Here is a 57671-nt window from a genome sequence, read left to right as displayed (position 1 = left end):
TAATAGAAGCATTTGAAACTGCGAAAGCAACTATTGGAGATACACCGGGCTACGTGGAAAATGAAAACGGACCCGGAGACCGAATTAGACAGGTACAGGTAGGGGATGTTATTTTCTTTAGAAGCGAATCTGGATATATTTCTGTACTTCTGGTCACTTCCATGCTTCCTGATACAGGAGGATTGGTGGAGTTCGAAATGAAAACGGCTGCCGATCCAAATGCTGAACCCCAGGACCCGGATGATGGGGATGGTGGAGATGATGATGACGACAATGAAGATGGGGATATCGCTTATTTTGATGCGGTCGAAATTGGAGGACAGGAGCATACGGAAGTTGGTAGTTATTTCAATATTTCCAGCCAGTCTGCTTACAGTCTTGAAGATGCCACGGCAAACCAATCAAAGATTGACCTTATCATGTTGGTAGGGGCAAGTACCGGAGTTAACTTTCTAGCACCTTCCAGTAGCGGATTGCAATATTTTGGATCAGAGATCGAAGATGCCGTATATACCGGTTGGACGACCAAAAATTCGGGACAGTTCGTAAATATTGGAAATTCTGGAACAGCTGCTGTTTTTGAAGATATATCTTCAGGAGCAGAAATGCAGGCAGCCTTTGATACAGCCCTTGCAGAAGTTGAGGATATGGATGGGTATGTTGCGAATGAAAATGGTCCCGGTGATCGCATTAGGCAGGTAAAGGTAGATGATGTTATCTTCTTTCAGGCACAGGACGGAACTTTAATAGTGATGAAAATAAATCAATTGGCCACTGATAATGCTGGATCTGTAATATTTGAAATGAAGACAGTAAATTAGCCAGAAGTAATGAAGCCTGCCTGTGAAACCACAACGCAGGCTTCTTCTTTTCTATGTAAAATCTAAGAAAATTGAACTATGAAATATTTTAAAAGTAATTTTTTACTTATTCTCCTAATCATTTTAGGAGTTTCTTGTAAAGAATCCCAGAGTGATAACAGAAACACGGCACAAAATGCCGAGCAGGAGGAGGAGCCAATTGTAGCCAGTATCTTAAATGATAAGGAATCCTTCTACTACATAAATTTTGAAGATTACCCTGAAAGGGAAAAAAGCCTTCCTATAGGGGTTTTTGATTCTGGTACTGGTGGTTTAACTGTTTTGGACGCCCTCGTAAATTTTGATAAATACAATAATGACAACAAAGTGGAAGGAAGTGACGACCTTCCAGATTTTACTTCGGAAAAGTTCATCTATCTCGCAGATCAGGCCAATATGCCCTATGGGAATTATTCCAGTGAAGAAAAAACAGCACTTTTAGTGGAACACATCATTAAAGATACCCAGTTCTTACTTTCCAACAAATACTATAGGGAAGGGGAACAGGAATATCAGGAGGATAAACAACCTGTTAAATCTATAGTAATTGCTTGTAATACGGCTACAGCATATGGTAGTGAATTTATACGTGAATTTGTGGATCAAACTGGTATTGATCTAAAAGTAATTGGTGTTATTGATGCAGGAGCGCGAGGTACCCTTGCTACTTTTGAGAAGAATGAGAATGGATCCATAGGGGTTATGGCCACTGTAGGTACTATTGCGTCCAAGGGATATGAAAACACCCTTTTAAAAGTGAAGAATGAGTTGGAATATACTGGTGACATTCAGGTTTTTAACCAGGGAGGACACGGAATTGCCGAAGCAGTGGACGAAGAACCCGACTTTATAAACCGGGAGTTGGATGAGCCCCGGGAGGATTATCGTGGACCTTCATTGGACAATGCGGAATTCCGAATAGATAAAACTTTAATGGACGTATATAATTTTGATTTTGACCATGGGAAAATGTTGTGCGACAATAAAAACACAGATGATTGTCAAATACTTCAAATCAATGATTCAGAAAATTATGTAAGGTATCATTTGGTTAGTCTTCTGGAAAAGATAAGAACGGCAGAGAATCCCCAGCCTCTAAAAGCCATCGTTTTAGGCTGTACACATTATCCATATCTTACTTCTGAAATAGATGAGGTACTGGATGAATTGTACAATTATCAAAAGGACGGAGAATATATCTACCGTGAGTTTATGCAGGAGGATATTGCAATTGTAGACCCAGCGGTGAACGTGGCAGACGAGCTTTATGTTTATATGAAAGAACAGGACCTTTTTAATCCAGCCGGGGACATGAATAACTCTGAATTTTACATAAGCGTACCCAATACCAATAATCCAAATGTGCAGGTAGATGAAAAAGGACGGTTTCCTTATGAATACAAGTATGGAAGAACAGAGGGGGAAATACAGGAATACGTGCAGGTGGTGCCTTTTAGTAAAAACAATATTTCTGAAGAAACTCTGGACCGTTTTAAAAGTTCCATTCCTCAAACCTATAGTTTAATTGAAGAATTTAACCGTTCAAACCCAAAAGCCGGTTACCTGGAAACTTCAGCTAGAATTCAATAGAATGAGAAAAATAAAAAGATATAGCCGAACTATTTTAGTAGCTTCTTTCGCCCTGTTTTTCTGCACTGCTATAAAAGCTCAAAGTGACCTGGATCTTCTTATAACTGGAGCTAAAGTGTTCACTGGTAAGGAGTTTGAGAATTTGGATGTAGGTGTAAAGGGAGAGAAAATAGTTTACGTTGGGGTTCCACAGCAAGAATTGAAGGCCAACCATTCTTTAGATGCCAGTGGTTACATACTTTCACCCGGGTTTATTGACCCACATACCCATTTAACCTATGATCTTTCCAGGGAAGATCGTAAGGCAAACCTACCTTACCTTATGCAGGGGGTAACTACTATAGTAACAGGGAATGATGGTTCCAGCCCTATCTTTATTGGTGATAAGCTTCAGGAATGGGAAAGGAACGGAATTGGTACCAATGCGGCATTACTTATAGGGCATGGTTCGGTAAGAAAAGAGGTATTGGGACTTGATGATGTACAACCTACCGTAGGGGAGTTGGAGGAAATGAAATCTTTTGTTGCCCGCGCAATGGAAGAAGGAGCTTTTGGAATTTCCACAGGATTGTTTTATTCACCTGGGAGTTATTCGAATACAGAAGAAGTAATTGAACTTTCCAAAGTAGCTGCGCAGTACGGAGGGATCTACGATACCCACATGAGGGATGAAAGTAGTTATACTATAGGGCTTATAAAATCTATAGAGGAGGTTCTCGAAATAGCAGAAAAAGCTTCAATTCCGGTACATATTTCCCATATAAAAGCCTTGGGTAAAGATGTGTGGGGCAAAAGTGCTGAAGTAATAGAAATGATAGAAGATGCACAGCAACAGGGATTGGAGGTAACTGCTAATCAATATCCGTACCCGGCGTCGAGAACAAACTTGATTTCGGCAGTTATTCCCCGTTGGGCAGAAGACGGTGGGTATGAGGCTTTATTGGAACGATTCGATAACCGTTCAAATAAGGACAGTTTACAGGCAGGAATTAAGGAAAATATAAGGAGAAGGGGAGGTCCCGAGACCCTTATCTTTTCTTCTGCTGAAGATTCTTCATTGAATGGCCGTTCCCTCGAAGAAATTGCAGAAAGCTGGCAAATTAATCCTGCTGAAGCAGTGGTAAAAGCCCTAAGGCAGGATGATGGTATAAGAGTGGTCAGTTATAATATGACCGATGAAGATTTGAATAAGTTTATGAGTCAGGACTGGGTTATGACCGGGTCTGACGGTACTCCCGGTCATCCACGGAAATTTGGTTCTTTCTCTATAAAAATGAGAAAATTCTATGGGGAAGATAAAATTATGGATCTACCCTTTTTACTCCACAATCAATCTGCTCTTGTAGCAGAGACCTTTGGCATTGAAAAAAGGGGGGAAATAAAAGAAGGTTATTATGCCGACCTGATCCTTTTTAAACCGGAAGAGGTAAAGGATCATGCTACTTTTGAAAAGCCATCAAAACCTTCCAGCGGAATGTTCCTGGTGGTGGTGAATGGAAAAGTGGTCATTAAAGAGGGGGAGTTTACAGGAGAACTTGCTGGAAAATCCTTGCGTAAATAAAAGAATATAAAAATCAAACAAAAAAATAATGATTAAAAGATTCCAACTGCTAACCTATTTATTTCTTGCAATAAGTGTAACGGGGTGTGCTGATTTTAAATTATTTAAAGAAACTGATACCAGTGGAAAAACAGCCATTGCAATGAAAGGAATGGTGGTGACCGCTCATCCCGAAGCTTCCCGGGTGGGTTACGAAATTTTAAAGGATGGTGGTAATGCCATAGACGCTATGGTGGGTGTACACTTTGCCCTTGCCGTGGTATATCCCTCTGCCGGGAATCTGGGTGGTGGTGGCTTTTTGATGTACAGGGAAAATACAGGAGAAATTTCATCCCTGGATTTCAGGGAAATGGCTCCGGGAGCAGCGCATGAAGATATGTATCTGGATGAGCAGGGTAATGTAATTGATGGAGAAAGCTTATACGGGCAAAAAGCATCTGGGGTGCCAGGTTCTGTGGATGGCATGTTTACAGCACATGAAAAATATGGATCAATGTCTCTGGAGAAATTAATAGAGCCAGCTATTCAACTGGCACGAGAAGGGTTTCAGATTACTGCACATCAGGCCAGTAATTACAACAATTTGAAAGATAGATTTTTAGAATATAACCGCAATCCTGGTACGGTAACTTTGATTAAAAATGAAGAGTGGCAGGAAGGCGACCTTTTGGTACAGGAGGATCTAGCCAGAACTCTTACCCGTATTAAAGAAGATGGAAGGGCAGGATTTTATGAAGGAGAAACTGCAGAACTGCTTGTTGCAGAAATGAAGGCAGGGAATGGGATAATAACTATGGAAGACCTAAAGAACTATAAATCTGTATGGAGGGAACCTGTTACAGGGAATTACCGAGGTCATAAAGTATATAGTATGGCACCTTCCAGTAGCGGTGGCATTGCTTTAATTCAGCTTCTGAAAATGTCGGAACATTTTCCGTTACAGGACTATGGTTCCAAAACAGCCACAACAATTCATCTAATGACAGAGATGGAAAGAAGGGTTTATGCAGACAGGGCAGAGCATCTGGGTGATTCCGATTTTTGGGATGTACCATTTGATGAACTTTTGAATGATAATTATATAGCAGATAGAGTAAATGAAATTGATCTGGAGAGTTCAACTAACAGTGAGAACGTAAGGCCAATGGAATTGGATAATATTACTGAAAGTGAAGAAACCACGCATTATTCAATTATTGATACCGAAGGAAATGCTGTATCATTGACCACCACTATAAATTCGGCATACGGATCAAAAGTTTTTGTAGAAGGGGCGGGCTTTTTAATGAATAATGAAATGGACGATTTTAGCAGCAAACCCGGAGTCCCTAATAAATATGGTTTATTGGGAGGGGCTGCAAACTCGATACAGCCTGGGAAACGAATGTTAAGTGCCATGACACCAACCATTGTTGAGAAAGATGGGGAGTTGTTTATGGTGGTTGGTACACCTGGCGGATCTACTATTATAACTTCAGTTTATCAAACTATAGTAAATGTAATAGACCATAATATGAGTATGACAGAAGCCGTTTCAGAAAAGAGGTTCCATCACCAATGGAAACCAGATCAAATTTTCATGGAAGAAGGCGCTATAGAAGAAAATGTCATCCATGAATTAAACAGTATGGGGCATAAGGTAAAAAGCCGAAGCTCTATAGGAAAGGTTGATGCCATTTTAATCAGGCCAAATGGTTCTTTTGAAGGTGCCGCAGATCCTCGTGGGGATGATTGGGCTATTGGTCTATAATGATTTAGAAATATTTTTCCGGATTCAAAAAAGATCATTTTGAAAAAAGTTGTCATTATTGGTGGTGGGATTTCTGGTTTATGTTCCGCCTACTATCTACTTAAAGAAGGGTACGAGGTAACCCTTCTGGAGAAGAAAGATTTATCGGAAGGAGCCTCGGTCGTTAATGCAGGATATAACACACCTCGTCACATAATTCCACTAGCCGCCCCTGGAATGGTAAACCAGGGGTTAAAGTGGATGTGGAAAAGTACAAGTCCATTCTATATTAAACCGAGATGGAATCTTGAATTTTTCGATTGGGCATGGAAATTTAAGAAGTCGTCCACTAAAGCCCATGTGGAGCGATCAATTCCTGTTTTGAAAGAGATCAGTCTTAAAAGCAATATCCTTTATGAAGAAATCCTTGAAACTGTGGATTTTGATACACATTATAGGAAAGATGGACTCCTAACAGTATTCCAAACAGAAAAAGCTAAAAAGACAGAAATTGAAAAAGGGAAAATGATCCAATCCGAGAATCTTGATGTGGAAGTACTGTCCAAAAATGAAGTTTTGGACATGCAACCTGTTCTTGATGAAAAAATCTTAGGTGCAGTTTACTATAAATGCGATGCTCATTCTACCCCAGGGGATTTCATTAGTCGATTTGGAGATTGGCTTACAAAAAATGGAGCTGATTTAATTTTCAATGAAGAAGTTATTGAGCTGATAAGAAAAGGGAATGATTTAGTCAGCGTGAAAACCAGTAGCAGGAATTATGAAGCCGATTTATTCGTTCTTGCTGCTGGTAGCTGGTCTCCTCAACTCACCAAAACGCTCGGCCTAAAGATCCCAATCCAGGGAGGAAAAGGTTATAGCATGGATGTTTACAGGGAAACCGGAATAACTCTGCCTGCCATTTTAGCTGAATCAAAGGTGGCTGTAACACCAATGGATGGTTTTACAAGGTTTGCAGGTACTATGGAATTTTCAGGAAATAATGATATTATTAGAAAAGAAAGAGTTGGGGCCATAGCAAAGGCTGCAAAGGATTATTATAAGAATATCGAACTTACCATGGAAGAAATGGACAATGCACGCTCAGGTTTGCGACCAGTTTCCCCGGATGGTTTACCTTTTATTGGAAAAACCTCCCGTTATAACAATCTTATTATAGCGGCAGGCCATGCTATGATAGGTTGGAGTTTGGGAGCGGTGACAGGCAAATTGGTCAGCCAGATTGCCACAGGTCGAAAACCTTCTGTTAATCTTTATCCTTTCAGACCAGATAGATTTTTTTAAAGTTTGGAAGGATTTTCTTTCTTATTGATTTTTGGGAAATATTCCAGTGGTTTTAAGAAGTGCAAGCTAATGCTGGAGACTTTTATTTAGAAAACAGTGGGGAATTCTGGTCTTTGAATTTTAAACTCCACTAAGTTATTAATCAGGTGAGGTTTAAAGGCCTCTTTTGAGCAATACCCATCAAAAGAGCAAAGCAATTACATATTGACCATCTGTAACTCAGCCGTAAATCGAGCAGTCTCTCTGGAGGGAGAAAACCAGCGGGTAGCATTTTTTACACAGTTAAACAGTCCGGTGTAAAGGATTACCTATTTTCTAGATGAACCTTCCGCAGGATTACCCAGTGACAATATTCCTGTACTGGATAATATTCTAAAGAAGCGTATAGAGAAAGAAAACATTTTCTATACTTTTAATTAGAATAGGTTTTCCCTGCGAACGAAATAATGAAATTATTGTATTACTTCCACAAAGATGTCGGGTTTTGGGGTTGAGTTTTCCAGATTCTGTCGATAAAATCCGGAAGAGATACTTATTATTTGACCTAAATAATTTTCGAAAAGCAAATGAGGGAAACCTTTAGATTCAACGGTAGTGACTTTTCCCGTGCTCAAATTGTACAACTGAATTTTTCTTTCAAAAGTTGACTCGTTTCCGGAGTAATCATCGGGATTATTACTGGATCCTAAAATCAAATTTCCGTTTCTGCTGATGCCGGATGGGTAATATGGTTTCTCAAAAGAATCTTCCAAGTTAAAAGAGTTGGTGGAGTATAACCTGTTTTCAAGAAGATTCACTACGTAATCTCTTTCCGGGCTATAAAGGGTTTTCTTTTTCCATCGGGATTTTATAGGAATGTTTACAAGCTGTTGATTAGATATTTTACCTGTTGAACTAATCGAAAATTTGAAACTTTGAGGTTCCTGAAAATATCCCACAAGTATCTCATTCCCTTTTAAAGGAATCAAATGATAATTACCATTACCGAAATGAGTACTGAAATGTTCTTTTTTATCGATAAATTCCAGGTTTGCATTCGTCCGTTTATAAGTAAAAATTGCTTTGCTGGTGGTAAAACAGAAAATGTTATTTCCTAAATAGGCAAAGTCATCGTAACCCCCTATATTTTCCGGAGCGAGTTCATACTTATAGTTGAGGTCACCAGCATCATATACATCTAGTTTAGTTCCCTGAGGAAAAAATAGCTCCTGCCCATTTTCAGTGGAATAAAGACGCATCTCAATACTGGTACCTCCACCTGGTAATTTGTTAGCCTTAGCCGAGATTTCATTGGAGTGATAATTATATTTTACGAGATTGTAGTTTTGACCATTCACTCTGCCGTAAAAAAAGATTTCCGGCTTATCCTGATCCATAGATACAAAATCTACAGAATCAAAATTCAAAACTTCAGGATGTGTCCATTGCAGCTCCCAGGCATTACTGTTGGTATTTGTTTGGAAGCTAACATTTCCGAATATATCAATACATATAGTTACTTTTCCCAGTACATGCAGGGTGACGTTCTACGGTACAAAAAGGTACATTAAATTGACAGGGGATTTAGCTATGAATATTTTCTCAAATTTTCAGTAATAAATTCACCAGTTAGTTCCCTTTTCTGCTGTTATCCTGTAGCTATAGCTTTTAATTTCTTACATTCGTTTTGATATAACGAGTTAGTGTTAATGTACAACATTCTCCAAAAATTAATTACAGATAAAAGCCTTCTAAATGAATAAATTATGAGAATATTTATTTGCCTGTTTCTAATTTCAAGTTCTCTTTTTGCACAAACCATATCTAAAACATCTAATTCCTCATCACTGAAGCCACGTTTGGTTGTTTTGACCGATATCTCAACCTGGGAACCAGATGACCATGAATCACTGATCAGGCTTATGGTTCATGCAGATATGTATGAAATTGAAGCAATTATCATTTCAACTGGCTGGAGTATAAAGAATGTTGATCATGTGAATCATTTTAAAGAGATTGCGACCGGGGTAATAGATGCTTACCAAAAAGATTTACCTAATCTGATCAAACGTTCAGATCAACATGGATTTTCTCAAGACAATGAGAAGCAGGAAATTGGATACTGGCCCAGTGCAGATTACCTGAAAAAGCGTACCATGTTTGGTAGCAAGTTAATGGGTATGGATAAGATTGGTGCCGACAATAAATCGGAAGGTAGTAATTTTATTATCCAATTGGCTGATGAAGATGATGGTCGCCCCCTTTGGGTAACCTTTTGGGGAGGTGGGAACACACTGGCTCAATCCATTTGGCAGGTACAGGAGAACCGAAGCAAATCAGAAGTAGAAGCGTTTCTGAAGAAGCTGCGAGTATATGCAATAACAGACCAGGACAGACCTCAAAAATCAGATTTTGAAAGCAGTTCGCACGCCTGGATGCGTTACAATTTTTCAGATGATCTTCTTTTCATATGGGACGAATGTGCATGGAAATTTCAGAATGGCACTGGAAAAAGCAACTGGTCAGAATATGAAAAAAACATTCAGAATCATGGAAAACTGGGAAGTCAATATCCAAAATACAAATATGGCGTAGAAGGTGATACACCATCCTTTTTGCATGTTCTGCCAAACGGTCTCAACAATCCTGATGAACCGACTCAAGCCAGTTGGGGCGGCTATTCCAAATGGGGTTCAGGAGAAGATAACATTTACTCCTATGTGAATTATAAAGGAAATGGATACGATACTTGTAGGAAGTATATGGACCATTTTTATCCTGCTATTTTTAATAATTTTGCTGCAAGAATGGATTGGGCAAAAGAAGGTGATGGTAATAGAAATCCTATTGTTGCCATTGATGGTGACCAGAGTATAGACATTCTTACAAAAAAACCTCTTCAGGGAACTACTGTTGTTCTTGATGCATCAGCTTCTTCTGACCCTGATGGTGATACTCTAAATTATAAATGGTGGATCCAACCCGAAGCAGGCACCTATAGTGGCACTGTTAACATACAAAACAGTGATTCAAATAAGGCCACATTAGAAATACCAGCGAATTCTGCTGGGAAAAATTTTCATGTAGTTTGCGAGGTTACAGATAACGGAACACCCGAATTAACCAGTTACAGAAGAATAATTTTTGAACCAACAGAATAAACACTACCGCTAACGCCGATAATATAACTTGAATTGCCTTAGAACATGACTTAACTAAATTACCCTGCACTTGGCCAATACAGAAGTTTTCTTTCCAGACAGGATCTGGCCTTACCGAATTTTGAGGTGTAAACCAGGTACACGGCCATTGTAACATGTTGAAAAAAGGCCACAAAATATTACCAAATATTTAGTCATTGCTTTTTTTGATGAATTTTATGCAATAGCTTTTTTATGGAAATAGGAAAATTAAATTAATTTGGCTGAATGGGAGTAGCTCTTCTTAAATTAAAAATTACTCTCGAAATCACCAACGAAGGTAAAATATGTAAATATTTACCCTTGTTGAATAAACCGAAGTAATTTTTACCCTTATATCAATGAATACTATTTTTAAGACACTGATATCTGTGGATTCTCACGCGCTATCATTTCAATAAATGGGATGTTGTGAGCTGCATCGCCACACCATGGTTATGTAATAATAACAGTGTGCTTTTGGATTAATTTTTTGACGACTTCTACAATTTCATCTCATAATTTCCCTGTTTGGAACCAACGGTTCATACGTGTCCAGTTCAACTTTGTATAATCCACGTAGGCCGGATAATCATAAGGGAATTGATGTTCCTCAACAGGTTTACTGAGAATATACCCGGTTCTAACTTTTTTTATAAAGTTTGAAGATTCTTCAATAAATTATTCTTAAATTTTTATTAAAAAAGTCATACCTTGCTTAACAATTCCTGCTACCCTACGAGCGAATTTAAATCTAATTTCATTTAATTAATTACAAATGAAAAAAATTACGCTTGTATTTTTAATCGTATTATCAATCATTCCGAAAAACATGAATTCCCAGAATGAAGGTGAAGCTATTGCCGCTATTGCCGGGGGTTTATTAGCTATTGGTGCCGGGGTAGCAGCGGTAGAACAAATGAAGGAGCAGGCAGAATTAACTGCTACAGAATGGATACTCTCCAACCAATCCGATATGGAAAGTTTTTCACTTAAAACTTTGGACTTTGATGGCAAAAAATTAAAAGATATCTCGTCAGCTTCAGTTATGACTTTCAAAATTCAGGAATTTGAGCCATCGGACAAACCAAAACTTACCGGAAAAAAGCAAATACTCTTTGCTTTTACCAGTCGCGGTTGGATAAGCGAATATGGAATTGATTTCAGTAAAGTGCAGTGGCATCTTATAGATTCTGATGAATGGATGAATATGATGATAGCTTATTCTAAAGTAGCTTCAGAAAAATCTAACGAAGATTTAATTAAGGAAACTCTTAAGGATGGTAAGATTGTAAATAAAGGTGTGAAGACGAAAAAGGGGGAGGATATTCCATTTTATAAACTGGACGGTGACATGTATCTGGTCTCAAATTATTCTCCGGAAATGAAAATAATTTATAATGAAAAATCACTGGGAATTTTCCTGAAGGAAACTCGAGATTTAGTTCAGATTAGTAGAGGAAGCATAATTGAAATTCATGATTTCTTTAATGGTGGTTAGGGTCTGTAAATTAAGCTCTGTCTGATATTTCAATTCCTCTGGGGCAAGCTAGTCCCAGAGGAATTGGCATTTATGGCCAGCGGTAACCGGTCTCAAAAATTAATATAAAATTGCTGAATCGTAAGGCTCCAGTTATGCCTTGGATAAAACTTGTGAGATGAGCTAAGGTTTTTTCTAATTGATATAGCTTTTGATATAGTTGTTTTATAATAATAGCTCTTTCATGGTGCAATTGTGAAAATTTAATTTTATTCATCCTAAAATAAATCGTTGAATTGCTTCTCATTAAGCTCAAATTTTAAAAAGGAAAGCTTTAAGAATTTAATGTAAAGGTAGATAAGAATTGAAAACCCTGTAAGAATCATAATTATTGAAATAATAGATAATCCTCCAGGTATTGCGTATTTTTTTCCTAGCACTTTTTCTAGTAAATAGAGATATATGTTAGGTGAAAGAAATGTTATCCCTATAGTTAGAAATAATCCAGCTGTTCTAAACAATAATGAGCCAAAAAAAATTTCACTAACGCAACCAAAAAGTTTTAATATAATTCCCTTTCATTATTGGCTAGATTTAAATTGAAAATATACCCTATCCTTAAAAGAAATTTTTATCCAATAAATAATTCCAGTTCACATGGAAATCAAGCTTTAAAGTTTCACCTTTTTTAAGGTTGTAACTTTCTATAAAATAAACTCCTTCATCCAATTTTTCTAAGCCTAGTAATTTAGTCTCGCTTCCACCTATTTCAATTTTGTAGGCATCGGGTTCAGCAGTAAACAAATTTTGAAAGCCAATCACGGAAGAGAAATCAGCAACTAATCGGGCGCATAAAGTTTCCATTTCCATTTTGGAATAGAGGTCTTCGTTGTTTTCTTTGAATCCATTATAATAGGTAGTGGCTGAAAAATAATCATCGGAATTATCAACCATTTGGGAAATTACCTTTTCTTGAAGCATACTTGGTTTATCTGTAAAAGTCAGCTTTTTCCAGGGATGTAATATTCTTTGATCAACAATGCCAGATGATATGTCTCTTAAAAGGATATTATTGTTTTTTTGGTTGTATTTATTAAATCTGTAATAGTGGTATTCGCTATGAATATCATAGCTTTTATTAAGTCTTTTTATAAACCTACTATATATTGGTTCCTCACTTTCTTTTCGGATATGCAAATACTTAACATATACCATCTTTAATTCTTGAACTAATGGAACATTATTTTTTTCGGAAATTTCAATTTTTTTTATTTCATATTCCTTTTTTAAGGATTCTTCTAGATCGTGGTATTTTTCAATATTTTGTTGCTTTAGTTCAATATATTTTTCGCTGTGCTGATTTTTCAATTCTTGTAAGTCAGCAGCGTGTTTAGTTTTTAGATTTTCTGTGGTGTGGCGATAATATCTCCATTGGATAGCCAGTCCTGTTGTAATGACAGCGGCCATAGAGGTTAATACAATAAATATATTTTCCAGATTGAAAAGCTCTTCCATATCATTCAAAATATATTTTATCGAAGAGTGATTTGTCAGCCAAATTTTCCTGTAAGAGAAAATCTATGTCGTACGCATTGGGTCTATAGATAAAAGGTCTTCGGGGATATATGCGATCATTCACCCAAAAGTGGCTCCAGTAATGAGTGGTTGTTATAAACTTTTTTGCAAATTCAACCTCCTTAGCAGCCGGATATTTCTTTTCTATTTCTAAACAACCATCAATACATATATCAACATAGGATTGAACAATAGGAAATTCTTGGCATGGCAAATTTTGTTTTAGATCAGAAATATGGAAATTATTGATATATATCCAGATTTTTGAAGAACTATGGACATTCTTGAATAAGAATGTTACGTTGTTTGAATCTACCTGGACTCTTTGATAACCCTTTTCTCTAACATCTGTTATTTCTATTTCTTTTTCATTAACCTCATAGATTACCCCGTTAGTACTACAATTTTTATCAACAACACATCCTAAAAATGTAGTTGAAATTCCAGGACAGCCAATTCGGCCAAACCAGCCTCTTTTATAACCGTCTACAAGTACAGGTAAAACAGTTTCAGCCTCAGGTGTAGTCCTTAAACGAGATTCTTCCTCCATTAATGATCCATATCCGAAGATGTAATTCTTTGTTGCCATAGTAAAAATTATTCATCGGGGGATGTCGAAGTAAGATGAGGTAGGAGTGGTTGAGCAGAATCTTACTTCCTTAAAAATAATGTTTTTTATTTATATTATAAACCTTTGGAAGGATTTTATCCTTTTTATTATGATGCTTAATTATACCTAGTATTTTTTTGCTTAAAATTCCTAATGAATTATAGGGGTAGGGTGTTAACATTTCTGTAAGAAATTTCTATATTTACTGCACTAAACCTGTGTCCCTACCGCAGTATAATGACTAACTAAAATTTTAATGAATGGCAGCTTGTGCCCAATGCGGTTCTTATACAAAATTTAATGGAGGACTTTGCTACTCCTGTTACAAAGGCGATAACTCCAATGAAGTAGAAGTCTTAGATAAGGAACAGGAAGAAGCAAGGTTAGGTCTTTCGGAAAAAGATCGGATGTACCGCTATAATATGATTAAAGGTAGAATTGCCGAGACCTTAATTCAGGAACTATTCTTAAGTCTTAATTACAATGTATTCAGGTATGGGATGGAAAATACCATTCCTGGCATAATGGATCTTCTCAAGGGAGTGAATTCTGATGTAGCCAAATCTATTAGGAGAATGCCAGACTTTGTTATTCAAAATCCGAAAGATCAAAAAGTGTATTTTCTGGAGGTGAAATTCAGGGCCAGTGGAGAATTTAAACTAAAGGATTTACCTAAGAATTATCCTTATCACAATGCATTTATAATTTTAGTCTCAAAGGCACACATAAAGTGTATTACTGTTCCTGAACTTCAGGAGGGTAAAGAGATTACCCCAAAGACCAAAAATTATTTGGGAAGTAGAAAGGAATTTGATCTCGACAAGAACACTATTATCGAATTCTGCCAGTTCGCGGTGCAATTTTTTGAAGGGGTATAAACTCAGCAATTATGAATAACTCCTCCAAATTCTCTTTTTTAAAGTCTTCTTATCCCGAGCTCTTCAAAGTCAGTGAATTGTCTGAACGGCTGATCCACATTGATGCAAGTTCCTCATTAGCGAAATCTAGATTGTTTTCTGAGAAATTAACGGCTCTGATTTGGGAATTCGAGAATCTTGGTGGATTTGAGGGAACACAGGTTGAGCGGATTAATCAACTTTTCTACAGAAATTATATCCCAGAGATCATAAAAGATCTTCTGCACATAATCCGGAAATCGGGGAATAAAGCTACACATGATGGGAATAGTTCTGAACGCGAGGCGTTATTCATTCTGAAGAAATCTTTTCAGTTGGCAAGATGGTTCTACGAAACCTATGAAAATGATTACTTAGAACCTGAAGATTATTTTCTTCCTGCAAATGAGGAACAAAAGTCAGTTGAGAGACTCGAAGAAGAACTCGCCACTCTTTCGCAAAAGGTAAGCAACTATGAAGAAAAAATTGCTGCTTTTAACCAATCTGAAACTGTTGTAGAAGAGAGAAAGGAAAGATCCTTCCGGGCGGCAAAAAATCTTGGAAAGTCTGAAGCCGAAACTAGAGAAATCATTGATGGAAAACTGCGCGAGGCTGGATGGGAATGTGATACAGTAGAATTAAATTTTAAATCTAAGAAAACGCTTCCTGAAAAGGGTAGAAATATCGCTATTGCCGAATGGCCGTGTGAAGGTAAATGGGCAGATTATGCTTTGTTCGTCGGGACAAAATTATACGGACTTGTTGAAGCAAAAAAATATGCTACAGATATTTCGACCGATCTTCATCAGTCAAAAATATATGCCGCTTGTATAGAAGATCGTTCGGAAATTCAACTTTTAGGCACCTGGGAGAAATATAAAGTTCCGTTCTTATTTTCGACCAACGGACGTTCTTACCTGGAGCAACTCAAGACCAAAAGTGGAATTTGGTTTCTTGATATTCGCAACCCGCGTAATCATGCTGATGCTCTTAGAGGCTGGTTTTCTCCAGATGGGTTGGTGGAGCTATATAACAGGGATGTAGACAAGGCTAATCAACGGCTGCAGGAAAGTGATTATGACTATTTGCAGAGTAAGAATGGGCTGAATCTGAGATATTACCAGATCGAGGCTATAAAAGGAATTGAGAAAAAGATCATTTCCACACCTGAAGATAAAAGAGCTCTGTTAGTGATGGCTACCGGTACGGGAAAAACCAGAACAGTAATGGGGCTGGCATATCGTTTTATTAAATCGGACCGGTTCAAGAGAATTCTCTTTCTTACAGATCGTAGGTTGCTAGCCACCCAGGCATCAGACGGTTTTAAGGATAACAAGATTGAGAACCTGAACACCTTTGCGGAAACCTATCAGCTGGAAGAGTTAGGCACTTCGGTACCTGATTCTGATACGCGCCTGCATTTTGCCACGGTACAAAGTATGGTGAAACGTCTCTTTTACACCGACGGAGATCCTTTACCCATTGACACTTATGATTGCATCATTATAGACGAGGCACACCGGGGTTACAATCTTGATAAGGAAATTGATGAGGAAGATCTACATTTTAAAGACGAACAGGATTATGTGGGCCAGTACAAAAGAGTAATAGAATATTTTAATGCTTACATAATTGGACTTACGGCTACTCCGGCGCTTCATACTAAACAAATTTTCGGTGACCCTGTTCACAGTTACTCCTACAGAGAAGCTGTAATTGATGGCTTTCTTGTAGATCATGAACCTCCATATCTTATCAAAACAAGATTAAGTGAAGAGGGAATTCTTTGGGAAAAGGGAGAGAAACCTAAAGTGTATAATCCTGAAACAAATGAAATAGAGGAGCTCTCTGCGCTTGAAGATGAATTGCGAATTGAAGTTGAGCAGTTCAACAAACAGGTTATTACAGAACCTTTTAACCGGGTTGTGATAAGACAGCTTGTGCAGGAACTGGATCCCGAAAGTGATGAAAAGACATTGATCTTTGCCGTAAGGGATAGCCACGCAGATTTAATCGTCCGGCTGTTATTCGAGGAATTCTCAGCTATAGGTGTTGATGTTCCTGATTCTGCTATTGCTAAGATTACCGGCAACACTTATGATCCTGAAGATCTGACAAAGCGATTCAAAAATGAGAAATTTCCCAATATTGGAGTTACTGTTGACCTTTTGACTACCGGAATTGACGTACCCCAAATCACAAATCTCGTGTTTATTAGAAGAGTTCGTTCCCGAATTCTGTTTGAACAAATGATGGGCCGGGCCACCAGATTATGTTCAGATATAGACAAGCAGTTTTTCCGTATTTTTGACGCCGTACGTGTATATGAAGCTCTGGAGGATTATACTCAAATGAAAACAGTTTCCAACCCCCACGCTACTTTTAGAAAACTGGTGGAGGAGCTGGAACATATCGAAACTCCTGACAGGGCCAAGAAGCAGATGCAAAAAATTATTGCTAAACTGCAACGGAAAAAGAAAAAACTGGAAGCCGGCAGCCTTGAAGAATTTATGTATGTGGCGCAGGGGAAAAGTCCGGAGGAATTAATCGAATCCTTTAAAGCAGTTGAAGGAGATCAGGTGCAGGCAGTATTGTCGGGTTATGGCAAGCTATGGGATTTTCTTGATACAAAAATTTATAATCCAAAGGTTCAGTTGGTTTCCGATCATGAAGATGAGGTTTTGGGAGTTGAGAGAGGTTACGGAAAGGCAAAAAAACCTGAAGATTATATCGAAGACTTTAGAAGCTTTATAAATGAAAACAGAAACAGACTTGCCGCTCTTGAAATCATCTGCACGAAACCCACAGAGCTTGACCGCAAATCGTTGAAGGAACTAAAACTCGCACTTGATCAGGAAGGATATAACGCCCGTACCTTAAGCACCGCCTGGAAATCGACGAGGAACGAAGACATTGCTGCCGACATTATTTCTTTTATCCGTACCATGGCTCTGGATCAGGATCTGGTAAGTCATGAGCAGCGGATTCAAAATGCCATGGAAAAAATCAAAACCATGAGGAACTGGAATAAGATTCAGTTGCGGTGGCTTGACAGGTTCGAAAAGCAACTTTTAAAAGAAACAGTATTGACTAAACAGGATCTTAACGACGATCCCTTCAAGCGAGACGGTGGTTACCAGCGTCTTAATAAAATATTTGAAAATAATCTGGATGAGATCCTTGAAAAGCTAAATGAAAATCTATATTCGGCCTAAATCAAAGATCTTAAATCAATATCTCACAAATTAAATGAGCGCAGAAGAAATTGCCAATAAACTCTGGAACCTTTGTAATGTTCTAAGGGATGATGGAGTAACCTATCATCAATATTTAAATGAATTAACCTACATACTTTTTCTGAAGTTATCTGAAGTAAAAGGTTTTGAGGAGCACCTGCCGGAAGAATATCGCTGGAGAGGTTTTGTAAATGAAACAGATAATAATGAAGCCTTTGTTCGTTACCGGAAGTTCCTTGCAGAAATAAGTAACAAAACCAGCAGTGACAGCATTAAGGAAATTTATGCCGATGCTTCTACAAGTCTTCGGAAGCCGGTGAACTTCAATACTCTTGTCCAGGCGATTGATAAAATTGACTGGTATGAAGAGAATGACCGGGATGTGATGGGTGACATTTATGAAAGCCTTCTGGAAAAGAATGCCGGAGAAAAAAAGAGTGGGGCAGGGCAGTATTTTACCCCCAGACCTCTCATTAATGTGATGGTGGACCTCTTAGTTCCGAAACTGGGAGAAAAGTGGAATGATCCGGCAGCGGGAACTTTTGGTTTCATGATCTCGGCAGATCACTATTTACGGGAGAAGCATGATGAATATTATGAGCTTTCTGAAAAGGAAAGAAAATTCCAGGAAGAGGAGGCATTTAGCGGAGTGGAACTGGTGGGAGATGCCCATCGCCTGGCATTGATGAATGCCCACCTGCATGGAATGGAAAGCAAGATCTATCTGGCAGATACCTTAACTGAATTTGGCAAAAGCCTGAAGAACTTCGATGGAGTATTAGCCAATCCTCCTTTTGGAACCAAAAAAGGCGGAGAGCGTCCTACCCGTGATGATTTTACTTTTCCAACCAGCAACAAACAGCTCAATTTTTTACAACATATTTACCGAAGCCTCAAAAAGGATGGTAAAGCCCGGGCAGCGGTTGTGTTGCCCGATAATGTTTTGTTTGAAGATGGCGATGGGCAGCGAATTCGTCGTGATTTAATGGATAAATGTAATGTACATACCATTCTTCGATTGCCAACAGGAATCTTTTATGCTGCCGGAGTAAAAACTAATGTATTATTCTTTACCCGGGGTACGACAGAAACAGGCAACACTAAAAATGTTTGGTTTTACGATATGCGCACCAATGTTCCAAATTACGGCAAACGCACTCCTTTTACCGAAAAAGCCTTTGAGGATTTTATTAAGGCTTACACAGGGGGGATAGGTTATGAGGAGGTAGAAGAAAAGTATGACGGACTGGTAAGCGATGAAATGCGGGAGAAAATTAAAGATGAACGTTGGAACAGAATTTCCCGAGAGAAAATTGCAGAAAAGAACGACAGCCTCGATGTAGGCTTAATTGTAGATAGTAGTGTAAGCAATGGGGATGATTTAGGAGAACCTGTTGAAATTGCAAAAGAAGCCCTGGCAGAAATTCAGGAAATTACAAAGCAGTTAAATGCAATGATAAAAGAGCTGAATTAATGGATGTTAATGCAAAAAAAGATTGGATTTTTCCTCAATTAAAAGAGCTGACTTCTTTTGTAATTGGTGGAGACTGGGGAAAAGATCCTTTAGTGGTAAATGATGAAGAATATGTCGAGGTTTATTGTATTAGAGGAAGTGAATTTAAAAACTGGAAGAGGGAGAAAGGTGAAACAGCTTCTTTAAGAAAAATTAAAAAATCCAGTTTAGAAAAAAGGGAACTTAGGAAAGGGGATATTCTACTTGAAATTTCTGGAGGAGGTCCAGATCAACCTGTTGGTCGTACTGTAATAATTGATGATGATGCACTTAATAGGAATGATAACTATCCTAAGGTGTGCACAAACTTCTTTAGGTTAGTAAGGTTTGAGGAAAATCTAAACAAGGAGTATATTAATCACTTTTTACAATACTTCTACCATTCTGGTGAGGTTGTTAAGTATCAGGGAGGTAGTAATAATCTTCGAAATTTAAAATTTAGAGATTACGAAACTATTAAAATTCCACTTCCACCTCTTCCTGAACAGAATCGAATAGTAGCTAAACTTGAGAAGCTTTTTGAACAACTGGAGGTGATTAATGACAGTTTAGATAAAATTCCGGTACTACTTAAAAATTTCCGGCAGCAGGTGCTTTCCCAGGCAGTTACAGGAAGGTTGACGGCGGAATGGAGGAAAGGTAAAGATATTCAAGAGTGGAGAGTTGTTCAATTAGGTGAATTACTAATTGATACACCTAAAAATGGAGCATATTACCCAAAATCAAAATATGGTGAGGGAGTCAAAATTATCAGAATTGATGCTTTTTATGAAGGTAAACTGAAATATTGGGAAAAGGTTCAGAAAGTACAAGTTCCTCAAAAAGATTTTGAAGCTTATTCTTTGAAGGAAGGTAATATTCTTATTAATAGGGTAAATAGTATCGACTACTTAGGAAAGTGTATGCTAGTAGAAAACTTACAAGAGCCTGCAATTTTCGAAAGCAATATGATGAGATTAATTATTGATGAAGCAGAGGCAGATCCTTCTTTTTTGAGATATTTCCTTACAAGTCATAAAGGGAAAAAAGAATTAAGAAAGAATGCAAAGCATGCGGTTAATCAAGCAAGTATAAATCAAACTGATGTAAAATCTGTTTTGGTAAACATTCCGGAAGTAGAGGAACAAAAAGAGGCGGTAAGGAGAATAAATATTCTTATGTCTCAAGCTGATGCCCTTGAAACGAATTATCTTGTTTTAAAGGAAAAAATAGGACAATTGCCTCAAACAATTTTGTATAAAGCATTTAAAGGAGAACTTATCCCGCAGTTGGAGAGCGATGGGGATGCGAGGGATCTGGTGAGGGAGATTGAAAATTTGAAATGTAAGGTATGATAGAAAGAAACATTAAACCCTCCTTTATTTTTTTTGTGGCATTAGTTATTGCTTTAATCTTTCTTAATCAAATTGCACATTTTATTGGAGAAATAGGTGAAGGCTTCTATAATCGGGATGCCATTATAGCTTCTATAATAATCCTTATAATTGTCTTTTTTAGCTATTATTATTGGCCTAAAATTAGGACCAACTATCTTTCAGATAGGCGAATTACATTAGGATTATTTTTAATAGGAATTATTTACCTGTTTTTACGATTCACTGATTCTGGTCTAATTTTGAAACCTTACGATTCCTTCTTTAAATATTCAGATGTTATATTATACCCAGTAGTGCTTCACCTTGTGGTTTTGGCTAAAACCTTTTTTAAAGAGTATAAGATAAATTCTGGTTTACAAACCGAAGGTAAGAAAAGTTATTTTCTTCAAGATAGTTTACATACCTCGGGAGAAATCGATAATGAAAAGATTCTTCTAAAACTCCAAGACTCCGTTCAGAACTTTAAACCGGAGCACTCATTTAGTATTGGAATTAATGCTGTATGGGGATATGGTAAATCAAGTTTTTTAAAAAAATTCGAAAAAAACTATAGTGAATTAAATGGTGATGCGGTTATATTTTGGAATCACATCTGGAAAAATAAAGGGGCGAATGCAATTATTGAAAACTTTTTTCAAGAATTGAAAGAAAACCTGAGCCCTTATTCTTCATCAATTTCTAGTAACATAGATAATTATGTTGAAGCAATTTTAAGTATCAGTCCTAATGACTTTTCAAAATACATAAAATCGGGAATAAGTATATTTTCGGAAAATGAAACTCTAGAAAGACACTTTCAGGAAATAAATAGAAACATACAAGTTATAGATAGGCAAATAATTGTGCTATTAGACGATTTAGATAGACTCGAACGAGATGAGATTATAAGTACCCTGAAAATTATTAGAACCATCTCTGATTTCAGTCATGTAATTTTTATTGCCGGTTACGATAGAGATTATATAGTTCAAACTTTAAAGATTGAAAAGAATAATTTTTTAGATAAAATTTTCAATGTAGAAATAAATCTACTGCCTTTTGATGAAACTTTAATTTCAGACGAATTGTTAACCTACGTAAATGAAGCATATCCTATATCTAATAATAATACAGACGTAAATGGATTTAATGCAGGTTTCAGGAACATATTTGGAGAAATCCAGGATAATAAGGAAGTGGATTTAACTATTGCGGACCTTGTTGAAGAAGATAATTGCGTTGAACAACCTCTGCGATATAATGATTTTTTACAAACTTATAGAGATGTAAAAAGATTTTTTAATGAATTCAAGTTTAATGCATCTTTCTTAGACAATGAGGAGGATGTTATAGCTGAGGAGTATATTTTACTAAAACTTTTGTTTTATAAATTCAGAAATCTTCAGAGTATTCTAATACCTAAATTACCTTTTCTTTTAAGCAAAGGAACTATTGATACCGAAAATAATAAAGTTCAGCAATTTGGAGGTGCGAGCCTTAGCAATGTATATATGTTCGATTCAGATGCAAAGGGTAAAATCAATGAATTATTAAAAACTCAAAATTTTTCAGAATCAGACCTTAGTATAATCAATTCAGTACTCTGCCGACTTTTCAAGAAAAGAACTCCTGATTACTACAATTCAAATATAAACTCCATCTCTAAAATCTATTTTACAGATATGTACCTCCGAAATAATATTGTTGGAGGTAAAGTATCTATTACAGATTTACAAAATGGCTTTAAAGAAGCAAAGTTATATGCGATTTCTAAGTCAATTTCTAACAATGTGAACCAGGCTCAATTTCAAATTAGTAACGAAATAAAGCAGTTTATCTTTAGTAATCCTCCAGTTAAACTAGATCAATTTCTTGACCAATTAAGATCATTAAATTTTCTTGTTCATACTAATACGTTTAGCGATGATCAATCAACAATAAACCTTATTAGAGAGGCCTATCATGCTTTTTATAACAAAGAAAAAACGTCGCTGATACCGGACTTAATCAAAGTTGTAAATAATGAATCTTCAGGATATTTAATCAGGTTGTTTAGAGAGGTGAATTTGAATTTGATAAGGGATAATAGCAATATGCATTATTCAAATAAAAAGACATATGCTAATTTAGAATTGGACTCTACGGACCTGAAGGAAATTCTTATTAGCAAGTTAAAGCATTTAATTTCTAATCAGGGAGATCCTGTTGAAATCTTTAATACCTATAGTCAACACGTTGAATTTTTAGCATTAGACAAACAAATATTACGATCTCAAAAAGGAAACGAACTCATTAAAAAGGATATCGAAAAAAGGTTTGTAAAGTATTTTAAGTCAAGTGTTTTTAAGTCCTTGAAAGGTGAAATAGATGATAATGAAGGGGAATTTGTTGGGTACTCACCAAATTTTTCCTTTGCTCAAATATTCTCGAATCCAAAAACTTTGGAAGCCCTACAATTAGATCCCCAGGATAAAGTTATTTACGACCGATTTTATAAAGAAGGCTGGGAAAACTTTAAAGAATTCATTCTAACTATTAATAAAAAAGATTTTAAAGAAACAGATGTGGATTGGGAAGGGGTGGAAAAAATGAAGAAGTTCATTTACGTTTACGTAGAGAATAATTGTGAGCCCTTAAATAAGGATAGATACGAGAAAATATATTCTGAACTCCCTTTTTAAATCAGTCGGCTTTTAATCTTCTAAAATAATAAGTTAATATTGATTTAGAAATGGTTGAAATTAAAGAATTACTTAGAATCACGGATAATTTGAGAATGAAGTATGATGATAAATTAGATTTTTCATTAGATGGTAGATTGGTGGGTGATATTGGAGAAGCATTGGTTTCTGAAAAATATGACATAGAACTTCATGGTAAAAATGCTCAGGTGTATGATGGATACCAAAGAGGAACCAACAAGAAGGTTCAAATCAAATCCAGTTTCAAATATAATTTTAACTATCCATATAGTAAGGATTTAGATTATTATATAGCTGTTCATATTGAACCAGATGGTGAACTTGAGGTGATTTTCAATGGTCCGGGAAAAATTGTTCATGATTTTTTAAAGGGAAGGAAGAGAAAGACCTATAAAGATATCTGGTACACCATTTCAGCGAACCATTTAAAAATGCTTAATGAGATGGTTAAAGAAGAAGATAGAATACATCCAATCAACACATAAGATTATGAAAGCAGTTGAGGAGGTAGTTAAAATAGGCTATGTCATCCAAAAATATTTGGAAGAAAACAATTTGAAAGAGGCTAAACCTAAAGATCTCATGCCTCTACTAATAAAAAAGGGGATTTTTAAACAGGATCATAGAGAGGGCTTGCCTTTAAGAGAATTACTTAAGCAATTGGAAAGGGCAGGTAAACTATATCTGATTCCTCAGGCTAGTTTTGAACAAAAAAACCAAAACAAATACTGGTTTTTCAATGCTCTGGAATTGTAGATAAAAATCCGAACAAGGGGAAATAAATCATTGATATGGCAGAAAGTAACTCAACTACAAATGTAAAATCAGAATTTGCCGAATGGCTTCTTAAACATGCCCCGGAGTCCTACACCTTCTACCTTGGTTCCTTTTCTAATTCTGTTTTGGAACGATTGGATGAAATCAATTCTTTTTTTCCTGATATAGATCTTTTTACAATAGAATTTAGTAACCCCGAAAAGATAATAGAGTATATAGAAAAGAATATTTCAAACAAGAAAGCTAGGTTGAGAAATCCGGCTTTTAGCCAATATGATAAGAAGAACAGCAATGGGATTCCTAAAGCTGTAATTGGAAAGAATAATTATTTAACTTTTCTAAAGCAGCGTTTTAACTCTACTCAGGAAAAACGTTATTGGATATTCCAGGGAAGTCCTGAAATATACGATATCGAAAGAGCCTTGCGTGCAGGACATCTTAAATCCTGGAAAGTTGCAGCTCATAAAGACAGAATAAAACCCGGAGACAAAGTTATTCTTTGGCAAACAGGAGAAAAGGCAGGGTGTTATGCTTTGGCTGAAGTTATCTCTGAGGTGGGAGATATTCAGGAAGAAAGTTATGAGAAACAGTATTATAAAGATCCTGTTTCAGCTTCAAAAGAAGAAGATCGGGTAAAAATCAAAGTTATCAACTATCTGGCAGATGATCCCGTATTGTGGTCTGACATTAAAGGATTACCCGATTTTCAGCATTTTAAAGCAGGAAATCAGGGAACAAATTTCACGGCTACCGAAGAGGAATATAATAAAATCAAAAGGATGTCTGTCAAGGTTTCTCATAAGCAATATTGGTTATATTCTCCAGGAAAACAGGCTAAGCATTGGGAAGAATTCTATTCAGAAGGAATAATAGCCATAGGCTGGGATCGACTTGGAGATCTCCAAAAATATTCCACAAAGGAAGAAGTTATTGAGAAACTTCAGGAATGGGAGAATTCCGATTCCTCTAAAAAGAACGATGCAACTGCTTGTGATGACTTTTTGAAAAAGGTAAAAAAAGGAGATGTTATCATTGTCAAAAAAGGTAAGCGAACGCTACTGGGCTGTGGTGTGGTAACATCAGATTATTTCTATGATGCCAAACGTGATTATTTTCAAAAATGCCGAGAAGTAGATTGGAAACAAAAGGGATCTTGGAATACCGAATTTGATATCGTGACAAAAACCCTTACCGATATTACTCCGTACAAAACAGAGGATCCAAATTATAATACTTATTATGAACGACTTCTGGGAATTATGTCAGGAGATAAGTCAGCGGCAAGAATGGATTATAGAGTAACATTAAACCGGATCCTCTACGGACCTCCAGGCACCGGAAAAACGTTTCAATTACAGGATAGCTATTTCAAAGAATTCACTGTTCAGGAAACTTCCCTGAACAGAGAGCAATACTTGGAAAACATAGTTTCAGATTTAAAATGGTGGCAGGTTGCTGCTATAGTTTTATTGGATATTAAGAAATCAAAAGTAACTGATATTGTTTCTCATGAGCTTTTGCTGATAAAAATAAAGCTCTCGAATAGTAAAAATCCTAACGCCACAATTTGGGGCTATTTACAGCATTATACTGATCCCGAATGTGAGTATGTGAAGGTCGCGGACAGGAGTTCGAATCCAATTTTTTATAAAGATCAAAATTCATATTGGGAAGTAAAGGAAGATCTTTTAGAGCAGTTTTACCCCGAAGCCTATTCCATTTTGGAAGAGGTGAAAAATTACCATCCCAATCCGGATAAATTTATAAAGAACTATGAATTTGTGACTTTTCATCAATCCTTTAGCTATGAAGATTTTATTGAGGGCATTAAACCCAATTTAGATGAGGAAGAAAACATTGTTTCGTATCGTATAGAAGATGGAATTTTTAAAAAAATGTGTCTAAAAGCAGATGCTGACAGGGAAAATCCTTATGCTCTTTTTATAGATGAAATAAACCGCGGTAATGTTTCGTCTATTTTTGGCGAACTCATCACCCTTATAGAAGATGATAAGAGGTTAGGAGAAGAAAATGAACTACGGGCAAAACTGCCGTATTCAAAAACTGAATTAGGAGTGCCGCCAAACCTTCATATCATTGGCACCATGAACACCGCCGACAGGTCAGTGGAAGCCCTAGATACAGCTTTGAGAAGGCGCTTTGTATTCGAAGAGATCATGCCTCGCCCCGAACTGCTGAGAAATATTGATTTTGATGGTTTCAGCCTGGAGGAATTATTAATTACGATCAACGAAAGAATAGAGGCCCTCCTGGATCGTGACCATACCATTGGGCATTCCTATTTCATTAAGATCAGTGGCGGAGATACCGAAGCACTTCAGAAGGCGTTTGAGAATAAGATCATTCCCTTACTGCAGGAGTATTTTTATCATGACTACGAAAAAGTTGCTCTTATACTCGGTGCCGGATTTGTGGAGCGAAAAGAGGGTAAAGTTAGCTTCGCGAAATTTCCAAAATTAGATCTTCCGGAAGTTCTACCGTCTTATCATCTTAAGGAAGTGGAGGATATAGAATCAGCTGTAAGAATCTTACTCAACCGGGAAGATGAGGCAGGGGAATAAGATCATCCAGGTTTTTGAGCATGAACTGCTGCAGGTAGGGGAGCAGTTTCAGCAAAAGCATTTAAAAGCCTTTTCTAAACTGAATGCCCTGCATAATGATATGTATTTCGATCTCCGGTACAACGGGATAAAATTTAAAAACTTTGTTGGTGTGATCCAGGTAGACGGTTTGACGGTCGAGATCCTTCCCAAGATCGATGCTGCTGAAACCAATGAAGTGCTATGGCAGTCTGTACTTATCGAAATGCTCAAAACAACCCGTAAGCTAAAGGTCCAGAAGGTGGGAAATGTGAATGTCTCCCGGCAAAACATTCACCTCCTCGATATATATTTCGAATGGTTCCTCAATGAGTTGGAACTATTGATCCATAACGGCCTAATTAAGCAGTACTACAAGCAAACAATGAATGTAAAGGCACTTAAAGGAAAACTGGAGTTCGCCGGCCACCTTAGAAAGAACCTGATCCACAAGGAATGTTTTTACACTACGCACCAGATCTACGACAAGGATCACCTCATTCACCGGATACTTTCTAAAGCTTTATATATTATAGAAGATTTTACGAAAGGTACTTACCTGTATTCCAGGTGTAAATCTGTCCGCCTAGATTTTCCTGAGGTGAAAGAGATCAAAGTAGATAAGACCACTTTTTCGAGAGTCAAAAAAGGTAGAAAAACAGCTCCTTATGCTACTGCTTTAGAAATCGCCCGTCTCATCATTTTGAATTATGCACCCAATATTTCTGCAGGAGATGAAAAAATGCTGGCACTGCTCTTTGATATGAACAGTTTATGGGAAGAATATGTACTGGCGAAACTAAAACAGGAGGCATCTTCACTGGAAAATGTGGAGGTGTACGGGCAGCAGTCCAGAGAATTCTGGCAGGGGATAACCATTCGACCTGATATCGTGGTGAAAAAGGATGACGAGTATTTTGTCATCGATACTAAATGGAAAAATATTCAGAATTTCAATCCGTCCACCCAGGACCTGCGGCAGATGTACGTGTACAATGATTACTGGAAGTCAGTACAGGCTATGTTACTCTATCCGTCGACGGAGAGTCGTGCACCTGAGTTCAAGCCGTTCGTGGGTGAAAAACATTATTGTGCTGTAGGACTATTGAATATAATTGAGGATGGGAAATTAAAGGGGGATTTGGGGAAGGAGATAATGGATTGGTATGTTTAAAGAATAGTGGAGGGTAGGGTGAATTACTTAAAAAAATTTTAACTGCTGTTATCTGAATTAAATTATTAAGTAAATTGCAAGGAATTAAAATCTATGGTCTTCGAAAATAAACCTCAATTAGGACTTGGTATTTATACTCCGTCAGAGATTGCCCAAATACTACGTTTGCCATATTATAAGGTGAACAGGTGGATTGACAAATATTGGGATGGAGAGTTGGGTCATGAATTCGAAAGAAGATATTCTTGGACAACTGAAAATTCTAAAGCTGTGAGTTTTCATACTCTTGTAGAATTTTATGTGATGATGCAATTGGCTGATGCCGGCGTAAAAACAAGGAAAGTTCTTGAAGCCCATAAAGAACTCTCTCAAATATTCAACACGAAATTTCCATTTGCACTCAAAGAAGTGCTGGATGGGATCAATACAGATGGTAAGCGAATTTTTTTTAGTGGAAATGGCGCCACAATCAATCTTGACGGTACTAAACAATTTAATCTTGAATTCATCAGGGTATTTTTCAAAAAACTAGATTTTGACGCAAATCATTTAGCTTCAAAGCTTTGGCCTTTAGGTAGGGAAAAATCTATTTTAATTGATCCCTCCAGAAAGTTCGGTCATCCCGTAATGGAGATGAAGAACATTTATCCTGAAACCATTTTTGGGCATTTTAAAGCAGGTGATCCAATAGAGTATATTTCTTTCGTCTATGAATTAACTGAAAAGGAGGTGCGGGATGCGATTGATTACATGAAAGCAGCATGATAATCTATCTAGATGAAAATATGCCCCGTCATCTTTCTGAAGGTTTTCATATACTTCAATATCCTGAAGGTTTTAAAACAAAGCAACTGATAGAGGTACGATATATCCCGAGTATTTACGGGGCAGGAGCAAAAGATGTTGACTGGATCCCAAAGGTTGGCAAAGAAAAAGCATGTGTCATTACACAGGATATCAATATCAATCGTAGAAAGCATGAGTTGGAACTTTACCGAAAACACAAAATTGGAATGTTTTTCTTAAGAGGTCCAAACAAAAAACAGGGGTTGAGTATTTGGCAAATGGTTGAAGCCCTCGCAAAGAACTGGTCAGAAATTTCTCAGAAGGTATATGTGGAGAAAAGACCATTTGCTTATACTTTTGGTTTAAAAGGAACATTGAAAAAGCTATAAAATAACTTGCGATGCTGTTTCCTGAAGTATAAAGAAAATGAACTGGAAGTGCAACGGGAATATTTAAAATTTTGGGACATCTAATCCAAGAAAGATAATAGACTCTATCTCTAAAAATTACAGATAACCTCGTTTTTTTTAAATAAAAAATATTTTTTCCAAAACCATAAGCTCTTATAGGTTGTAACAATTCTGGAATTTGGGTGCAAAAAAATGTTCAACTTCAAAAATATCTAATAAAATCACATTATAAGGTGCTGTTGTTCATATTGACTATGGAGACTTTATTCTTTTATCCCCTATAGGTTAGTACCCCACTATCAAACAGTAGCGCAACAATTAGGATAATATTGAGAATGAGCGATATAATAAAAACCACCACCGCCCAATTCGGGTAAATCTTTGCCTCCTTTATCATTTTTTCTATAAGCTCATAGATCTGTTCAGCTTTTGAATTTTGGCTTTCCAGGGCCTTTCTTTGATCTGCGAATTGATTTTTCATCTCGGACAGATCTATGGTGATCTTTGCTTTCTGTACTTTCTCCAGCCGTTTTACTGCATTATCGAAATCCTGGATTTCTGAAACCAGCAGTTCTGTAATTTCTTCAAGTTTTGCCATCTTTTAAAATTTTTAATACCCAATACCCCGGTCGATTTCTCTTTTAATTGCATGTTTTAGAATATTTACTACCAACCGGGAGGAGAGTTTTACTGTTTTATCCACCATCAAAAACTGCATGTTGTTTTTAACGAATCTTTCGACCCCTATAGTTGCGGCCATTTGTTTTCCAATATTTCCGATACTCAAAGAGCGGTCGACTGCACTTCCTTTCAGGTTGTAACCGTCAAACTCAAACCGGAAGCCCTGTAATTTTCCGGCCTTATTGATACACGGGATCACTTCCACTTTATTAACCTTCATCACTTCGATATATTCGTTATAAGATTTCGGACTGAATTGTTTCATGGTTAGATCATGCCGTCGTTTAATTTCAGCCCGAATATCTTTCAGGTTGAATTCTCTTTCCAATTGTACCTGTTTTACCGTGGTAAGGTTCATTTGCCCTGCAACATTTTCAGCCGATCGTTGGCTGCGCTTGCCAATGAAACTGTCGTTGTAGGCCACCCCTTTAAAGTCAATCCGGTTCACATATAGATGGATGTGTTTGTGCTCTTTATCCTGGTGTATAAAAGCTATGGCCTGCCGTTCTCCCAGTTTCATCTCTTTCATAAAACGGTTACATATTTCAGCCAGTCTTTTCCGGTCCAGATTCCGGCCATCCTCAATGGTAGGGCTAATGACGAATGACAAGGTGTTCTTTTTGCAATTGGTATTCATTTCCTGAATGAAGGCAAATTCCTGGCTTACCTCCACAGGATTTTCCCCTGCCAGGTGTTGACTGAAAACAACTTCGGCATCCTTCTCCTGATTCCAGCCATACATAATCGAGGCCTGCGTGTGTGCGATGGCTTTCCCTTTACCGATCATTTCTGTATGTTTTCGAGGTGAACTTTGATCTCATCAGCAAGCTGGTATACAGCCGTTGAAAGCTTCGGATCTTTTTTCCTGAACATGTTTCCTATTGCTTTGAAGTTGTTGTGGAATTTCACCAGGGTTTGATAGGCTTCCAGGTGCTCATCGGAAAGTCGCTCTTTGATGTCTTTTTCGGCTGCAACTTTTCTGCAATACTTGCTAAGGGATAAACCACTTCTTTTAGCCTTGACCTGCAGCAGCTTTTTTTCATAGACGGAACATCTGAATTTTACCAATTCCCTTTTCCCCTTAAACATCTCTTTTTTTTCATTGCGACCATCGGGAGCAAAGAATTTTGTGTCCACAGACACACATCTTGCCTTTAAATCCCAGGGATTAATATCCCTTACCGGCTGAATAATTTCCAGGTCTTCCGGTAAAAGGGAATCTTTGTTCTGGATTACTGTTGCAGGAACAACCAGTTTTGGTTGTAGCTCACGTTCAACATGTTTCATTCGATTTGGAATTAATAAGTTTTTCATTCAAATCTTTAAAGCCACAATAGGAGTGACGTTCATCGGTGGCTGAATCAAAAAGGTCAATAAGCATATCGGTTGCTTTATTTCCTGCAGGGTCGTTATCCAGGTATAGCCGGATGTGTTTATAGTTGGATAGGTATTTCCTGATCTTATGAGCAAAGCCAAGGGAATTCAGAATAATAACATCTGAAGCGTTTACCAGGTCTTCCTCCATAACTACCAGGGATAGAAAATCAAACATTCCTTCCGTGATTAATAAGGTGTTGTTGTTTTTCCGGAGATAGGAAAAGGATTTTGGAGAGCTGGAATTTTTGCAATACTGATTGCGCAGTTCCCATCCTCCGAGATGGTTTTGTAAACCTATCGCGAAATATGGTTTGGCTTTTATCCTATACCAGACTTGTTTACAATGTTGTTGAGCTATAGGAAAAGGAATGCCCCTGGCCTCCAAATATTTTAAAAGAGCAGGATGAGTAATAAAGCCTATATCGAAAATTTTTAACCCCTCATTGATATCCGCTGTACCCTGAAGTGGTTTCGGGCAAAAGAAAAAAGGATGGGAATCACTGGAAAGGAACTCTACTGCTTCTTCAAATAAACATTTTTTCAATGCCATTATTAGATCTATCACGTTTCCACCTTTTCCAAGTCCATAGTCGAACCATAGGTTTTTAATCAAAGAAACGCTGAAAGAGGCTTGGCTTTCTGACCGCAGGGGACTCAGAAACCAAGCTTCTTTTTCCGATTTTCTGGTGGGGTAGTGGCCTAATGTTGCGAGTATTTTTACGATGCAAACATTACGGGCACTTCTCCACGATAGTTTTTTGAAATTCATATCTTTTAATTTTTTAATTAATCCATTTACCCAGGCCTTGTAAAACCTGGTTTTTCTTTCTTTTTTTGCTATTGTTTCTATTTATCCCAATTACCCGGAAGTAATTGTGGTAGATAATTGAAGAGGGGAATTACCCTTACTTGAGCCCTTAGTCCAAGGGCTTTTTTAAGTTATAGGGTAAATGGGTAATCTATTTTTATAAAATTTCTAAAGGTGTGGACTTGAATTTTTGCCTGACCAGGTAGCCATAGACCCGGCTTTCTTTTGATTTTATTCTTTCATAACCCACAGATTTTAATGCTCTTCCCATACTGTACATATTGAGACGGGGATTTATACAGGCAAGCTGAATCACCAGGTCCGAAGCAGTTTTAAAATTAGCAGGATCAGAGCTCGGGGAATAGTATTTGCAAAGCAGCTCTTCTTCCATGGTGGTTTCCCTGTAGGTTCTATTCCTTTCTTCGTTTTCAGCAATGTCCTTTAAAGAGAGTTCCGGATAGAAATTTTCATCTATGTAAGTTAGGTTATAAGCCTGGGACCAGACTTTATCAATGTCAATTTCTCTGGTATATGAGAAATTAATGGTATTGTTCAGCTCAAAACATAACCAGCGTACAGAGCCTGTTTCATCATTGAGGAAGGTTGCACGATTTGTGGAGCCTATAAAGCTACAGGTCCTGTATAGTGTGGAATTCTTACGATCATAGGGTAAGCGTTCATTGATCATCGTTTTGGAGAAATAAGCCTTCAGGGCATTTATTTCCTTTTTTGCCAGGATAGACAACTCATCCAGGTTAATGATGAAATTTCTAGTCAGCTGGATCCGGGCATCCTTATCTGTAGTGATGTCTTCTGCAAAATACTTTGCCAGGGTAGGAGGGCAGAGGAACCTGCACCAGGTGGACTTTCCGGAGTTCTGTTGTGGATGTACTAAAACAAGACATTGCTTGTTGAAGTAATTTTTTTCCATGGCGCACCTGACCGTACGTACCAGCCATTTTTTAAAATGGTAAACAAAGAGTTCCGGTTCCTTTAAAGGAAGGTAAGAAGCCAAAGCCCTAATGTGGTCTTCCCCATGCCAATTGGGTAAAGTTTTAAAATACTCCTGGATAGGGTTAAATTTAGGCACGAAATGGGATCTTAAAAAGATCTCGAGTTTGGCAGGATTGACTTTTATATTTGACTGGGACAATTCAATCAGGAATGAATTGACATCCAGGATTTCCCAGTTATTCTTACCACAAAAAGATATCTGAAATTCATGCCCCAACTCATCGTACCGGAGCTCATATTTCTTTGAAGCATATTCAAAGATATAGTCATAGACAGTTTTCTTTTTTCGCTTCCTGACCCCATACATTTTTTCCTCATTGCCAGACATAATATCAGAGTTTGGATTAGAAGAATCTTTTCTTATTCCTGAAGGTGTATTCCAGGACTTCTGTCTTTAGTTCCCCGGCAGATTTCTTAGAGTTGGAAAGAAGCCAGTGATCCAGTTTTTCCCGGGAGAAGTAGATTATTTTCCCCCTGGGTTTAGAAAAGGGAATTTCTCCTTTTGCTGTTAGCTTGTAGAGGTAGCTTCGGGAGATCCCGGTATATTCACTTGCTTCCTCCAAAGACATGACCGTTTTACTTGCACGTAATAGGTTCTCAATACGATCCAGTTGTTCCAGAATTTTAATTGTGTCCATAATGAAATTGTTTAAGGTTGATACTGAAAAAAGCACTTTGGCTTTTCGGATTATGGAGCTAAACTAGGAAGGGAAATAATGGAGATTGTATACATTCAGTACGATGTATGTAAAATTATATACCAGGTATTCAATAAATGGAATAGAAGAAGATAACTTGATATTATACGTGATTGCATATAAGATTTCAAAAACTTAGAATTTTATATGTGTGGACATATAAAAGTAAATCCGGATATTAAAAAGATTGAAACCGAAAGCCTCCCTTACTGGTTAAAGGATTCAGAACTGAAGGTCTTCTATTATTACCATTAAATATTCTAGAGTGAGGTATTATAATTTTGAAGATTACCTTTTGTGGATGATCTCATACTTTTGATATTCCTAAATTCGCAATTCGCGAATCGCGAATCACTAAATAAATCCTTATATTTGTAAATTAAATATAAGAAAGATGAAAGAGCATAGCGGAATGCGACCTCATGACATTGTAGTTCTTTTGAAGATAGCAGCAAAAAAAGGTGATAGCTGGTATATGAAGGATCTGGCTCATGAACTAAATATAAGTGCTAGTGAAATCAGTGAAAGTATTAACCGTTCAGTTATAGCAGGTCTTATTTTTGCTGATAAGAAGAGATTAATGAAAACAGCCATTCTTGATTTCTTGCGGTATGGTTTGCCATATGTATATCCACAACAGCCGGGATCTCTAGTTAGAGGAATTGCTACTGCCCATTCGGCAAAGCCTTTAAAAGATATTATTCAAAGCGAAGAACCGTTTGTGTGGCCTTATTTCAAAGGTGAGTTAAGGGGCCAGGCAATTGCTCCACTTCACTCCAAAGTGCCGGAATCCTGCCTCAAAGATGAGAAATTCTATGAATTGATGTCTCTTTGTGATGCACTACGGGTTGGCAAAGCACGTGAGAAGAACCTTGCTTTTAAAGAACTTGAAAAACGATTATGCTAGAAAACACTTTAATAAATAGGGAGGCTACAAAACGTATAGCTCTAGCTTTGGGTGAATTGAATGAGAATGTAGTGTACGTTGGAGGAGCTATTGTTAGCCAATATATAAATGATGCTGCGGCAGAAGATGTTCGTCCTACGAAAGATATTGATATTACCATGGAAATATTTTCTGTAGGAGAGCTTGAAAAACTTAGAAACACTCTTACCGAACGTGGGTTCACTCAATCATCTGAAGACCTTATTATGTGTAGATTCAGGTTTCAGGGTATAAAAGTAGATGTTATGTCCACAAAAGAAGTCGGTTGGGCTCCAGCCAATCCATGGTTTGAACCGGGTTTTCCAAAGGCTATTCCTATACAAATAGAAGAAACACAAATTAGAATTCTTCCATTAGCTTATTTTTTAGCAACCAAGTTCTCAGCTTTTTCTTCCAGGGGAGGAAAGGATCCCAGAATGAGCCATGATTTTGAAGATATAGTCTACATTCTTAACTACACCACAGATTTTAAGGAGGAAATATTGAGATCAGACGTTGGCGTGAAACAATACTTAATAGAAGAATTTCAAAAAATATTGAAAGACAATAGAATACAGGAAGCCATTATCGGAAACTTATATTATGAGGATCGATTGGAAAGATTTGACAGAATAATGTATGAATTGCAAGCTACAGTGAATAGTATTTGAATTGAACTTAAAAGGTTTGACTTCGAGAAATGATTCCGTAGATCAGCTCAATTTTTTAAAAATATTGGCTAACGTATCATTTTGTTTTGAAACCGGTGTTCGTATAGGTGCATTTTTCAAAGTATTATAATTGTAACCTTTACCGTCAGGACGCAGAACCAGCTTAGAGGTAATAAATAAGTTTTTCATAGTAAGTATGTTATTTGGATAGGTCCTAATAAGATAATCGTAGAATTCCCTACAGGTCGGTCCGTCCATCTTTAAATGAAGTTTAGAATTGTGTTCCCTCCAATCCTTTAGCAAAATATTTCTGAAGTCCTCCAGAGAAGTCAAGTCCTGGTTTATCAGATCGAATCTAACGAGTTCATTGTAAAGCTGACTCAGTTGAAGATCTGAAATAGAAAGATTGAAATTTTCAGAAGATTTAGCAGTAGACCTTTTAAACTGTGGCGCAAAAGTGTCTTCAAATTTCTTAGTCCAGGTAAATTGACAGGCAAGGAATCCAAGAATAAAAGTAAGCCAAGTGATTAATTGAATAAGTAAACCTGTATTTTCCAGAGATGAATAGGAGTAGACCATAAGGTGCATAAAGCCAAGTCCGATCAGGTGTAGAAATATCCTGGGTTTTTCTACCTGCTGCTGCAAAGCAACGGGCTCATTAAAAAAATAGCAGAAAAGTTTTGGGGCAAAGTGAATTGCTAATCGCCCATAGGTGTAGATAAAACCAAGACTGGCCAAGTATGGAAAGAGATCAATTTTCATAATCCATTTCCAGCTTAGGAATTAAATAAGCCGCTTCCTTTTTCTTCTTGTCTACAATTTTCGCATAAACCTGAGTTGTTCTGATTTCTTTATGCCCGAGGATCTTAGAAACAGTATAGATATCTGCTCCATTCTCGAGTAGGAGAACGGCATGTGTATGTCTGGCACTATGGAAGGTGATGTGTTTGGTAATCCCGGCACGCATGCACCACCGGAGGATTTCTGCATTGAAATGGGCTCCATACTTTAAACCCTGAAAAACAAGATCCTTTTCCTGTCTTCTTTTGCCCAAAAGTTCTCTGGCTTGTTCTGAAATAAATTGATACTCCTGACCGGAGGTTTTTTTCTGTTTAAAAATGAGACGGGTTTCGCCTTCTTCATCCCTAACTTCAGACCAGGTGAGTTTATTGATATCACTCCATCTCAGTCCTGTTAAACAACTGAACATAAAGGCTGATTTTAGAACAGGATGTTTACAGCGTGCTTTAGCCATTGCCTGAAGTTCCTCATGGGTAAGATGTTCTCTGGAAGTTTCTCCCTGGGCAAAAGCTTTAACGGTTGTAGCGAAGTTTCTTCGGGTATAACCATCCTCAAAGGCCTTTTTTAAAGCTGCTTTGAATTTATTATAGTAGGTATATTTAGAATTTTGAGACAGGGGAACATTGGATTTTGTCCTGGCTTTTTTATTTAAATGTTGTTTAAACCCTAATACAAATTCTTCGTTAATGTCCTCAAAAGTTATTTTTCTTTTCTTGCAGTAGTCTTCTATATGGTTTTGGGCAGCATCCCAATTATCATAATTTCCTTTACTCTCATATCTTTCTTCCTTCAATTTCTCATAATAGGTAAGGAATAATAATTTATCTTTAGATCTGTCTTTAATCCCGTATTTCCCCTGGGCATATTCTGCCTTACGAATTGAAAGCACTTGCTCTGCTCTCAACAAAACTTCTGCATTCTCCTGGCGTTCTTTTGCAGTTCTTGGTTCTATAATAAGGTATTCTTTTAAATATTCGAATTCCCTATTATGCTCAATCTTACCCTTTTCATCCTGTATGAAGCCTTTATAATATTCAATATAAAGGCTATACTTTCCTGTCTTTAATTTTTTCTTTTTTAGTTTAATTTTCATAACTGTTTAATTTTCATAAAGATAAGAAAATTAATGATTGAGGTGTAAAAAATTACACCTTATGATGAAAAATTAACAATGGGGTGTAAATAAAGTGTAAACAGAGGTGTAAAAAAGAATTAGCTTCGGAAAATTTATAAAATAAAAAGAGGCTATAAAGCCCCTATTTTAGTGAGTTTTGATATCATTTAATATCAAATGATATCAAATAAAATTTGCTGTTTATTTGCCAATACAAAAATTAGCAAAAATATTTCCTAACAGATCGTCATTGGTTATCTCCCCCGTGATCTCCCCGAAGTGGTAGAGTGCCTGCCGAATATCTATGGCAAGTAAATCTCCTGATAAATTTGCATTCAATCCCTCCTGAACCTTATTGATTTCCTCCAGTGCTTGCAGAAGTGCGTTGTAATGTCTGCTGTTCGTGACGATCGTATTGTTGTTCCGGAGTTCCCCAGTATTTACAAATTCTAGGAGCTTGTTTTGCAGCTCTTCTACACCTTCTCCGGTTTTGGCTGAGATAGACATGAGGTCTGAGACTTGAGATCTGAGAAAATCAACTTCCTTATCAGTAAGTTGATCGATCTTATTGGCCAGAATGAGCAGTGGTTTTTGTGGAAATTGATTCCTGATCTTTCCAATCTCAACTTTTACCTGTTCCAGAGTGGGGCCTGCACTTTCCTTTGAAGAATTTGATCTTGAAACAAGTTCAGGATGACGTGTGGGATGGACCTCAGTGTTGATTTCAGGGTGGCGAAGGCGGGAGGTATCAAACAAATATAAAACTACCTGCGCCTGACTTATCTTCTCAAAAGTCCGTTTGATCCCGATGCTTTCCACTACGTCTTCAGTTTCCCGGATTCCGGCGGTGTCGATGAAGCGGAATCCGATGCCACCGATTGAAATTTCATCTTCGATCGTGTCCCGGGTGGTTCCAGCGATTTCGCTCACAATAGCGCGTTCTTCGTTTAAAAGGGCATTGAGAAGCGTCGATTTCCCTACATTAGGTTCGCCCACAATCGCTACCGGAATTCCGTTTTTAATGACATTTCCGACGGAAAAAGAATCTACCAGTTTCTGGAGTACCTTCTGTATTCGCATTACAAGTTGAGAAAACTGATCCCGGTTGGCGAATTCCACATCTTCTTCAGCGAAATCTAGTTCCAGTTCAATGAGGGAAGCAAAATTCAGCAGTTCCTCCCGGAGTTTTTTGATCTCATTTGAGAATCCGCCGCGCATTTGCTGCATTGCCAGCTGGTGTGAAGCCTGATTTTCAGAAGAAATAAGATCTGCCACTGCTTCTGCCTGACTCAAATCCATTTTTCCGTTGAGAAAGGAGCGAAGGGTGAATTCCCCGGCTTCTGCAGAGCGACAGCCTTTTCTAACCAGTAACTGAATGATTTCCTGTTGAATGTACGGACTTCCATGGCAGGAGATCTCAATGGTATTTTCACCTGTATAAGAACGCGGTCCGTGAAAGATCGATACCAGCACTTCATCCAGGATTCTTTTTTCATCTACGATGTTCCCAAGGTGTAAAGTGTGAGAAGGCTCATTCGCTAAATCTTTTTTGCTCTTAGCCCTGAACAATGGAGCCACAATAGAAACAGCATCTGTTCCCGAAACTCGAATGACTGCAATAGCCCCGGCTCCCGCGGGGGTGGCTAAGGCAACAATGGTATCTTTTAAATTCATGGGGCAAAGGTAGCCCTAAATCGGGAAAAAGTAAAAAGAGAGGATAGGAAGAAGTTGGAGATTCGTTTGAGGAGTATTAGACACGACATAAGCGGTTATTATAGGCCGTCACCCTGAATTTATTCAGGCTATGTAACATGAGATGCTGAAACAAGTTCAGCACGACTTAAGGAGGGGAGGGTAGAGTTGGCACCCTGAATTTATTTCAAGGTCTAATACTCCTGAGATCTTTTTTTACTAAACCTTGTAACAAACCTCATTTCTCATCGTCTTATTAGTACTAGGTAAAACAAACTACTTAATTTCTCCGGTTGGAGAAACTAAAGTTGAGTAACTACTAACCAAAACAAACTATTATGATGAGAGAAGACAAACAACTTTTAATGTTGACCCACTTGAGCCAGTTGCTGGATTTGGTGACGGGAATAGGCGGATTTATTGTTCCGTTGATCATCTGGCTTACCCAAAAAGATAAAGTACTGGGCATGGATGCCCACGGAAAAATGATCATCAACTTCCAGATAAGTATGTTTATCTACAGTATTATTGCTATTCCGTTAATGCTGCTTTTCGGATTGGGAATTCTGATTTTAATAATCATCGGACTTATGGTTCTGATTTTTCCGATAATTAACGCTATCAAAGTGAGCAATGGAGAAATTCCTTCCTATCCTTTGACCATAGAGATACTTAAATAATTTCTTCCCCAACTCCTCCTAAGGAGTTAAAAAAGAAAACCCTATTAGATTTCCTAACAGGGTTTTTATTTTACTCAAATCTAAGATTTCAAGTCTAACTATTCAACATCACCGGCATTACCAGCATAGTCACTTTTTCCCCATCATCAAGTCCGTCGACAGGAGTTAAGATTCCGGCGCGGTTAGGAAGACTCATTTCCAGCTGAACTTCATTTGCATTCAGATTTGAAAGCATTTCAGTTAGGAAACGTGAGTTAAAACCTATTTGCATATCATCTCCCTGGTAAGAACAGGTAAGACGCTCTTCAGCTTTATTGCTGTAATCAACATCTTCCGCAGAAATATTTAATTCGGCTCCCGCAATTTTCAAACGTACCTGGTGAGTGGTTTTATTGGAAAAAATAGAAACCCTTTTTACAGAACTCAAAAATTGTCCTCTGTCAATAACTAATTTATTTGGATTTTCTTTCGGTATCACGGCTTCGTAGTTCGGATATTTTCCGTCAATAAGACGACAAACCAGCGTGGTATCGTCAAAAGTGAATTTGGCATTTGATTCGTTGTACTCGATCAATACATCACTGTCTGCCCCGGAAAGTATTCCTTTTAAAAGGTTCAAAGGCTTTTTAGGCATGATAAATTCAGCAGTTTGTGACGCTGCAATATCTTCCCTTGAATATTTAACCAGTTTATGAGCATCGGTAGCCACAAAAGTCAGGTTTTCCTGGGTGAACTGAAAGAATACTCCGCTCATTACTGGCCTTAAATCATCATTCCCAGATGCAAAAATGGTTTTACTAATGGCGGTGGCCAAAACATCTCCCTGTAGCTGCGTACTGCTGGGATCCTCAAGATTCACTGCCTTTGGGAATTCCTCGCCACTGGCATAGGCCAATGCATATTTACCATGATTCGAACTCAGCTCGATCGTGTTGTTATCTTCAACTACGAAGGTTAGTGGCTGCTCTGGAAAAGTTTTTAGCGTATCCAGTAAAAGACGTGCCGGAACTGCAATTTTTCCTTCAGATTCTGATTCTACCTTTAGCTTTGTGGACATGGTGGTTTCCAGGTCTGATGCTGAAACCGTTAATTCATCCTGATTTAAATCGAATAAAAAGTTGTCCAGAATAGGAAGAGTATTGTTGTTGTTAATGACTCCTCCAAGTATTTGAAGCTGTTTCAGCAAATAAGTGCTTGATACAATAAATTTCATTGGCTTTGTGATATGTTATTCTAACTACAAATATATCTTAATCCTTTAAAATTAGCCTTTCAGGGCTGCTTATTTTATTAACAGAATTATAGAAATGATAGCGTATATGTGTTTTACTATCAGTAGTTTGTAAGATTTTCAATTATGTTTATTGTTAATAAGCAGCATCTCGTGCTTAATTAAGCATTTAATTCTTCGGAAAATTTTTAAGGTCTGAAATTCTAGGGACGCACGTATTTTCTTTTTCTGAGGTAAATAAATAAACCGGCAAAAGCTCCCAGCAAAAGAACCGGAACCAGAATATTTATAACCTGCCAAAAAGTTCTTTCCTCGTCTGCTTCCTGAAGATCAAGAAATGCTATAGAGACTTCTTTAGACCGAATGTCTACTAATCCGGTATCATCCATGAGGTAATTGACGGCGTTAAGAAGGAATTCTTTGTTTCCGTAGGTATTTCCGGTATAGGGATCAAAACCGAGTTCCATAGGTTCGCCTCGCTGAAGGTCATTTTTCACCACATCTCCGTCAGAAATTACCAGCATTTTTGTTTCTTTTCCCCTTTCCAGCGGCTTCTCAACCTCAAAAGGTGTGATCCTGTTTTCATATACCGAAGTAAAACTGCCTTCCAGTAAAACAGCCAGGGGTAGTTCGCCTGCAGTGTATTCTTCGGGATCGGGTTGAGCAGTAATTTGATCCAGACTAATCTCTATTGGGACTCCTTCTAGCTTAGAGGAAGGGGAGCTGGAAAGCATCACCGTTTTTTTAATATCATTTTGCAGGAGATCTATGGGACTGGCGTACTTAAACCGAACTGCTTCAATATTATTTATAATTGCATGATCTCCCGGAGAAGAACTCAGCGGAAAGTAAAACCATGGATACGGATTAAAATTCGTATTATTTCCACTTCCACTGGCCAGAATAATAGGGGCAGAGAAAATGTCCTTTACCAGCGCCGGATTTATTCGTAGACCATACTTAAAGAAGAAATCCCCCAGATTTAGATCTCGTGGCAGGGCTATAGCAGCTCCAGACTGACTAAAAAGGCTGTCTGTTTCCATCGCCACATGTTCTACCATCCAAAGGGCTGTTCCGCCGTTCATAAGGTATTGATCCAGCACGTATTTTTCTTCTTCTGAAAATGCTTCTGTAGGTTTAGCTTCAATAACAAGATCATACTCCTTGAGGTCTTCCAGCGTTTTCTGTGGATTCACAGCTGCAGAATCCAGGGTGAACGGAGCAATAAAATAATACTCCTGAAGGCTGCGTATAAAATCTGCAATGTTGGCATCGGGCAGTTCGCCGTTGCCTCTCATTACAGCAATTTTCTTTCGTTTTGGGTTCACCAGTTTGCTAAAACCATCGGCAAAGGCATATTCCAGTTGTTGTACAGAACTTTCTACCCGTTCTTCGGTAGTGGCGCCCATTTTATTTTTCAGAAGTGGAATAGCAACACTCTGGTTTTTATAGTTGGCCATGGCCCAGGGAAAAATGATAGCCTCAGTTGTCCTTCCGTTCTCCACTACATTAATTCGGGCGGGAGTCATGCCCATATCATAGAATTCTGTTCCAATTTCATTCGCATCTCCACCTTCTTCCAACGGATTCACAAAGTTGAATTTAATGTTGGGATTATACGCCGCAAATTCTTCGAGCAACTGCCGGGTTTCCATTTGCAGCCTTTTAAATTCCGGCGGAAAATCTCCTTTCAGGAAAACATCTACAATGATTGGAGATTCTGCTTCAGCAATAATTTCTTTTGCGGCAGGGGAGAGGGTGTACCTGTTGTCTTCAGTGAGATCAAAACGTTCAAAAAAGAAATAGGAAATGATGTTTACTACCACCAGCACTACCAATAGGATAATCCCCTTTACGATATTGGAGTTGCTATTTTTCATCGCTTTGAATTATTTATGCTGAATTTCGTCAACGCCAGAAAGAAAACAATAAAACTGAAAAAGTAAATTATATCACGCGTATCTATTACTCCTCTGCTAATGCTGTCGTAGTGGGAACTGATGCCGAGGTCTTCCAATCCGAAACTTCCTGCGGTGAAAAGGTTGAGACCAGCCAGTCCTTCAAATGCGAAGAAACAAACGAAGCATAAAAACACCGCCAGAATAAAAGCTACTATTTGATTTTCGGTGAGACTGGAAGTAAACAATCCAATGGCAGCATAACTAGCACCAAGAAATATTAATCCGATATATGAACCTATTATAGCTCCGGAATCGAGGTTTCCTTCAGGATTTCCGAGATTGTAAATGGTCACTACATAAATGAGAGTGGGCAGCAGCGCAAGTAGGATCAATAGTAGTGATCCGAAATATTTTCCAAGTACCAGTTCCCATTTTGTGATAGGCCTTGTAAGTAGCAGTTCCAGGGTTCCCTGTTTAAACTCTTCGGAAAAGCTTTTCATTGTCACCGCCGGAATCAAAAAAAGGAAGATCCACGGAGCGAGTGTAAAAAACGGAGAGAGATCTGCAAATCCGCTATCCAGTATATTATAGCTTCCCTGAAAAACCCATAAAAAAAGCCCGTTCACCACCAGAAATAATCCTATCACGAGATACCCGATAGGAGAGGAAAAGAAGGAGTTTATTTCTTTTTTTAGTAGTGCAAACACGCTGTTAAATTGTATAATGTATTACGTAAACTGTGATTTAATTCCAATTTCCAATGCGGTGCGAGCGTCCCGCTCGGCGCTTTTTATTTCATATTTCTAATTCCAAACTGTTCGATTGAGCGTCCCGCTCAAATCTTATCAAAACCTGGACCTAAATTTAATTTCAGTCTTTCTAATCGAATGCCCCGCTCGTGCCTCCCTTCTTGAAAATTATTCCAGAGTCGTTATTCTGTCAACACTCCAGGCTTCCGGTTTTGCGGAAAACAACACTTTTGTTTCTGCCCATACTTCATTGAAAAGATCTGAATGCCTATACTCATTTAATGCCGATTCATCATCCCAGTAACTGTAGGTAAAAAAGATATTGGTGTCGTTCTTGCCTCTTAGTAACTCCAGGTGATTACAACCTTCAAAACTCCGGATCTTATTTTTATTACGATCGAACAACTGCTGGAAGTTTTCAACTTCCTTAGGATCAAAAGTCATTTTCACTATTCGTATCAGCATTTATTTTTTTATTTTAAAAAGCGCAAGCGTCCAGCTCGTGCTTCAGAAAACTATCAGGCTCAGTTTTCAAGTTGCACCTGGAATTTTCTAATCAAAATTTATTGTCACCGTATCCCGCCATTCTAATCCGAAAAGACTGGAGGCGCTTCCAACGGTACTGGGATTACTCTTATAAATTGCAAGTTCAATATATCCTCCGGAATTAAAAATGGCTAATTTTTTACCATCTTCCCGGTTCACTTTCTCCACATTGAAATTAATAGCATCGCTGTAGGTTTCAAAAATTTCAGTAAAAGTTGCCGTTCTTGCGCGCATTACAAAATTTCTGCCTTTGCCTATTTTATCAAAAAGTTTTCGGGTAATGTTGGTAATTACATTTCCGTAGTTATCTATATAGAGTACATTTCCTTTGATCTGATTCTGTTCTGTATTGCAGTAAGGTTCTGTTTCCTTCAGTTGTTTAATTTTCGTAATTGTTTTTCCAATTACCTCCAGAGTTCCGCCCCGGGCTAGATGTCCTGCCACCTTTACAAAAACGTCAAGCACAGGGAAATTGGTGTCCACTTTATTGTGGATGTTGATCTCCACGATTTTTTCCGGAACAAATTCCGAAGCAATCAATGAAAGGATTCCGTTGTTGGCACAGATAAAATAGTGGCCGTCGAGCTTTAGTGCAATATGTCGGTTTTCCGGAGTTAATTCAGAATCAATTCCAATGATATGAATGGTACCTTCAGGAAAACTTTTGTAGGCATTTTTAATGATGTAGGAAGCTTCAGTGATATGGAAGGGAGCAACAGAATGGGAAATATCGACGATTTTTACCGTTTCAAGTTCACTGTAAATTGCTCCTTTAACTGCCCCTGCGAAATGATCTTTTTCCCCAAAATCTGTTGTTAAAGTAATAATAGCCATGGGCAATTGTTGAAATATTTTTGTTATCTTAAACCTTTATTTTTCCTAAGTTTGTAATGCAAATCTAAAGATAAAAAACTCAACTATTAAATAAAATCAGCCGGCTTTTGAACGAACTTATCATCGAACTTTCGGAAATAAACCCAAGGGAATTTTTCGGGCAACACAACGTAAATATTGAGCTTTTAAAAAAGTACTTCCCGAAACTAAAAATTGTGGCCCGGGGAAATAAAATAAAGGTATTTGGAGATGAAGATCTTCTGGAAGAATTCGATAAGCGTTTCAATATGCTGATGGATCACTTCGGGAAATTCAATAAACTTGATGAAAATGTCATTGAGCGTGTTTTAACCAGCCAGAGCAAAGAAGATTATGAGACTCCGGTGGAAAGCGGCGAAGTGCTGGTTCATGGGGTGAGCGGCAGGATGATACGTCCTCAAACTGCGAATCAACGCAAGCTCGTGGATCTTATGCGTAAAAACGATATGGTTTTTGCTATTGGGCCTGCGGGAACAGGAAAAACCTATACTGGCGTTGCTTTAGCGGTGAAAGCTTTAAAAGAGAAGCAGGTAAAAAGAATTATTTTAACGAGGCCGGCCGTGGAAGCGGGGGAAAACCTCGGATTCCTTCCCGGTGATCTTAAAGAAAAGCTGGACCCATACATGCAGCCTTTGTACGATGCGCTGCGAGATATGATCCCTCCCGAAAGACTTGAAAATTTCATCGAAAACGGAACCATTCAAATAGCACCCCTGGCATTTATGCGAGGCCGTACCCTTGATAACGCTTTTGTTATTCTTGATGAAGCTCAGAATACCACACATGCTCAAATGAAAATGTTCCTTACCCGAATGGGAAAGAATGCAAAATTTATGGTGACAGGTGATCCTGGACAAATCGATTTGCCAAGAAGAGTAGTTTCGGGATTAAAAGAAGCTATCCTGGTGCTTAAAGATGTATCTGGAGTGGGTATAATTTATCTGGATGATAAAGATGTAATACGACACAGGCTGGTGAAGGAAATTATTGCAGCTTACAAGACTATTGAAAACGATTAGAAAAGAAATTTACAGCCCCACCTGCTCACTATAGGTGGGTTTTTAAACAAAAAAGATCATTTTAAATGAATACTCTAACTAAAACGAATTATAATTTTCCGGGACAAAAATCTGTTTATAAAGGAAAAGTAAGAGATGTCTACACCCTTGAAAATGACAGGCTGGTGATGGTGGTGACCGACAGACTTTCTGCTTTTGATGTGGTGATGCCAAAAGGAATTCCTTACAAAGGACAAATCCTTAATCAGCTCGCCACCAAGATGATGAAGGCGACAGAAGACGTTGTTCCCAACTGGCTAACTGCTACGCCCGATCCTAATGTGGCAGTGGGCGAAAACTGTGTACCTTTTAAGGTAGAAATGGTAATTCGCGGATATTTAGCAGGACACGCTGCAAGAGAATATAAGAACGGAAAAAGGGAGTTATGTGGTATCAGCATGCCTGATGGGATGAAGGAAAATGAAGCTTTTGGGGCTCCTATTATTACGCCTACCACGAAGGCTGCGAATGGCTCTCATGATGAAGATATTTCCAGGGAAGAGATCCTTGCACAGGGAATTGTTTCTGAAGAAGATTTTAATGAGCTGGAATACTACACTAGACAATTGTTTTTAAGAGGTAGTGAAATGGCAAAAGACAATGGATTGATCCTTGTCGACACGAAATATGAATTCGGAAAAACCAAAGAGGGAAAGATCGTTTTAATTGATGAGATCCACACTCCCGATTCTTCCCGTTATTTTTATGCTGAAAGTTATCTTCAGAGATTAGCTGAAAATAAACCCCAAAAACAGCTTTCCAAGGAATTTGTGCGGGAATGGCTGATGGAAAACGGATTTCAGGGAAAGGATGGCCAGCAGATTCCAGAAATGAGCGAAGAGTATATTGAGTCAGTTTCTGAAAGATATATTGAACTCTACGAACAAATCACCGGAGATAAATTCATCAAAGCCGATATCTCCAACATTGAAGAGCGCATTGAACAAAATGTGGTGGAATATCTGAAAGGATAATAATTAGGAAATTTAATTAAAAAAACCTCCTGCGAACTATTTTTATTCAGCCGCAGGAGGTATATTTTGGATTTTTCACTTCGCTGCGCGGCGTTCAGAATGACAGTTTAGATTTACGATTGTCATTCCTACGAAAGGAGAAATCTCCTGCCAAAAGGGTCTTATTCCTCTACACTTAACACTCTTAAATAATCCGGGCCACCGTCTACAGGATAACCTTCTACTTTTTCGGCAGTAATGGTTACCTCCTCATTCAAATAATTGTTTAGATCAATAGAATCACTTTTAACCGCATAAAAAGTTTCAGAATTTGTGAGGGTATGCGTGCCGTATTGATAGGAGGTCATTCCCTGTTCCTGAATTGTGCCGGTGATCTCCATCGAATTTGTAGTGGTAGATTTGGTTTGGTTACAGGCAATGCTGAGTAATAAGGCCATTCCTGAGAGTAAATACATAAAATATTTCATAGTTGGTTTATTGGTTAAATTTTTATTCTTCATAGCGTCTTAATTTATTTTGCAGGATTCTGACTTCATCCTGAAGGCTGGAAACCCGGCGGAGTAAATGAGAAATGGCATCTATTCCTGCCAGGTTGATCTCAAGATCATAATGCAACCGTAGCATTTTCTCAACATCCCGAACCTGCTCTACAGGTAGTGCAGGTGTTTCTTCAACAGTAACGATTTGTACCAGTCCGTAATTGTTCAGTTCAAGCACAAAAGATTGATCTATTTCGTAACAGGCACAAAATTCGGCGATTGTGATATATTCTTTAGGATCCATAGTTTCTCATTTTTCTTAGTTCCTCAAGTATTTCTTTTTCGCGGGTGCTTAAATTGGTAGGGATCTTTAATTGATACGTTATATATAAATCTCCAAACTCATTTTCTTTTTTGTACTTCGTAAATCCTTTTCCTTTTAGCTTTACTTTGGTGCCGTTCTGGGTTTCAGGTTTTACCGTTAATTTTACCTTTCCATCAAAAGTGTCTACTGTAATCTCTCCCCCAAGCGTCGCCGTAAATATATCCAGGTCTATATCTTTATAAAGATTGGCGCCGTCTCTTTTAAAAGAGGTGTTGTTATTTATGGAAAAGGTGATAAAGAGATCTCCGTTAGGACCGCCATTGATCCCTTCGCCTCCATAACGCTTAATACGAATGGTCTGTCCGTTTTCCACCCCTGCAGGTATGGTGAGCCGAATGTTTTTTCCGTTAATGGTTAAGGTTTGCTTTTGTGAACGGTAAACATCCGTAAGGTTTAGCTTAAGTTCAGCAGTGAAATCCTGCCCCGCAAATCGGGTAGATCGTCTGCTTCCTCTTGTTGCACCACCAAACATAGATTCAAAAAAATCTGAAAAATCACCTTCCTCAAATCCACCGGCACCACCAAAACCACCGGCAGACTGGTCTCCAAAGCCTCCTGAATACTGCTGTTGATACTGTGATCGCTGTTGTCTTGCTTTTTCGTATTCTTCAGCATGTTGCCAGTCTTTCCCATACTGGTCATACTTCTTCCTCTTTTCGGGATCTATAAGTACTTCGTGAGCTTCGTTGATCTGCTGAAATCTTTTTTGCGCTTCCGCATCATTTGGGTTAAGATCGGGGTGGTATTTTCGAGCTAGTTTGCGGTATGCTTTTTTAATGTCACTTTTAGTGGCACTCTTATCCAGTTCAAGGACTTTGTAATAATCGATAAACTCCATATCCTCATGAAATTATATAATTTAAATCCTATACTTTCTCTACATAAAGGTACATCAATTTCATATAATACAGAAGACCTCTTTTTATGGAATTATAAATTTTTTCTGAAATTTCATGGTGATTTCATACAGGCCTTTCGCTGGTTGCTTTTTCACAAAAGCTTAATTTTCAGTTGATTTTTATGATTTGTTTTTAAAGATGCTTTTACTATTTTTAAAATATGAAAAACTTACAGATCAAAACCTTCGCAGAATACAAAAAGGCTTATCAAAAAAGCACTGAGAATCCTGAAGCATTTTGGGATGAAATAGCAAGCACTTTCACCTGGAAAAAAAAATGGGATAAAACCCTGGAGTGGGATTTTAGAAAACCTGAAGTCAAATGGTTTCAGGGTGGAAAGCTGAACATTACAGAGAATTGTCTCGATCGTCACCTGGAAGAACAGGGAAATAAAACGGCTATTATCTGGGAACCTAATGATCCCGATGAAGAATCCCGATACATTTCCTATCGACAGCTATTTGTAAAGGTTTCCCGGTTTGCTAATGTTCTAAAGAATAATGGAATCAAAAAAGGGGATAAAGTCTGCCTTTACATGCCCATGATCCCGGAGCTTGCTATTGCTATGCTTGCTTGTGCCAGGATTGGGGCAGTACATTCAATTGTTTTTGCCGGTTTTTCAAGTTCTGCAATTGCAAGTCGAATTAATGATTCGGGGTGTAAATTGCTTATTACCGCAAATGAAGTGTACAGGGGATCAAAAAGAGTGAACCTGAAAGATATTTGTGATGAGGCTCTGGAAAATACGCCTTCCATTGAGACCGTGATCGTTTACAGAAGAACGGTAGAACCGACTTCTATGAAGGAAGGAAGAGATAAATTCTGGTTTGATGAACTTCAAAAAGTAGATAAAGATTGTGCTGCGGAAGAAATGGATGCCGAGGATATGCTGTTTATATTATATACTTCGGGATCTACCGGAAAACCAAAAGGAATGGTCCATACTACCGGCGGCTACATGGTGGGAACCACCTACACTTTTGAAAATGTATTTCAGTTGGAGAAGAATGATGTGTACTGGTGTACGGCAGACATAGGATGGATCACCGGGCACTCCTATATTATTTACGGTCCACTGGCAGCTGGAGCGACTACGGTTATGTTTGAGGGAATTCCGAGTTATCCCGATTATGGACGGTTCTGGGAAATTTGCGATAAATTAAATGTAACCCATTTTTACACGGCACCCACTGCCATCAGGGCTTTGGCCAAACAATCCTTGAAATTTGTGGAACAACATGACCTTTCATCCCTAAAAGTACTTGGATCTGTTGGGGAGCCGATTAATGAAGAGGCATGGCACTGGTACAATGATAATATTGGAAAAGGAAATTGTCCTGTGGTAGATACCTGGTGGCAAACAGAAACAGGAGCCATTATGATCTCTCCTGTGGCGGGGATCACGCCTACAAGACCTACCTTTGCAACGCTTCCTTTACCGGGGGTTCAACCTGCATTAATGGATGAAAATGGCAAGGAAATTACGAATCTGCATGAAAAGGCAGAAGGAAGATTAGCCATCAAATTTCCATGGCCCTCGATTGCCAGAACGATCTACGGAAATCATCAACGCTATAAAGAGGTCTATTTTTCTGCTTATGAAAATATGTATTTCACGGGAGATGGATCTTATCGTGATGCCACCGGAAATTACCGGATCACCGGTAGGGTGGATGATGTAGTCATTGTTTCGGGCCATAACCTTGGAACTGCAACTATAGAAAATGCTATAGATGAACACCAGAATGTGGTGGAATGTGCGGTAGTAGGTTTTCCGCATGACGTCAAAGGAAATGCATTGTATGCCTACGTAATCCTCTATGATGATGTGGAACCTACTGAAAAACTTGAGAGTGAGATTAAGAAACTGGTATCAGATACGGTGGGGCCTATTGCAAAACCGGATAAAATTCAATTTGTAAGCGGACTACCGAAAACCCGTAGCGGAAAGATCATGAGAAGGATCTTGCGCAAAATCGCATCCAATGATACAGATAATTTAGGAGATACTTCCACGCTTCTGAATCCGGAAATTATTGATGAAATCATGCAGGAAGCAAAAAGATAACAGGAAAAAATATTTTCAAAATGTATTATCCTGCCCGATCTCTGTGATCAGGCAGGATTTTTTGATTCGGGAGGAGGAAGGGTGCTTCTAAGTCTGAAGAAAATGGTTGATCCTGAAGGAGCCGATTTACCTTTCTGAAAAAATATTACAGCTTTAAGCTTCCGTCAGTTCTTTAAACAGGAGGTTTCCGTTTTTGTCAAGTCTGCCAAGAATCTTTAAAAAGGCCAATGCAGTAATAAAAGCATCTCCGGCGGCAGTATGCCTGTCCTTAACATCTATATTGTAAGCTTCGGCTATCTCGTCTAGAGAATAATTTTTGTTCTGGTCTATTAAATTAGAAGTAAGCCTCGTTTTTCGATAAAGTGTCCCGGTGTCCAGCACCCTGTTTTGCAGTTTGGGTAAATTCATTCGGCGAAGTGCTGCATTGAACATCGTAACATCAAAATTGGCATGATGTGCCACCAAAACAGAATTTCCGATAAACTTCAGGAAATTCCTGATCGCTTCTTCTTCTGAAATTTGTTCGATTCGCTCATTCTGAAGGATGCCATGGATCTTTACCGTTTCAGGATTGAATTTTTCCTGTTTCAGGTAATATTCAAAGGTTTCGGAAACGTCAATTTGATTTTGCTTTACCGTAACAGCACCAATGCAGAGCATCCGGTCTTTTTTATAATCAAATCCGGTAGTTTCGGTATCAAAAACAATGAACCGGATATCGCTGACTTTTGCAGGTGGTTTTTCCTGAAATTGCTCTTCATAAGCTTTCCAGAAATCAGGATGATTTTCGTGCTTTTTATTGAACCAGTTGAACATTTACATATAATTTGAAATTCCGAATCGGTATTTTATAAGTTCCTGAACATCCCTGATGGTTTTAAAACATCTTTTCAGCTTCATTTTTTCTTCCTTCGTCAGGTTGGCCAACTGAATGTACCTCCCGCTGTCCCTGTGCAGAAGTCCTTGCCTGGTCCTGAATTTAAGTAGGGCTTTCGAAGTGTAGGAGCAGGAAAGGAAAAGTTCTTTGTTGTTTGGTTCTAACTGCGCCAGCTTTTCGAAACGTTCTGCAGTATTGCTGATGTTTTTCACCTGGTGATGTAAGATCAACAAACGGCCTGCATCTGTAATAGGAGTGATGGCACGCTTTTTAATGTCGAAAGTATTCTTGTTTTCTCCGTTTTGTTCTACCAGAAACTGCCTGAAAAATCCAACCGGAGACGGATTTCTTAAAGCTGTAGCTCCCATAAAGGAAATAAAACGTTTATTGTCCCTGATATTTTCAAAAATATGATCGGAGAGTCTATTGGAAAGAGTTACATCTCCATAAGTAATGTCGTAATCAAAGAAAATGGAGCTAAGTAAAAGTTCGTCATTACCACTCCTGTCGATCCATTTTGCAGAATGCTCCTTCCATTCGGATAAGCTCCTGCACCAATTTGAATTTCGGGCCATGGTGTCTACAGGGCAATAATCGTATCCAATAATGTTCAGGCGTTTATTGACTTTCCTGGCCAGTTCCAGAAAATAGTTCCTGGTTTCTTCCAGGTTTTCCGAAGGTACATCTTCAAAAATAATAGCGTTATCCTGGTCTGTTTGCAAAAGCTGCTCTTTGCGGCCCTGGCTTCCTAAAGACAGCCAGGCAAAGTTTGCCGGGGGCGGGGAAGGGATCTTCTTAATACAACGTTCAATGATCCTTTTTATAGTAGCGTCATTGAGTTCAAAAATGATCCTGGATATATGGGTAAGCGGAATATTATTTTCAAGATATCCTTTCAGCAGCAGCGTAACCTTGTTCCTGATTTTCTTCAGTTCTTTTGTACTGTCTGAATTTTTAATGGCTCTCATTAAAATAGAAGGATTATGTCCTTCAGAAACAAGAATATTATGTTCAGAAAGTATACCTATAACTTTGGTATTGGGAGTTCCGTCACGAGTAATGCATATGTGGCGTATCCTGTGTTTCATCATGGTGATTTGCGCCTGTGCTATGGTAATGCTTTTAGGATAACAAATTACCGGGGAGGACATAATCTGGGAGGCGCTGCTTTGTATACCAAAATTTCCGCCGGCGATCATATCCCTAAAAACTTCACTGGTAATAATTCCCTGCGGAATATCATTCTCTACCACCAGGACTGCTGTAGCCCTTTTTTCACTCATTAATGCAGCTACTTTCTGAATGGGAGTAGTGGGGGAAACCTTTACTACTTTTCTGGTAATGGGTGCCGGTTGTAATTCAAACAAGTTCGTTGAAGATTGCCGGATGCTGTTATCTATAGTAGAAACCAGCTGACCTTTATTTTCGGAAGAGTACGGATTTCTGGTATTCGAAGCGAAACTCTGCATCAGAAAGTCGGCTACCCTGAAATTTCCTTCAATGATCGGCTTGAAATTTTCAATGGAAATTCCATAGATGATGCTTTCCTCATCTGCCCTCGCATTAATAAGGTAATTTTCCCTTGCAAACAAGGGCCTTAACCCAAAAATATCTCCCTCATCACACTTATCAATAGCTTCAACTTCGCTATTGTTCATCTTTTCTAAAGCAATTGCACCTTTGTTTACCACATAAAACAAGTTGTGGCCTTTTTCACCTTGCTTAAAAACCGGCTTTCCCTTTTCAAGATAAATTACTTTTACTTCGCCGGAAACTGCAAGGAGTTGATCTTCATTAAGTAAGCTGAAAGGAGGGTAGCCCTTTAAAAAATCGGCAATCCTGGCTGCAATAGTATTTTTCATACTGCTAATTTATAGAAAAGCAGGAGAGTTACTGCATGAAAATGGCTCAGGAAATTTCAATTTCATAATCACTTATCATCCCCAGTAGTACTTCTTCTGTTTGTGAAAAATGAGGTTTTGATGTGCGTTTTCGTTCCACTTTTTCGAAGTAAGGAACAATTCCACCGTTTTGATATAGTTCGACTACCATGGGATGCACGTAATAGTTGCGGCATACACTTCGGGTGTTACCCAAAGCTTCTGCGGCCGCATCATAAGATTTTAGAATATTCGATTTGTTTTCTTTCTCATTTTCAGTGTAACCTAGATCTCTCAGGTTTTCAAAAAATATTTTTGTAGCACTCCAGGTCCTGAAATCTTTGGCTGAATATAATTCCCCACTTATCTCCTGGATATATTGATTTACCATTCCGCTGTCAATGGAATTTTTCTTTCCGTCTTCATCATAGTATTTAAAAACTTCCCAGCCGGGAATCTCTTCACATTTATTGACCAGCTTTACCAGCTTTTTATCCTGAACTGTAATGGTGTGTTCTTTTCCTTTTTTTCCGATGAAGTGGAAATTCATTTTTCCTTTGGAAATTTCTACATGCCGTTTTCTTAGGGTAGAAAGACCATACGATTTATTCTCTTTAGCGTAACACTCGTTTCCAATCCTAATATGAGTTTCCTCCATTAACCTTACGATTAGCGCAAGCACTTTTCGCTGTGGCATTTTATGGAGATCTAGGTCTTCATCTACCTGTTGCCTTATCTTAGGGAGAATTTTTCCGAAGGAAGCCATTTTGAAAAACTTGGTGCGATTCCTTATTTCTCCCCAATCTGGATGATACAGGTATTGTTTCCGGTTTTTTGCATCTCTGCCTATTGCCTGTAAATGTCCGTTATCCATAGGACAGATCTTCACATCCTCCCATGCAGGCGGAATTACCAGTTTTTTATACCGCTCCAGTTGCTTTTTGTTTTTTACCGGCTTTCCGTTTTTTAAATATTCGAAAGAATCTTTCTGCTTTTTGCGCTCTACGCACAGCTCCTCTTCCGATACATAGACCAGGTTGGCTAATTCAGCAGCTTTATCGGGATTGGAGAGAAGTGTTTTCACTTCTTCAGAAGAAAGGACCATTGTGCAGTTTTTTGCTAAAGATAACTGGCTGGCGTGGCTTGTTGTTTTAAATAAATGTGAAATTTAAAATAAAAAGCCCCTTTTCCGGAAAAGAAAAGGGGCCTGCATTTTTGAACGGAATATTTTAGTCAAAATAACTGAAGGTATCTCCTTCTTTTATTTGGAGGAGACTTTCATAAATAAGCTTTATCACGTTCTCCACGTCATCACGATGCACCATCTCTACAGTGGTATGCATATACCGCAATGGAAGTGAGATCAATGCAGATGCCACCCCGCCGTTACTGTAGGCAAAAGCATCTGTATCTGTTCCGGTCATTCTGGAAGAAGCATTTCTCTGGAAAGGTATGTTCTTCATTTGAGCAGTCTCGATCAACAGAGCCCTTAGCTTATTTTGCACTGCCGGAGCGTAGGAAATTACAGGTCCGTCTCCAATCTTTGTTAGTCCGTTGGTCTTTTTCTCGATCATTGGAGTAGTGGTGTCGTGCGTAACATCGGTCACGATGGCTACATTCGGTTTAATTCGCTGTGTGATCATTTCAGCTCCTCTTAATCCGATTTCCTCCTGAACGGAATTTGTTATGTATAGTCCGAATGGCAGTTTTTTCTTGTTTTCTTTCAGAAGACGTGCAACTTCAGCAATCATAAATCCACCGACTCTGTTGTCCAGGGCGCGGCAAACGAATTTGTTGTCGTTAAGGATAAAGAACTCATCGGGATAAGTGATCACACACCCCACGTGCACGCCCAAAGCTTCTACTTCTTCTTTCGAAGAACAACCAACATCTATGCTGATGTTGTCCATTTTTGGAGTTTGTTCCTTTTCCTTATCGCGGGTATGGATAGCAGGCCATCCAAAAACTCCTTTTACAATCCCATTTTCGGTATGGATGTTTACTCTTTTAGAAGGTGCGATCTGGTGGTCACTTCCCCCGTTTCTTATTACATATATAAGACCTTCGTCTGTGATATAATTTACATACCAGGAAATTTCATCGGCATGACCTTCTATTACTACCTTATATTCAGCCTCAGGATTGATGACTCCCACAGCAGTTCCATACGTATCGGTGATGAATTCATCCACGTATGGCTTAAGGTATTCCATCCATAATTTTTGTCCTTCCCATTCATACCCGGTAGGGGCCGCATTGTTCAGGTATTTTTCAAGAAATTTTATTGAATTTTCGTTTAAAATATTTTCTTTTCCCATGTATTAAGATTTTGCACGAATTTAATAAGAAATATATAGTTGACAATTTCTAGTTGTGTAATTTTGGAATGATTTCTGCACAAAAGCCTGAAATGAAAATGTTGAAGAAAAAACTTCTCTATCTGATAATTCTTGTTTCGGGAACTGTGTTTGCACAGGAGAGGATTCCCGAAGGAGATACTATTCATAAGGAGTATATGATCATTGAAGGCGACTCGATTCCTCGGGAATTCATTGATCTTGAAGAGGTGCTGTTGTTGGAAAAACTCAGGTTTGATAATGAGACCGAAAGAAGGAGGTATTTAATCCTAAGGCACAAGACGCATAAAGTGTATCCTTATGCGAAACTTGCTTCGGAAAGACTTGTGGAATTGAACAGCAGGCTGGATCTAATTAAGGGCAGACGGGATCAAAAACGATATACTAAGATAGTACAGAATTATATTGAAGAGCAATTCTCTGCAGAACTGAAGAAGTTGACCCGTACAGAAGGTCAGATCCTGGTAAAGTTGATCCACCGTCAAACGGGAAATACAGCGTTTGATCTTATAAAAGACTTAAAAAGTGGCTGGAGAGCTTTCTGGTACAATACTACTGCGAGTATGTTCGACATTTCCCTAAAAAAAGAATTTGATCCGGAAACAGATCAGGAAGATTATTTAATTGAAGACATCCTGCAAAGGGCATTTCAGGCTAACAAGCTGGAAAAACAACCCACAGCCCTTGATTTTGATTTCCTTGAATTGACCGATAAGTGGAAAACTACCCGTAAGTCTGGCAGTAATTCCAAGGCGGGTTAGTTGTTTCTGGGCATTTCCCTTTTCCTCCCTGGCGGAAAAAGGCTCGGGCTTTACACTTATAATTTTGAAGCGCCTTTGGCGGAAGCGTTTCAAAAGTTACCGCTTCAATCCATAACGTGGCAAATAAATTTCTTTTTAATGTTCTTTCTCCTATAAATAAAGGAGTGCGGGAACAAGAAACAGATTTTTGAAAGCTGAGGGAAACTGTCATTCCGACGGTAGAATCTCTTTCGGAACAGATAGGGGAGGAAAGGATTTGTTTCTTGCAAAATGCTCCTACCATATATATATATGTACAAAGGATTAATGGGTAATCCAGATTAAAGTTACTTTTGAAAACTCCATTTCTGGCATCCATTGAGAGCATTCCCGGAGATTAAAACTTGAGAAAGCTAAAAACCCCATTCAATTGAAAATATTTTCTCCACGACTCCTTTAATTAACCCAAAGGATATCAAAGGATTAAAAGTGGTGGTTAATAAAAACCCAAAAAAACCATAAAAAAGATGAGTTTGGGACTTGTGTAATTAAGAAACGGTTGTATATTTGCACCCGCTTTGAGAAACAACGAAGGATGCAGATCTGGAGCTGTGAGCCCAGCAGGGGCGGAGGTTTAAAGCGAAAAAGTTCTCTGAAAAATAGTTGAAATTAGTTTTGGAAGTTAAGAGAAAAGGGTTGTAAGTTTGCAACCGCTTAGCGAAACAGGAAAGGAGCTTACAAAAGCTCTTTTAGAAAATGTTTTGTGAGGGTTTAAGTTCTCTGAGAGTTTCAAAAAAAGATTTAAATTTTATTTTGGATTGTAAAGAAAAAAGGTTGTAAATTTGCAAGCTCGTTCTTTACGGAAAGCCTCAAAAA

The 57671-nt window shown here is 38.1% G+C and carries 49 protein-coding genes and 1 pseudogene (1 of these 50 running past the window's edge); 25 read left to right on the top strand and 25 right to left on the bottom strand.

Features of this window, described 5'->3' with window-relative positions; translation table 11 throughout:
* From IE056_RS15735 to IE056_RS15715, 5 genes are all read left to right on the top strand, one after another.
* Positions 1–821: the 3' end of a hypothetical protein gene (locus IE056_RS15735; RefSeq protein WP_189605698.1), read on the top strand. Its footprint begins 829 nt before the window's first position; only the last 821 of its 1650 coding nucleotides appear in the window; its start codon lies off the left edge, out of view; the stop codon is at positions 819–821.
* Positions 822–899: 78 nt separating this feature from the next.
* Positions 900–2450: a glutamate racemase gene (locus IE056_RS15730; protein ID WP_189605697.1), complete on the top strand. Its 1551-nt coding sequence runs from the start codon at positions 900–902 to the stop codon at positions 2448–2450.
* Position 2451: 1 nt separating this feature from the next.
* Positions 2452–4011, top strand: a complete 1560-nt coding sequence (locus tag IE056_RS15725) for an N-acyl-D-amino-acid deacylase family protein (protein ID WP_189605695.1) — start codon at positions 2452–2454, stop codon at positions 4009–4011.
* Positions 4012–4039: 28 nt separating this feature from the next.
* Positions 4040–5761 carry a gamma-glutamyltransferase gene (ggt, locus tag IE056_RS15720; RefSeq protein ID WP_189605693.1) on the top strand — a complete coding sequence of 574 codons (1722 nt, stop codon included), beginning with the start codon at positions 4040–4042 and terminating at the stop codon, positions 5759–5761.
* A 39-nt stretch (positions 5762–5800) separates the two neighbouring features.
* Entirely contained in the window at positions 5801–7045 is a 1245-nt protein-coding gene (locus tag IE056_RS15715) for an NAD(P)/FAD-dependent oxidoreductase (protein ID WP_308427653.1), read from the top strand.
* A gap of 452 nt (positions 7046–7497) precedes the next feature.
* On the opposite strand, the gene IE056_RS15710 is transcribed toward IE056_RS15715, so the two are convergent.
* Complete coding sequence (locus IE056_RS15710) at positions 7498–8421, bottom strand: hypothetical protein (protein ID WP_189605691.1); 924 nt, start codon at positions 8419–8421, stop codon at positions 7498–7500.
* A gap of 369 nt (positions 8422–8790) precedes the next feature.
* On the opposite strand from IE056_RS15710, the gene IE056_RS15705 reads away from it, so the two are divergent.
* Entirely contained in the window at positions 8791–10185 is a 1395-nt protein-coding gene (locus IE056_RS15705; RefSeq protein ID WP_189605689.1) for a nucleoside hydrolase-like domain-containing protein, read from the top strand.
* Positions 10186–10578: 393 nt separating this feature from the next.
* Here the strand turns inward: IE056_RS15705 and IE056_RS18815 are convergent.
* A pseudogene (locus IE056_RS18815) lies at positions 10579–10650 on the bottom strand (hypothetical protein); the annotation flags it as partial.
* A gap of 331 nt (positions 10651–10981) precedes the next feature.
* Here IE056_RS18815 and IE056_RS15695 point away from each other — a divergent pair.
* Positions 10982–11704: a hypothetical protein gene (locus IE056_RS15695; protein WP_189605688.1), complete on the top strand. Its 723-nt coding sequence runs from the start codon at positions 10982–10984 to the stop codon at positions 11702–11704.
* Positions 11705–12301: 597 nt separating this feature from the next.
* Here the strand turns inward: IE056_RS15695 and IE056_RS15690 are convergent.
* Both IE056_RS15690 and IE056_RS15685 read right to left on the bottom strand, forming a co-directional pair.
* Positions 12302–13198: a hypothetical protein gene (locus IE056_RS15690; RefSeq protein ID WP_189605686.1), complete on the bottom strand. Its 897-nt coding sequence runs from the start codon at positions 13196–13198 to the stop codon at positions 12302–12304.
* A gap of 1 nt (position 13199) precedes the next feature.
* Positions 13200–13847 carry a gamma-glutamylcyclotransferase family protein gene (locus IE056_RS15685; protein ID WP_189605684.1) on the bottom strand — a complete coding sequence of 216 codons (648 nt, stop codon included), beginning with the start codon at positions 13845–13847 and terminating at the stop codon, positions 13200–13202.
* Between the two features lie 281 nt (positions 13848–14128).
* On the opposite strand from IE056_RS15685, the gene IE056_RS15680 reads away from it, so the two are divergent.
* The 11 genes from IE056_RS15680 to IE056_RS15630 all read left to right on the top strand — a co-directional run bounded on the left by IE056_RS15680 (position 14129) and on the right by IE056_RS15630 (position 29296).
* Positions 14129–14746, top strand: coding sequence for a hypothetical protein (locus tag IE056_RS15680; protein ID WP_189605682.1), 618 nt, complete (start codon positions 14129–14131; stop codon positions 14744–14746).
* A gap of 11 nt (positions 14747–14757) precedes the next feature.
* The gene (gene hsdR, locus IE056_RS15675; RefSeq protein WP_189605681.1) at positions 14758–17979 is read left to right on the top strand and encodes a type I restriction-modification system endonuclease; all 3222 of its coding nucleotides are present in this window, start codon (positions 14758–14760) and stop codon (positions 17977–17979) included.
* 34 nt (positions 17980–18013) lie between these two features.
* Positions 18014–19474, top strand: coding sequence for a type I restriction-modification system subunit M (locus tag IE056_RS15670; RefSeq protein WP_189605678.1), 1461 nt, complete (start codon positions 18014–18016; stop codon positions 19472–19474).
* Entirely contained in the window at positions 19474–20847 is a 1374-nt protein-coding gene (locus IE056_RS15665) for a restriction endonuclease subunit S (protein WP_189605676.1), read from the top strand. Before IE056_RS15670 ends, IE056_RS15665 begins: the two co-directional genes overlap by 1 nt.
* Entirely contained in the window at positions 20844–23549 is a 2706-nt protein-coding gene (locus IE056_RS15660) for a P-loop NTPase fold protein (protein ID WP_189605674.1), read from the top strand. Before IE056_RS15665 ends, IE056_RS15660 begins: the two co-directional genes overlap by 4 nt.
* Positions 23550–23599: 50 nt before the next feature.
* Positions 23600–24055 (top strand): DUF6998 domain-containing protein, encoded by a 456-nt coding sequence (locus IE056_RS15655; RefSeq protein ID WP_189605672.1) that lies wholly within the window; start codon positions 23600–23602, stop codon positions 24053–24055.
* Entirely contained in the window at positions 24009–24326 is a 318-nt protein-coding gene (locus IE056_RS15650) for a hypothetical protein (RefSeq protein ID WP_189605670.1), read from the top strand. The genes IE056_RS15655 and IE056_RS15650 overlap by 47 nt, the downstream gene beginning before the upstream one ends.
* Positions 24327–24361: 35 nt before the next feature.
* Positions 24362–26929 (top strand): DUF8426 domain-containing protein, encoded by a 2568-nt coding sequence (locus IE056_RS15645; RefSeq protein WP_189605668.1) that lies wholly within the window; start codon positions 24362–24364, stop codon positions 26927–26929.
* On the top strand, positions 26913–28121 hold the full coding sequence (locus IE056_RS15640) for an McrC family protein (protein ID WP_189605666.1): 1209 nt from the start codon (positions 26913–26915) through the stop codon (positions 28119–28121). Before IE056_RS15645 ends, IE056_RS15640 begins: the two co-directional genes overlap by 17 nt.
* 93 nt (positions 28122–28214) lie before the next feature.
* A complete protein-coding gene (locus tag IE056_RS15635) occupies positions 28215–28886 on the top strand; it encodes a DUF433 domain-containing protein (protein ID WP_189605664.1) in 672 nt (223 codons plus the stop codon).
* The gene (locus IE056_RS15630; protein WP_189605663.1) at positions 28883–29296 is read left to right on the top strand and encodes a PIN-like domain-containing protein; all 414 of its coding nucleotides are present in this window, start codon (positions 28883–28885) and stop codon (positions 29294–29296) included. Before IE056_RS15635 ends, IE056_RS15630 begins: the two co-directional genes overlap by 4 nt.
* A gap of 292 nt (positions 29297–29588) precedes the next feature.
* Here the strand turns inward: IE056_RS15630 and IE056_RS15625 are convergent, their stop codons facing one another.
* From IE056_RS15625 to IE056_RS15600, 6 genes are all read right to left on the bottom strand, one after another.
* Complete coding sequence (locus IE056_RS15625; RefSeq protein ID WP_189605662.1) at positions 29589–29915, bottom strand: DUF6730 family protein; 327 nt, start codon at positions 29913–29915, stop codon at positions 29589–29591.
* A 12-nt stretch (positions 29916–29927) separates the two neighbouring features.
* Positions 29928–30785 (bottom strand): relaxase/mobilization nuclease domain-containing protein, encoded by an 858-nt coding sequence (locus IE056_RS15620; protein ID WP_189605661.1) that lies wholly within the window; start codon positions 30783–30785, stop codon positions 29928–29930.
* A complete protein-coding gene (mbpA, locus tag IE056_RS18550) occupies positions 30782–31285 on the bottom strand; it encodes a mobilization protein MbpA (protein ID WP_229793783.1) in 504 nt (167 codons plus the stop codon). The genes IE056_RS15620 and mbpA overlap by 4 nt, the downstream gene beginning before the upstream one ends.
* The gene (locus IE056_RS15610) at positions 31272–32144 is read right to left on the bottom strand and encodes a DUF8464 domain-containing protein (RefSeq protein WP_189605660.1); all 873 of its coding nucleotides are present in this window, start codon (positions 32142–32144) and stop codon (positions 31272–31274) included. Before IE056_RS15610 ends, mbpA begins: the two co-directional genes overlap by 14 nt.
* 196 nt (positions 32145–32340) lie before the next feature.
* Positions 32341–33525 carry a VapE domain-containing protein gene (locus tag IE056_RS15605; protein WP_189605659.1) on the bottom strand — a complete coding sequence of 395 codons (1185 nt, stop codon included), beginning with the start codon at positions 33523–33525 and terminating at the stop codon, positions 32341–32343.
* Between the two features lie 16 nt (positions 33526–33541).
* Positions 33542–33835 carry a helix-turn-helix domain-containing protein gene (locus tag IE056_RS15600; RefSeq protein WP_189605658.1) on the bottom strand — a complete coding sequence of 98 codons (294 nt, stop codon included), beginning with the start codon at positions 33833–33835 and terminating at the stop codon, positions 33542–33544.
* 454 nt (positions 33836–34289) lie between these two features.
* On the opposite strand from IE056_RS15600, the gene IE056_RS15595 reads away from it, so the two are divergent.
* Entirely contained in the window at positions 34290–34802 is a 513-nt protein-coding gene (locus IE056_RS15595) for a hypothetical protein (RefSeq protein WP_189605657.1), read from the top strand.
* Positions 34796–35491, top strand: coding sequence for a nucleotidyl transferase AbiEii/AbiGii toxin family protein (locus IE056_RS15590; RefSeq protein WP_189605656.1), 696 nt, complete (start codon positions 34796–34798; stop codon positions 35489–35491). The genes IE056_RS15595 and IE056_RS15590 overlap by 7 nt, the downstream gene beginning before the upstream one ends.
* Before the next feature lie 42 nt (positions 35492–35533).
* Here IE056_RS15590 and IE056_RS15585 read toward each other — a convergent pair whose 3' ends face one another.
* From IE056_RS15585 to mnmE, 3 genes are all read right to left on the bottom strand, one after another.
* Positions 35534–36253 (bottom strand): hypothetical protein, encoded by a 720-nt coding sequence (locus IE056_RS15585; protein WP_189605655.1) that lies wholly within the window; start codon positions 36251–36253, stop codon positions 35534–35536.
* The gene (locus IE056_RS15580; protein WP_189605654.1) at positions 36243–37385 is read right to left on the bottom strand and encodes a tyrosine-type recombinase/integrase; all 1143 of its coding nucleotides are present in this window, start codon (positions 37383–37385) and stop codon (positions 36243–36245) included. The genes IE056_RS15585 and IE056_RS15580 overlap by 11 nt, the downstream gene beginning before the upstream one ends.
* Positions 37386–37607: 222 nt before the next feature.
* On the bottom strand, positions 37608–39080 hold the full coding sequence (gene mnmE, locus IE056_RS15575) for a tRNA uridine-5-carboxymethylaminomethyl(34) synthesis GTPase MnmE (protein ID WP_189605653.1): 1473 nt from the start codon (positions 39078–39080) through the stop codon (positions 37608–37610).
* Positions 39081–39439: 359 nt separating this feature from the next.
* Here mnmE and IE056_RS15570 point away from each other — a divergent pair, with 359 nt between their 5' ends.
* Positions 39440–39778 (top strand): DUF4870 domain-containing protein, encoded by a 339-nt coding sequence (locus IE056_RS15570; protein WP_189605723.1) that lies wholly within the window; start codon positions 39440–39442, stop codon positions 39776–39778.
* A 94-nt stretch (positions 39779–39872) separates the two neighbouring features.
* On the opposite strand, the gene dnaN is transcribed toward IE056_RS15570, so the two are convergent.
* The 5 genes from dnaN to IE056_RS15545 form a co-directional block, all read right to left on the bottom strand.
* Entirely contained in the window at positions 39873–40991 is a 1119-nt protein-coding gene (gene dnaN / locus IE056_RS15565; RefSeq protein ID WP_189605652.1) for a DNA polymerase III subunit beta, read from the bottom strand.
* 221 nt (positions 40992–41212) lie between these two features.
* Positions 41213–42889, bottom strand: coding sequence for a gliding motility-associated ABC transporter substrate-binding protein GldG (gldG, locus tag IE056_RS15560; protein WP_189605651.1), 1677 nt, complete (start codon positions 42887–42889; stop codon positions 41213–41215).
* Entirely contained in the window at positions 42886–43617 is a 732-nt protein-coding gene (gldF, locus tag IE056_RS15555; protein ID WP_189605650.1) for a gliding motility-associated ABC transporter permease subunit GldF, read from the bottom strand. The genes gldG and gldF overlap by 4 nt, the downstream gene beginning before the upstream one ends.
* 210 nt (positions 43618–43827) lie before the next feature.
* Complete coding sequence (locus IE056_RS15550) at positions 43828–44124, bottom strand: putative quinol monooxygenase (RefSeq protein WP_189605649.1); 297 nt, start codon at positions 44122–44124, stop codon at positions 43828–43830.
* An 87-nt stretch (positions 44125–44211) separates the two neighbouring features.
* On the bottom strand, positions 44212–45039 hold the full coding sequence (locus IE056_RS15545; RefSeq protein WP_189605648.1) for an SAM hydrolase/SAM-dependent halogenase family protein: 828 nt from the start codon (positions 45037–45039) through the stop codon (positions 44212–44214).
* 107 nt (positions 45040–45146) lie between these two features.
* Here IE056_RS15545 and IE056_RS15540 point away from each other — a divergent pair, with 107 nt between their 5' ends.
* Both IE056_RS15540 and IE056_RS15535 read left to right on the top strand, forming a co-directional pair.
* Positions 45147–46097 (top strand): PhoH family protein, encoded by a 951-nt coding sequence (locus IE056_RS15540; protein ID WP_189605647.1) that lies wholly within the window; start codon positions 45147–45149, stop codon positions 46095–46097.
* Between the two features lie 65 nt (positions 46098–46162).
* Positions 46163–47110: a phosphoribosylaminoimidazolesuccinocarboxamide synthase gene (locus tag IE056_RS15535; protein ID WP_189605646.1), complete on the top strand. Its 948-nt coding sequence runs from the start codon at positions 46163–46165 to the stop codon at positions 47108–47110.
* Positions 47111–47271: 161 nt separating this feature from the next.
* On the opposite strand, the gene IE056_RS15530 is transcribed toward IE056_RS15535, so the two are convergent.
* Genes IE056_RS15530 through IE056_RS15520 form a run of 3 tightly spaced genes read right to left on the bottom strand, consistent with a single transcriptional unit; the run spans position 47272 to position 48812 of the window.
* Positions 47272–47610, bottom strand: a complete 339-nt coding sequence (locus IE056_RS15530) for a hypothetical protein (RefSeq protein ID WP_189605645.1) — start codon at positions 47608–47610, stop codon at positions 47272–47274.
* Positions 47600–47893 carry a chaperone modulator CbpM gene (locus IE056_RS15525; RefSeq protein ID WP_189605644.1) on the bottom strand — a complete coding sequence of 98 codons (294 nt, stop codon included), beginning with the start codon at positions 47891–47893 and terminating at the stop codon, positions 47600–47602. The genes IE056_RS15530 and IE056_RS15525 overlap by 11 nt, the downstream gene beginning before the upstream one ends.
* Positions 47883–48812 (bottom strand): DnaJ C-terminal domain-containing protein, encoded by a 930-nt coding sequence (locus tag IE056_RS15520; protein ID WP_189605643.1) that lies wholly within the window; start codon positions 48810–48812, stop codon positions 47883–47885. The genes IE056_RS15525 and IE056_RS15520 overlap by 11 nt, the downstream gene beginning before the upstream one ends.
* A 221-nt stretch (positions 48813–49033) precedes the next feature.
* Between IE056_RS15520 and acs the strand changes: the two genes are divergently transcribed.
* A complete protein-coding gene (gene acs / locus IE056_RS15515) occupies positions 49034–50941 on the top strand; it encodes an acetate--CoA ligase (RefSeq protein ID WP_189605642.1) in 1908 nt (635 codons plus the stop codon).
* Between the two features lie 153 nt (positions 50942–51094).
* Here acs and IE056_RS15510 read toward each other — a convergent pair whose 3' ends face one another.
* From IE056_RS15510 to IE056_RS15495, 4 genes are all read right to left on the bottom strand, one after another.
* Entirely contained in the window at positions 51095–51757 is a 663-nt protein-coding gene (locus tag IE056_RS15510; protein WP_189605641.1) for a 3'-5' exonuclease, read from the bottom strand.
* Entirely contained in the window at positions 51758–53680 is a 1923-nt protein-coding gene (locus IE056_RS15505; RefSeq protein ID WP_189605640.1) for a DUF294 nucleotidyltransferase-like domain-containing protein, read from the bottom strand. It abuts the gene before it with no gap.
* Between the two features lie 46 nt (positions 53681–53726).
* Entirely contained in the window at positions 53727–54803 is a 1077-nt protein-coding gene (locus tag IE056_RS15500) for a DNA topoisomerase IB (protein WP_189605639.1), read from the bottom strand.
* A 124-nt stretch (positions 54804–54927) separates the two neighbouring features.
* A complete protein-coding gene (locus IE056_RS15495; RefSeq protein ID WP_189605638.1) occupies positions 54928–56016 on the bottom strand; it encodes a M42 family metallopeptidase in 1089 nt (362 codons plus the stop codon).
* 98 nt (positions 56017–56114) lie between these two features.
* Here IE056_RS15495 and IE056_RS15490 point away from each other — a divergent pair, with 98 nt between their 5' ends.
* Positions 56115–56816, top strand: a complete 702-nt coding sequence (locus IE056_RS15490) for a DUF4294 domain-containing protein (protein ID WP_189605721.1) — start codon at positions 56115–56117, stop codon at positions 56814–56816.
* Positions 56817–57671: the final 855 nt, after the last annotated feature.

It is taken from the genome of Salinimicrobium marinum (genome assembly GCF_014651535.1).
Classification (GTDB): Bacteria; Bacteroidota; Bacteroidia; order Flavobacteriales; family Flavobacteriaceae; genus Salinimicrobium; species Salinimicrobium marinum.
Note: the sequence above shows the minus strand (reverse complement) of the source record. Positions and strands in the feature narration are given on the sequence as shown.

Coding starts and splice junctions, on each gene's coding strand:
- gldG (WP_189605651.1), bottom strand. CDS start 42,889: ATGAAAAATAGCAACTCCAATATCGTAAAGGGGATTATCCTATTGGTA.
- IE056_RS15535 (WP_189605646.1), top strand. CDS start 46,163: ATGAATACTCTAACTAAAACGAATTATAATTTTCCGGGACAAAAATCT.
- IE056_RS15530 (WP_189605645.1), bottom strand. CDS start 47,610: ATGAAGAATAAAAATTTAACCAATAAACCAACTATGAAATATTTTATG.
- IE056_RS15660 (WP_189605674.1), top strand. CDS start 20,844: ATGATAGAAAGAAACATTAAACCCTCCTTTATTTTTTTTGTGGCATTA.
- IE056_RS15570 (WP_189605723.1), top strand. CDS start 39,440: ATGAGAGAAGACAAACAACTTTTAATGTTGACCCACTTGAGCCAGTTG.
- IE056_RS15650 (WP_189605670.1), top strand. CDS start 24,009: ATGAGATGGTTAAAGAAGAAGATAGAATACATCCAATCAACACATAAG.
- IE056_RS15690 (WP_189605686.1), bottom strand. CDS start 13,198: ATGGAAGAGCTTTTCAATCTGGAAAATATATTTATTGTATTAACCTCT.
- mbpA (WP_229793783.1), bottom strand. CDS start 31,285: ATGAAACATGTTGAACGTGAGCTACAACCAAAACTGGTTGTTCCTGCA.
- IE056_RS15710 (WP_189605691.1), bottom strand. CDS start 8,421: ATGGATCAGGATAAGCCGGAAATCTTTTTTTACGGCAGAGTGAATGGT.
- IE056_RS15725 (WP_189605695.1), top strand. CDS start 2,452: ATGAGAAAAATAAAAAGATATAGCCGAACTATTTTAGTAGCTTCTTTC.
- IE056_RS15640 (WP_189605666.1), top strand. CDS start 26,913: ATGAGGCAGGGGAATAAGATCATCCAGGTTTTTGAGCATGAACTGCTG.
- IE056_RS15695 (WP_189605688.1), top strand. CDS start 10,982: ATGAAAAAAATTACGCTTGTATTTTTAATCGTATTATCAATCATTCCG.
- ggt (WP_189605693.1), top strand. CDS start 4,040: ATGATTAAAAGATTCCAACTGCTAACCTATTTATTTCTTGCAATAAGT.
- IE056_RS15680 (WP_189605682.1), top strand. CDS start 14,129: ATGGCAGCTTGTGCCCAATGCGGTTCTTATACAAAATTTAATGGAGGA.
- IE056_RS15645 (WP_189605668.1), top strand. CDS start 24,362: ATGGCAGAAAGTAACTCAACTACAAATGTAAAATCAGAATTTGCCGAA.
- hsdR (WP_189605681.1), top strand. CDS start 14,758: ATGAATAACTCCTCCAAATTCTCTTTTTTAAAGTCTTCTTATCCCGAG.
- IE056_RS15525 (WP_189605644.1), bottom strand. CDS start 47,893: ATGGATCCTAAAGAATATATCACAATCGCCGAATTTTGTGCCTGTTAC.
- IE056_RS15635 (WP_189605664.1), top strand. CDS start 28,215: ATGGTCTTCGAAAATAAACCTCAATTAGGACTTGGTATTTATACTCCG.
- IE056_RS15585 (WP_189605655.1), bottom strand. CDS start 36,253: ATGAAAATTGATCTCTTTCCATACTTGGCCAGTCTTGGTTTTATCTAC.
- IE056_RS15620 (WP_189605661.1), bottom strand. CDS start 30,785: ATGATCGGTAAAGGGAAAGCCATCGCACACACGCAGGCCTCGATTATG.
- IE056_RS15610 (WP_189605660.1), bottom strand. CDS start 32,144: ATGAATTTCAAAAAACTATCGTGGAGAAGTGCCCGTAATGTTTGCATC.
- IE056_RS15500 (WP_189605639.1), bottom strand. CDS start 54,803: ATGGTCCTTTCTTCTGAAGAAGTGAAAACACTTCTCTCCAATCCCGAT.
- IE056_RS15605 (WP_189605659.1), bottom strand. CDS start 33,525: ATGTCTGGCAATGAGGAAAAAATGTATGGGGTCAGGAAGCGAAAAAAG.
- IE056_RS15655 (WP_189605672.1), top strand. CDS start 23,600: ATGGTTGAAATTAAAGAATTACTTAGAATCACGGATAATTTGAGAATG.
- IE056_RS15490 (WP_189605721.1), top strand. CDS start 56,115: ATGTTGAAGAAAAAACTTCTCTATCTGATAATTCTTGTTTCGGGAACT.
- IE056_RS15505 (WP_189605640.1), bottom strand. CDS start 53,680: ATGAAAAATACTATTGCAGCCAGGATTGCCGATTTTTTAAAGGGCTAC.
- IE056_RS15685 (WP_189605684.1), bottom strand. CDS start 13,847: ATGGCAACAAAGAATTACATCTTCGGATATGGATCATTAATGGAGGAA.
- IE056_RS15510 (WP_189605641.1), bottom strand. CDS start 51,757: ATGTTCAACTGGTTCAATAAAAAGCACGAAAATCATCCTGATTTCTGG.
- IE056_RS15495 (WP_189605638.1), bottom strand. CDS start 56,016: ATGGGAAAAGAAAATATTTTAAACGAAAATTCAATAAAATTTCTTGAA.
- IE056_RS15625 (WP_189605662.1), bottom strand. CDS start 29,915: ATGGCAAAACTTGAAGAAATTACAGAACTGCTGGTTTCAGAAATCCAG.
- IE056_RS15600 (WP_189605658.1), bottom strand. CDS start 33,835: ATGGACACAATTAAAATTCTGGAACAACTGGATCGTATTGAGAACCTA.
- IE056_RS15550 (WP_189605649.1), bottom strand. CDS start 44,124: ATGCTGATACGAATAGTGAAAATGACTTTTGATCCTAAGGAAGTTGAA.
- IE056_RS15665 (WP_189605676.1), top strand. CDS start 19,474: ATGGATGTTAATGCAAAAAAAGATTGGATTTTTCCTCAATTAAAAGAG.
- dnaN (WP_189605652.1), bottom strand. CDS start 40,991: ATGAAATTTATTGTATCAAGCACTTATTTGCTGAAACAGCTTCAAATA.
- IE056_RS15595 (WP_189605657.1), top strand. CDS start 34,290: ATGAAAGAGCATAGCGGAATGCGACCTCATGACATTGTAGTTCTTTTG.
- IE056_RS15580 (WP_189605654.1), bottom strand. CDS start 37,385: ATGAAAATTAAACTAAAAAAGAAAAAATTAAAGACAGGAAAGTATAGC.
- IE056_RS15670 (WP_189605678.1), top strand. CDS start 18,014: ATGAGCGCAGAAGAAATTGCCAATAAACTCTGGAACCTTTGTAATGTT.
- IE056_RS15520 (WP_189605643.1), bottom strand. CDS start 48,812: ATGGAGTTTATCGATTATTACAAAGTCCTTGAACTGGATAAGAGTGCC.
- IE056_RS15630 (WP_189605663.1), top strand. CDS start 28,883: ATGATAATCTATCTAGATGAAAATATGCCCCGTCATCTTTCTGAAGGT.
- acs (WP_189605642.1), top strand. CDS start 49,034: ATGAAAAACTTACAGATCAAAACCTTCGCAGAATACAAAAAGGCTTAT.
- IE056_RS15730 (WP_189605697.1), top strand. CDS start 900: ATGAAATATTTTAAAAGTAATTTTTTACTTATTCTCCTAATCATTTTA.
- IE056_RS15590 (WP_189605656.1), top strand. CDS start 34,796: ATGCTAGAAAACACTTTAATAAATAGGGAGGCTACAAAACGTATAGCT.
- mnmE (WP_189605653.1), bottom strand. CDS start 39,080: ATGAATTTAAAAGATACCATTGTTGCCTTAGCCACCCCCGCGGGAGCC.
- IE056_RS15705 (WP_189605689.1), top strand. CDS start 8,791: ATGAGAATATTTATTTGCCTGTTTCTAATTTCAAGTTCTCTTTTTGCA.
- IE056_RS15545 (WP_189605648.1), bottom strand. CDS start 45,039: ATGGCTATTATTACTTTAACAACAGATTTTGGGGAAAAAGATCATTTC.